This is a genomic window from Actinosynnema sp. NPDC059797, assembly GCF_042732085.1.
Classification (GTDB): domain Bacteria; phylum Actinomycetota; class Actinomycetes; order Mycobacteriales; family Pseudonocardiaceae; genus Actinosynnema.
This window is the reverse complement of the sequence record NZ_JBHWIE010000042.1, coordinates 1-41598: the sequence shown is the minus strand read 5'-3', so window position 1 is coordinate 41598 and position 41598 is coordinate 1. Positions and strand designations below refer to the sequence as shown.

Annotated in this window: 37 protein-coding genes, 2 tRNA genes and 1 other RNA gene; 23 read left to right on the top strand and 17 right to left on the bottom strand. The window is 73.1% G+C overall.

The features are described from left to right. Positions 1–510: 510 nt before the first annotated feature. The gene (locus ACFV4N_RS14145; RefSeq protein WP_499672922.1) at positions 511–876 is read left to right on the top strand and encodes a hypothetical protein; all 366 of its coding nucleotides are present in this window, start codon (positions 511–513) and stop codon (positions 874–876) included. A 76-nt stretch (positions 877–952) separates the two neighbouring features. Here the strand turns inward: ACFV4N_RS14145 and ACFV4N_RS14140 are convergent, their stop codons facing one another. From ACFV4N_RS14140 to ACFV4N_RS14130, 3 genes are all read right to left on the bottom strand, one after another. Beyond that, complete coding sequence (locus ACFV4N_RS14140) at positions 953–3415, bottom strand: DUF4407 domain-containing protein (RefSeq protein ID WP_499672921.1); 2463 nt, start codon at positions 3413–3415, stop codon at positions 953–955. A gap of 216 nt (positions 3416–3631) precedes the next feature. Beyond that, positions 3632–4318 carry an FHA domain-containing protein gene (locus ACFV4N_RS14135; protein ID WP_499672920.1) on the bottom strand — a complete coding sequence of 229 codons (687 nt, stop codon included), beginning with the start codon at positions 4316–4318 and terminating at the stop codon, positions 3632–3634. A 370-nt stretch (positions 4319–4688) separates the two neighbouring features. Further along, complete coding sequence (locus ACFV4N_RS14130) at positions 4689–5831, bottom strand: hypothetical protein (protein ID WP_499672919.1); 1143 nt, start codon at positions 5829–5831, stop codon at positions 4689–4691. 103 nt (positions 5832–5934) lie between these two features. Here ACFV4N_RS14130 and ACFV4N_RS14125 point away from each other — a divergent pair, with 103 nt between their 5' ends. From ACFV4N_RS14125 to ACFV4N_RS14115, 3 genes are read left to right on the top strand one after another with little or no spacing between them, the layout of a single operon-like run. Beyond that, entirely contained in the window at positions 5935–6351 is a 417-nt protein-coding gene (locus tag ACFV4N_RS14125) for a hypothetical protein (RefSeq protein ID WP_499672918.1), read from the top strand. Further along, positions 6352–6576, top strand: coding sequence for a helix-turn-helix transcriptional regulator (locus ACFV4N_RS14120; protein WP_499672917.1), 225 nt, complete (start codon positions 6352–6354; stop codon positions 6574–6576). Beyond that, positions 6573–7532 carry an NAD(P)-dependent alcohol dehydrogenase gene (locus ACFV4N_RS14115; RefSeq protein ID WP_499672916.1) on the top strand — a complete coding sequence of 320 codons (960 nt, stop codon included), beginning with the start codon at positions 6573–6575 and terminating at the stop codon, positions 7530–7532. The genes ACFV4N_RS14120 and ACFV4N_RS14115 overlap by 4 nt, the downstream gene beginning before the upstream one ends. A 34-nt stretch (positions 7533–7566) precedes the next feature. Here ACFV4N_RS14115 and ACFV4N_RS14110 read toward each other — a convergent pair whose 3' ends face one another. After that, positions 7567–8385, bottom strand: a complete 819-nt coding sequence (locus tag ACFV4N_RS14110) for a serine hydrolase domain-containing protein (protein WP_499672915.1) — start codon at positions 8383–8385, stop codon at positions 7567–7569. Positions 8386–8402: 17 nt separating this feature from the next. Here ACFV4N_RS14110 and ACFV4N_RS14105 point away from each other — a divergent pair, with 17 nt between their 5' ends. Next, positions 8403–9290 (top strand): ribonuclease Z, encoded by an 888-nt coding sequence (locus tag ACFV4N_RS14105; RefSeq protein ID WP_499672914.1) that lies wholly within the window; start codon positions 8403–8405, stop codon positions 9288–9290. A gap of 68 nt (positions 9291–9358) precedes the next feature. On the opposite strand, the gene ACFV4N_RS14100 is transcribed toward ACFV4N_RS14105, so the two are convergent. Continuing rightward, on the bottom strand, positions 9359–10219 hold the full coding sequence (locus tag ACFV4N_RS14100) for an NAD-dependent epimerase/dehydratase family protein (protein WP_499672913.1): 861 nt from the start codon (positions 10217–10219) through the stop codon (positions 9359–9361). Between the two features lie 117 nt (positions 10220–10336). Between ACFV4N_RS14100 and ACFV4N_RS14095 the strand changes: the two genes are divergently transcribed. Together ACFV4N_RS14095 and ACFV4N_RS14090 are read left to right on the top strand one after the other, a co-directional pair. Next, positions 10337–10549, top strand: coding sequence for a hypothetical protein (locus ACFV4N_RS14095; RefSeq protein ID WP_499672912.1), 213 nt, complete (start codon positions 10337–10339; stop codon positions 10547–10549). Positions 10550–10699: 150 nt separating this feature from the next. After that, positions 10700–12130, top strand: coding sequence for a hypothetical protein (locus ACFV4N_RS14090; protein WP_499672911.1), 1431 nt, complete (start codon positions 10700–10702; stop codon positions 12128–12130). Here ACFV4N_RS14090 and ACFV4N_RS14085 read toward each other — a convergent pair. Further along, positions 12120–12863, bottom strand: coding sequence for a hypothetical protein (locus ACFV4N_RS14085; protein WP_499672910.1), 744 nt, complete (start codon positions 12861–12863; stop codon positions 12120–12122). The two genes, ACFV4N_RS14090 and ACFV4N_RS14085, sit on opposite strands and share 11 nt — an antisense overlap. A gap of 119 nt (positions 12864–12982) precedes the next feature. On the opposite strand from ACFV4N_RS14085, the gene ACFV4N_RS14080 reads away from it, so the two are divergent. The 5 genes from ACFV4N_RS14080 (at position 12983) to ACFV4N_RS14060 (ending at position 17460) form a co-directional block, all read left to right on the top strand. After that, positions 12983–14194, top strand: a complete 1212-nt coding sequence (locus tag ACFV4N_RS14080) for a DNA cytosine methyltransferase (RefSeq protein ID WP_499672909.1) — start codon at positions 12983–12985, stop codon at positions 14192–14194. 392 nt (positions 14195–14586) lie between these two features. Then, complete coding sequence (locus ACFV4N_RS14075) at positions 14587–15837, top strand: thioester domain-containing protein (RefSeq protein ID WP_499672908.1); 1251 nt, start codon at positions 14587–14589, stop codon at positions 15835–15837. Between the two features lie 113 nt (positions 15838–15950). Next, complete coding sequence (locus tag ACFV4N_RS14070; protein ID WP_499672907.1) at positions 15951–16124, top strand: antitoxin; 174 nt, start codon at positions 15951–15953, stop codon at positions 16122–16124. Further along, complete coding sequence (locus tag ACFV4N_RS14065) at positions 16121–16735, top strand: putative glycolipid-binding domain-containing protein (RefSeq protein WP_499672906.1); 615 nt, start codon at positions 16121–16123, stop codon at positions 16733–16735. The genes ACFV4N_RS14070 and ACFV4N_RS14065 overlap by 4 nt, the downstream gene beginning before the upstream one ends. A 167-nt stretch (positions 16736–16902) precedes the next feature. Continuing rightward, a complete protein-coding gene (locus ACFV4N_RS14060; RefSeq protein WP_499672905.1) occupies positions 16903–17460 on the top strand; it encodes a hypothetical protein in 558 nt (185 codons plus the stop codon). 128 nt (positions 17461–17588) lie between these two features. Here the strand turns inward: ACFV4N_RS14060 and ACFV4N_RS14055 are convergent, their stop codons facing one another. The 5 genes from ACFV4N_RS14055 to ACFV4N_RS14035 form a co-directional block, all read right to left on the bottom strand. Beyond that, positions 17589–18773 carry a thiolase family protein gene (locus tag ACFV4N_RS14055; protein WP_499672904.1) on the bottom strand — a complete coding sequence of 395 codons (1185 nt, stop codon included), beginning with the start codon at positions 18771–18773 and terminating at the stop codon, positions 17589–17591. A 12-nt stretch (positions 18774–18785) separates the two neighbouring features. Then, positions 18786–20579, bottom strand: a complete 1794-nt coding sequence (locus ACFV4N_RS14050; RefSeq protein WP_499672903.1) for a fibronectin type III domain-containing protein — start codon at positions 20577–20579, stop codon at positions 18786–18788. A 56-nt stretch (positions 20580–20635) separates the two neighbouring features. Beyond that, positions 20636–22378 carry a hypothetical protein gene (locus tag ACFV4N_RS14045; RefSeq protein ID WP_499672902.1) on the bottom strand — a complete coding sequence of 581 codons (1743 nt, stop codon included), beginning with the start codon at positions 22376–22378 and terminating at the stop codon, positions 20636–20638. Between the two features lie 27 nt (positions 22379–22405). Then, positions 22406–23365, bottom strand: coding sequence for a prephenate dehydrogenase (locus tag ACFV4N_RS14040; protein ID WP_499672901.1), 960 nt, complete (start codon positions 23363–23365; stop codon positions 22406–22408). A 345-nt stretch (positions 23366–23710) separates the two neighbouring features. Then, entirely contained in the window at positions 23711–24946 is a 1236-nt protein-coding gene (locus ACFV4N_RS14035; protein WP_499672900.1) for a M20 metallopeptidase family protein, read from the bottom strand. Positions 24947–25035: 89 nt separating this feature from the next. On the opposite strand from ACFV4N_RS14035, the gene ACFV4N_RS14030 reads away from it, so the two are divergent. The 3 genes from ACFV4N_RS14030 to ACFV4N_RS14020 all read left to right on the top strand — a co-directional run bounded on the left by ACFV4N_RS14030 (position 25036) and on the right by ACFV4N_RS14020 (position 26154). Continuing rightward, the gene (locus tag ACFV4N_RS14030; protein WP_499672899.1) at positions 25036–25524 is read left to right on the top strand and encodes a tRNA adenosine deaminase-associated protein; all 489 of its coding nucleotides are present in this window, start codon (positions 25036–25038) and stop codon (positions 25522–25524) included. Positions 25525–25547: 23 nt separating this feature from the next. Continuing rightward, positions 25548–25982, top strand: a complete 435-nt coding sequence (locus tag ACFV4N_RS14025) for a nucleoside deaminase (RefSeq protein ID WP_499672923.1) — start codon at positions 25548–25550, stop codon at positions 25980–25982. Between the two features lie 87 nt (positions 25983–26069). After that, positions 26070–26154: transfer RNA gene (locus ACFV4N_RS14020), tRNA-Ser, on the top strand. A gap of 187 nt (positions 26155–26341) precedes the next feature. On the opposite strand, the gene ACFV4N_RS14015 is transcribed toward ACFV4N_RS14020, so the two are convergent. Next, on the bottom strand, positions 26342–26548 hold the full coding sequence (locus ACFV4N_RS14015; protein WP_499672898.1) for a hypothetical protein: 207 nt from the start codon (positions 26546–26548) through the stop codon (positions 26342–26344). A 976-nt stretch (positions 26549–27524) separates the two neighbouring features. On the opposite strand from ACFV4N_RS14015, the gene ACFV4N_RS14010 reads away from it, so the two are divergent. Next, positions 27525–29924: a DUF8508 domain-containing protein gene (locus tag ACFV4N_RS14010; protein ID WP_499672897.1), complete on the top strand. Its 2400-nt coding sequence runs from the start codon at positions 27525–27527 to the stop codon at positions 29922–29924. 60 nt (positions 29925–29984) lie between these two features. Here ACFV4N_RS14010 and ACFV4N_RS14005 read toward each other — a convergent pair whose 3' ends face one another. Together ACFV4N_RS14005 and ACFV4N_RS14000 are read right to left on the bottom strand one after the other, a co-directional pair. Beyond that, positions 29985–30614 (bottom strand): hypothetical protein, encoded by a 630-nt coding sequence (locus ACFV4N_RS14005; protein ID WP_499672896.1) that lies wholly within the window; start codon positions 30612–30614, stop codon positions 29985–29987. 118 nt (positions 30615–30732) lie between these two features. Then, positions 30733–30817 (bottom strand) — tRNA-Ser (locus ACFV4N_RS14000). A gap of 179 nt (positions 30818–30996) precedes the next feature. On the opposite strand from ACFV4N_RS14000, the gene ACFV4N_RS13995 reads away from it, so the two are divergent. Then, positions 30997–31935, top strand: a complete 939-nt coding sequence (locus tag ACFV4N_RS13995) for an iron-siderophore ABC transporter substrate-binding protein (protein ID WP_499672895.1) — start codon at positions 30997–30999, stop codon at positions 31933–31935. 62 nt (positions 31936–31997) lie between these two features. Here ACFV4N_RS13995 and ACFV4N_RS13990 read toward each other — a convergent pair whose 3' ends face one another. Next, positions 31998–32270, bottom strand: a complete 273-nt coding sequence (locus ACFV4N_RS13990) for a hypothetical protein (protein WP_344034251.1) — start codon at positions 32268–32270, stop codon at positions 31998–32000. Then, a complete protein-coding gene (locus ACFV4N_RS13985; protein ID WP_499672894.1) occupies positions 32264–32560 on the bottom strand; it encodes a hypothetical protein in 297 nt (98 codons plus the stop codon). Before ACFV4N_RS13985 ends, ACFV4N_RS13990 begins: the two co-directional genes overlap by 7 nt. 90 nt (positions 32561–32650) lie before the next feature. Between ACFV4N_RS13985 and ffs the strand changes: the two genes are divergently transcribed. The 5 genes from ffs to ACFV4N_RS13960 all read left to right on the top strand — a co-directional run bounded on the left by ffs (position 32651) and on the right by ACFV4N_RS13960 (position 36423). Beyond that, an RNA gene (gene ffs / locus ACFV4N_RS13980) (signal recognition particle sRNA small type) lies at positions 32651–32745 on the top strand. Positions 32746–32799: 54 nt separating this feature from the next. Continuing rightward, a complete protein-coding gene (locus tag ACFV4N_RS13975; protein WP_499672893.1) occupies positions 32800–34947 on the top strand; it encodes a DNA polymerase III subunit gamma and tau in 2148 nt (715 codons plus the stop codon). A gap of 53 nt (positions 34948–35000) precedes the next feature. Further along, complete coding sequence (locus ACFV4N_RS13970; protein ID WP_344034248.1) at positions 35001–35348, top strand: YbaB/EbfC family nucleoid-associated protein; 348 nt, start codon at positions 35001–35003, stop codon at positions 35346–35348. Then, positions 35348–35941, top strand: a complete 594-nt coding sequence (gene recR, locus ACFV4N_RS13965) for a recombination mediator RecR (protein ID WP_499672892.1) — start codon at positions 35348–35350, stop codon at positions 35939–35941. The genes ACFV4N_RS13970 and recR overlap by 1 nt, the downstream gene beginning before the upstream one ends. Continuing rightward, entirely contained in the window at positions 35938–36423 is a 486-nt protein-coding gene (locus ACFV4N_RS13960) for a uridine kinase family protein (protein WP_499672891.1), read from the top strand. Before recR ends, ACFV4N_RS13960 begins: the two co-directional genes overlap by 4 nt. Positions 36424–36477: 54 nt before the next feature. Here the strand turns inward: ACFV4N_RS13960 and ACFV4N_RS13955 are convergent, their stop codons facing one another. Beyond that, positions 36478–39735: an AfsR/SARP family transcriptional regulator gene (locus ACFV4N_RS13955; protein ID WP_499672890.1), complete on the bottom strand. Its 3258-nt coding sequence runs from the start codon at positions 39733–39735 to the stop codon at positions 36478–36480. Between the two features lie 228 nt (positions 39736–39963). Between ACFV4N_RS13955 and ACFV4N_RS13950 the strand changes: the two genes are divergently transcribed. Beyond that, positions 39964–41598 (top strand): ABC transporter substrate-binding protein (locus tag ACFV4N_RS13950; RefSeq protein WP_499672889.1); only part of this gene is annotated, 1635 nt, incomplete at its 3' end.

Below are 41598 nucleotides of genomic sequence, written 5' to 3'. Positions count from 1 at the left end.
TGACACCCCCTCCCCGTGGCGACGTCACCACCCCGTATACCCCATCTCACTAGCTAACATTTGGTGGCTGGTTCGACGCCGGCCGCGCGCGACCGTGGCACGGCGGGTGCCTGGGGCCCCCGCCCTTCCGGGTTTCGAACCGGTCTCACTCGTGCCCGTTTCGGATCAAGCGGGTTCACGATGCGGGCAAGCCCACTCCGCCCCTCCAAGGGCAGAGCGTCAGCCCGCAACCCCGGTGAACGTGCCGTCCAGGTCGTCCGCCTCGGCAATCGCACGCAACGGCACGTTCAGGACCGAGAAGCATGGTTGCCGCAATGCGCCGGGTGTTGTGCAACGGACCTCAAGAGAGGGGACGACGGTCGTGGCCGTGTCTGCGGCTGCAGCCGTTGTTCCGGCGTGGACGCACAAGACCGCACCGGTCGTGGTCCGGACCGGTGTCGTCGGGCGACGCAACGCCGGGGATCCCCTGCGGCGTCTTCCCGGTGATCAATCCGAGCACCAGGAGGACACATGGGGATCGTCAAACCCGCCACCGTCGTGGCGTTGGCCGCGGCCGGGTTGCTCGTCGGCGGTGGCGCGGCATCGGCCGGCGCGCTCTACACCGTGACGGCGTGGCACGACGTCAACATCCGGACCTGTCCCTCGACGGCGTGCGGGAAGGCGGGTTCGCTGGTCGCGGGTCAGCAGCGGAAGGTCGAGTGCTGGGTACGCGGTGAGTCGGTCACGGACGCCGGCATCACCAACGACGTCTGGTTGCAGGTCGACGACGCCGACGAGAACGGTCCGGACCTGTGGTCCAGCGCCGTCTACTTCGTCGGGGACGAGTACGCCGGGCTGCCCTCCGACGCGCGGTGCGCGGATTCGCCGGCCCGCTGACCCCGGGCGAAGAGCCCGACGGGCCCGCGGGTCGCGGCCGGTTCAGCCGGGACCCGCGGGCCGGACCGCCCGGCGATCAGCTCCCGTCCTCCAGCAGGGTGGACGGGACGGCCCCGTTGGTCACGGGCGCCTCCACCGAGGTGGCCAGGGGCACGTCGAGGATCGTCATCCGGGTGAGCGGAACGGCGTCTGCCCTCGTCGCGGGCACGGCCGTGCCCGAGGTGGTCTCCAAGCGGGTCGTGCGGGCACCGTGCTTCCTGCGGCCCACGGCTGCGGGACCCACGGGCAGGCCGCCCTTCGCGTGCACGTCGGGGTCCATGATCAACGCCGTCATCGCGCGTTGCAGGTGCGCGGCCGGCCGGTCGCCGCCACCGGTGCCGATCCGGGTGCGCGGGTACACCGAGACCAGCTCGTGCACCAGGTCCAGCACCACCTTCGGCAGGTCGGGCAGGAACTCCTGCAACGGGCGGCACCGCACCTCGCGTCGCTGGAGCTGCCACGCGATCTCGCGCGCTGTGCCCCGCAGGTCCGCCTCCTGGTACGGGGGCTTGCCGGTGAGGAGGAAGTACCAGGTGGCGCCCACCGAGTAGAGGTCGGCCAGCTCGGCGTCGAATTCACCGCCCAGCAGCGCCTCCGGTGCGGTGTAGAGCGGGGTGCCGCCCGCGAGGGCGGTGGCCGCCTCCTGCTCCAGCCGGATCGAGACGCGCGCGAACCCCCAGTCCACCAGCTTCAGCGTCGGTCCGTGCAGCACGGCGTTGGTGGGCTTGATGTCGCCGTGCGTCACGTTGTTCTCGTGCGCGTAGGTGAGCGCGTCCACCAGCTGCTTCACGTAGTCGATGCTGTGCTGGAGCGTGTACGCACTCGGGTGCTGGTCCGCCGTGCTCTCGATCCACCGCACCAGGCTGCCGGGCTGGTAGAGCGGCGAGGCCGTCCACAGGTACCCCTTGTCCAGGCCGGACGCGATGACCTGGCCGATGTTGAAGTGCGACAGCTTGCGCGCGGCGTCGACCTCGCGCTGCCACATCTCGCCGAGCGGGCTGCGCGTCCCGTCCCGGCCGCCGGTGTCCCGGACCGCCTTGATGACCACGTCCTGCCCGTTCTTCTCGTGCCGCCCGCGCAGCATCCGGCCGAACGCGCCGGGATCGGCACCGCCCAGCGGCTCGACGGCCCGGTACAGACCTCCGAACACGTGGCTCACCAGGGCCCGGTCCTCCTCGGTCCACCCCTCGGGCAGTCGCACGAGGTCCGGTTCCGGCTCCGCGGGCGCCGTGAACGAGGGGGCGAGGACCAGCCGGTCCGGCTCCTCGCGCATGGCCTCGACGGCAACCTCGTACCTGATCCGCTCGCGTTCCACCTCGATCCGGCGCTTCGTGGTGGCGCGCAGCCCCGCCAGGTCCACCTCCAGCTCGTCGTCGATCCGCTCGCGGTTCCAGGACCGGCGCAGGCCCTCCTCGTGCCGGGAGACGGCGACGGAGACCTCGAGTTCGCGCCGCTTCCGGTGCGCCACCACGGTCGCGTCGTAGCCGGTGCGCCCGCGCCAGAGCTTGACCAGCAGCGGGATGAGGTCCAGCAGCACGCCGAACGCGATCAGCATGACGTGCATCCAGAACCCGGTCGGGTCGTTCGCGGTGAAGTCGTACATGGCCCGCCACCGGGCGGGCACGCCGTCACCGGCTTCCGCGATCCCCTGGGCGGTCCGCAGGTCCTCGTCCATCTCGGCGCGCAGGTCCCGGATCTGCCGCTGCAGCTCGGGCGCCCGGGCGTCGTACTCCCCGGCCGCGCGGTCCCGCGCGGTCCCGGCGGCTTCCGCGGCGGTGTCGAGCAGCCGCGTCTTGTCGCCCTCGCCCGGAACACCGGTGATCTTGCCCTCGGCCCGCAGGTCGTCGCAGCCGCGGGGGTCGCGCTCGCAGGCGGCGTGCCGCCGCGCGGCCTCGAAGTCCTGCTGCGTCGTCGTCCTCGCGTTGCCCAGGGCGGTGAGCTGCTCCTCCAGCGCCAGCAGCTTGGTCTGCCGCTCGCTGGGCCGGCCGTCCTCGCCGACGATCAGCCGGCGCGACTGGTCGACCTGCCGGGAGATCGTGTCGTTCATGGTGCGCTCGACGTCCTCGCGGAAGATCGCCAGCGCACCCAGCTCGGCGACGACGAACCCGATGACGACCGCGCACAGGGCGCGGAAGAAGTAGCTGGACCTGCTGCGCCACGCGTTCTCGTCGGGGTCGACCACCTTCGCCGCGATGGCCCGGTCGAACGCCAGCACGAACAGGCCCCACGGGAACGTCACGGGCAGCGCGTCAGTGAAGGCCGGCACGACCTCCAGGCCGACCGCGGCCAGGCTGATCAGCGCCCAGGCCACCAGGCCGTTCAGCAGCACGAAGAAACCGGACAACTGGTAGGACGAGCGTTCGTGCCTCCCGGCCACGGCGCGCCACGAGGCCCCGCCGAGCCACGTGAAGCCGTTGCCCAACCACCAGAGGGGCAGCAGCGGCCAGCGGGGGCGTCTCGTGTCCAGGGGGCTGTCGGGAACGGGGGCGGTTCTCTGCATGGTGCCTCGCTCAGCTCGCCGGGGGTGCGGCGTCTCGTGGGTGGGGTGAGCCCTTCGGGTGCTCCGGGACCCCGCGGCCGGCGACGGCGGGCGGTCGGGGTTCGGTGACCCGGTCACCGGGGACTGCGGGGGGCGTCGGGTCGGGGCCGCGCCGGCCGGTCCTCCCGGTTCCGGCGCGGACGCCAGGGGAAGGGCGGGGTGGCCGGCGCCGTGCTCCTAGGCACGGATCTCCAGCCGCAGCCTGACGGCGCGGCCGAGCCCGAGGACGTCGCCGTGCTGGAGGACGCCGCGCGTCGTGGTCTCGGAGTTGATGGTGACCCCGTTGGCGCTGCGGAGGTCCTCGACCTCGAAGCCGTCGGTGCAGGGCCGGATGCGGGCGTGCTGCCGGGAGACGGTGGGCAGGTCGACCACGACCTGGCAGGACGTCGCGTCGCGGCCGATCACCCCGCCCGAAGCGGGCAGCTCCAGGGACGTCCCCGTCTGCCCGACGAGGACGAGTCGCGCGGTGCGCGCGCCGGTGGCCGCCGACCTCCCCACCAGGGTCCGGGTCGCCGGCGCGGCGGCGGCCCGCTCGTCCTGGCTGACGTGCACGCGGGTGCGCGGGATCGCATCCACCCGCAGGTACTCGTGGATGCGCACCCGGATGTCCGAGCCCGTTTCCGACAGCTCCAGGTTGACCTCGAACTCGTCGTCGATGAGGTCGCGGCCGAGCAGCTCGGCGTCCGCGGGGTGGGTGCGGATGGTGATGAACAGCGGTCGGCCGTCGGGTGGCGCGGGCAGGCGTGCCGCCTGCGCGGCCACCCGGTGCAGCATGATCCGGCGCTGGTGCCCGTACTCCTCGTCGATCTCGAAAACCCGTCTCCGGCCCAGTCGTGGATTCCAGGGGAATCGCAGTCCGGTCAAGTCCAGGCGTCCGTTCCGGTGGAGCCTGAACAACCCGATCGCAATCCCGGCGGTGATGAGCAGGAAGAGCGTGGTGAGCATGCGCATCACACTCGTTTCAAGCGGATTGACCTGCCGGGGTCATCCGGGCGCGCGGATGTGCCCGCCGGGTCGGCGGTGGAAGTCGTTCGTTTCCGTACGCGTCTGTATCGACGGGTCCGCGTAACGCGTTTCAAGAGAGGGGAAAAAATTTGTCGGAAATCTATTGGCGGCACACCGGTGACTGAAGCTCACGTATATCCGTCAGTGGTGGGCCAATGACTTTGCGTTGAAAGCGAACCGCGGTTCGGCGACGACCTCGGGCCCTGCGCGGGGCGGGACCCGCGACAGGTCACTCGGCGAGCATGTCCCAGGGCTGGCCGTTCCGGGAGGGGGCGAGGGCCACCACGGTGCGGCCGTGGACCGCCACCGCCAGGTCGCCCGCGGCCAAGCCGTCCGTCCCGGCGCGCCGGTGCCGTTCCCGCCAGCGGCGGGCGAGCGCCGTCGCCTCGGCCGACGGCATCGGTCGGTCCAGCAGCGCCAGCAGCACCGAGCCCCGGGCCCCGGTGACCGGGTCCACCGGCGCCCACCGGCCCCGGGTGGGACGTCCCGCCAGGCGCACCGGCGCCGGGGGCGCGGTCTCGGCCAACTGGTCCTCGACCGCCCGCAGCGCGCCGTAACCCACTTCGAACAGGCTGAACGGCGACTGCTGGTCCGGGCGTGGGCGGGGCTTGAGCACGGGCAGGTCCGCGACCTCCTCCAGCGGCACCTGCTCCGTGGGGGGCAGTTGGAGCGCCGAGGTCGCGTGGTCCGCCGGGTCCGGGGCGCCGACGGCCTCGGTCAGCCAGTCGACGCCGTCCGCCGGGGCGAAGAAGTCGACGACCACGCCGTTGCCGTCCAGGTAGGCCCAGGTCATGACCAGCGGGTGGCGGTGCACGTGCGCCCACGGCAGCAGCTGGTCCAAGCGCTCGCGCGGCAGTCTCGTCGACCGGGGCGGCTTGCCCGACCGACCCCTGGCCTCCCCGGCCAGCAGCAGGCCCGGCGCCTGGAACAGCAGGTCCGGTCGGACCCCTCGCTTGGTGAACGACGCGGCGAGCGTCATGGGCAGCGCGTCGAAGCTGCTCAGGGCGTCGACGCCGGCGGTCCACTCGTAGGCGGCCTGGACCGCGGCGGTGAGCATCCCCAGGCCGAACGACTCGCTGACGAACCGCCGGACGTGCAGCGAGCTGGACCGGAAGTCGTCCTGGCGCAGCCTGACGGGGCGGCCCGGCGACACGCTCAGGTAGTTCGCCAGCAGCCGCAGCTCGTCGAGCCGCACGCCGTACCGGACCCCGGTCGCGCCGGCCGGCGCCAGGGCGTTGACGTGGATCACCTCGGCCACGTTCACCGGCAGCCGCTTGCGCCCGCTGAGCGGGTGGACCTCCTCGACGCGCGGGTAGTCGTCCACGCCGGTCCGGGTCGTCCAGCGGAACTGGCGCACGGTCACCCAACTCACCCGCGCAGTCTAGGGGTGGCCGACCATGTCAAAACTTCTTGACACGAGGTCAAGCCCACCTGACACTGGTGATGTCAAATTCGTTTTACACGAGGGGTGGCCGGTGACGTACGAGGAGAAGGGCACCTGGGTGTACCTGGTGGTCACGGTCGCGACCTACCTCGGGTACCTGGTGGTGATGGCGTCGCGGGCGAGGAACGACCTGGCCGCGACCCCGTACGCCGCGCCGATGCTGTGGGCGATCGGGGCGTCGATCGTGCTCTCGGTCGTGGTCCGGATCGGCGTGGAGGCGGCCCGGCCCAGCGACGACCACCGGGCCGACGAGCGCGACCGCGACATCGACCGGCGCGGCGAGCGGGTGGCCGCCGGGGTGCTGGGCGTGGGCATGGTCGGCCCGCTCGCGCTCGCGCTGGCCGAGGCGCCCCACTTCTGGATCGCCAACGCCATCTACGCCGCGTTCGCGATCGGGGCCGTGGTCGGCTCCGCGGCGAAGCTCGTGGCCTACCGGCGGGGGTTCTGAGTGGGCAAGCCGACCAGGATCACCAACTCGATCCGGGCGCTGCGCTTCGCGCACGGCGAGATGACGCAGGCCGAACTGGCCCGCCGGGTGGACGTCACCCGGCAGACGATCATCGCCATCGAGCAGGGCCGGTACTCGCCCTCGCTGGAGACGGCCTTCCGCATCGCCGGGGTGTTCGGGGTGCCGCTCGGCGACGTCTTCCAGTACCCCGAGGAGGACTCGTGAAGGCGATCGTGCAGGACCGCTACGGAGATCCCGACGAGGTGTTGCGGCTGGTCGACCTGGACCGGCCCGTGCCGGCGGCCGGCGAGGTGCTGGTGCGCGTGCGCGCCGCGCCCGTCGTCGGCGGCGACTGGCACCTGCTGCGCGGGCTGCCCTACCTCGCCCGGCCGATCACCGGGTGGCGCCGGCCGCGCAACCGCGTGCCGGGGCTGGAGCTGGCGGGCGTGGTGGAGGAGGTCGGGCCCGGCGTCGACTCGCTCGCGGTCGGGGACGAGGTGTTCGGCTGGTGCTCCGGGGCGTTCCAGGAGTACGCCGCGGTGCCCGCCGGCCAGTTGGCCCGCAAGCCCGCCAACCTGACGGTCGAGCAGGCCGCGGCGGTGCCGATCTCGGGGTTCACCGCGCTCCAGGCCGTGCGCGACCTGGGCCGGGTCGGGCCCGGCGCGAAGGTGCTGGTCCACGGCGCCACCGGCAGCGTCGGCACGTACGCGGTGCAGCTGGCCAAGGCGTTCGGCGCCGAGGTCACGGCGGTGTGCGGCGCGGCCAAGGCGGACCTGGCCCGGGAGCTGGGCGCGGACCACGTGCACGACTACGCGACCGGCGAGCCGCCCGGCGGGTTCGACGTGCTGGTCGACCTCTACGGCAACCCGTCGCTGCGCACCTGCCGGCGGCTGGTCCGCCGGGGCGGCCCGGTGGTGTTCGTCGGCGGCACGGGCGGGCGCTGGTTCATGGGCGTCGACCGCCGGCTGCGCGCCCTGGTGGTCGCGCCCTTCCTGGGTTTCAGGGCGAGACCGCTGGTGCACCGGGACCGGCACGAGGACCTGGTGTTCCTGCGCGAGCTGATCGAGGCCGGGCGGCTCACCCCCGTGCTGGACCGGACCTACCCCCTCGCCGACGTCGCGAAGGCGGTCGAGGACGTGCGGCGCGGCCGGGTGCGCGGGCACGCCGTCGTGACGCCCTGACAACACCGCCCCCCGGCCGGCCGCGGCCGGGGGCTCAGCGCCCGTCCCGGCCCAGCTCCGCCAGCACCCCGTCGGTGAACGGCGGCCACGCCCGCACCGACCACTCGCCGAAGTTCCGGTCGGTCAGCGCCACGCAGGCGACGCCCGCGTCCGGGTCGACCCACAGGAACGTCCCGCTCTGCCCGAAGTGCCCGAACGTGCGCGGCGAGCTGGACGCGCCCGTCCAGTGCGGCGACTTGTCCGCCTTGATCTCGAACCCCAGGCCCCAGTCGTTGTGCTCCTGCGACCCGTAGCCGGGCAGCACGCCGCGCAGCCCCGGGAACACCACCGAGGTCGCCTCCGCCACCAGCCCGGCCGACACCAGCGCGGGTGACTGCACCTCCGCCGCGAACCGCACCAGGTCCGACACCGTGGACGTGGCGCCCGCGGCCGGCGAGCCGTCCAAAGAGGACGAGGTCATGCCCAGCGGCTCGAACACCGCCTGGCGCAGGTACTCCCCGAACGGGATCTCCGCCGCCTCCTCCACCGAGCGCGCCAGCACCTCGAACCCGGTGTTGGAGTAGATCCGCCTCCTCCCGGGCGCGGCCTGCACGTCGTCGGAGTCGAACGCCAGCCCGGACGCGTGCGCGACCAGGTGCCTGATCGTCGCCGGCCCGGCCGGGGTGTCCCACTCGACCGCGCCCTCCTCCACCGCCACCAGCACCGCGTACGCGGTCAGCAACTTGGTCACCGACGCCAGGGGGAACCGGTGGTCGACCGGGCCGTGCGCGCCGAGCACCTCGCCGTCCGCGCGCACCACGGCCGCCGCCGCGGTCCCCACCGGCCAGGACGACACCACCCGCAAGCTCTCCATGCCGCAGACTCTGCCACGTGTCACCCCGAGAGCTCGTCGTCCTGGGCACCGCCAGCCAGGTGCCCACCCGCACCCGCAACCACAACGGCTACCTGCTGCGCTGGGACGCCGAGGGCTTCCTGTTCGACCCGGGGGACGGGACGCAGCGCCAGATGCTGCTCGCGGGCGTCCCGGCGAGCGCCGTCACCCGGCTGTTCGTCACGCACTTCCACGGCGACCACTGCCTCGGCGTGGCCGGGGTCGTGCAGCGCCTGTCCCTCGACCGGGTGCCGCACCCCGTGCACGCCCACTTCCCGGCCGAGGGCGCCCACTTCTTCGACCGGCTCCGGCACGCCACGTCCTTCCACGACGTGGCGGACGTCCGCGAGCACCCGGTCACCGGGCCGGGCGTGATCGCCGAGGGCGCGTTCGGCGTGCTCGAGGCCCGCCGCCTGGACCACCCGGTGCCCACCTACGGCTACCGCCTGGTCGAGCCGGACGGCCGCACCATGGTCCCGGAGCTGCTGGAGGCCCGCGGCATCCGCGGCCCGGCGGTCCGCGACCTGCGCCCGCCGCTGCTGGACGAGGTCAGCGTGCCGCGCCGGGGCCAGCGGTTCGCCTTCGTCATGGACACCCGGTTGTGCGACGGCGCCTACGAGCTGGCCGAGGGCGCGGACCTGCTGGTGATCGAGTCGACCTTCCTGCACGCCGACGAGCGGCTGGCCGCCGAGCACGGCCACCTGACCGCCCGCCAGGCCGCGCGGGTCGCCGCCGAGAGCGGGGTGCGCAAGCTCGTGCTCACGCACTTCTCGCAGCGCTACGCGGACCCGGAGGCGTTCCGCGCCGAGGCGGCCGAGGTGTTCGACGGCGAACTGGTGGTGGCCGCCGACCTGGACCGGGTGCCGGTGCCCAGGCGCCGGGCCTAGGGGACCCGAGGCCGGGCTTGGTTACCTGGGGCCGGGCTTAGGCACCTGGGCCGGGGCAGGCACCGGGCCTAGGTACCCGGAGGCCGGGCCTCCCCGGCGCGCGCCCCCTCGGCGGCCCACTGGTCGCGCACCACGTCGTCCAGGTCGGAGTGCCGCGGCGCCCAGCCCAGGGCGCGCAGCCGGGTGGTGTCCGCGCGCAGCTCGCGCACCTCGCCGCCGTGCGCGGGCCGCCGCACCACCGGCGCCTCCCGGCCGGCCACCCGCCCCACCGAGGCCAGCACGTCGGCCACGGACGCGGGCGTCGCGCCCACGTTGAGCACCTCGTACCCCGTCAAGGGCCGCTCGACCGCGGCGACGAACGCCCGCGCCACGTCCCGCACGTGCACGAAGTCCCGCACCGCCGACCCGTCGCCGAACACCTCCACCGCGGGCAGCCGCCCGGACGCCGCCCCGCACGCCCTCGTGACCAGCCGCGTGTCGTCCCGGTCCCCGCCGCCCGCCACGTTGAACAGGCGCAGCGCCACCGCCGACACCAGGCCCGCCCGCGCGGCCCACCCGACCGCGTCCTCGGCGGCGGCCTTCGACGCCGCGTACGGGTTGGCCGGAGCCCGCGGCGCCTCCTCGGCGATTGGGCCGCCGGTCGCCGCGCCGTACACCCCGGCGGTGGACGCCAGCACGAACCGGGGCGGCGCGGACCGCAGCAGGTTCACCGTGCCGCCCACGTTCACGTCGTAGTACCGCACCGGGTCCTCGAACGACTCGCGCACCCGCCCGAGCCCCGCCAGGTGCACCAGGGCGTCCGCCCCGGGGAGCGTCGGGAGCAGCCGGACATCACCCACCAGGGGGATCGGGGTGTGACCGGCGGTCGCCAGTTCGGCGACGACCACCCGACCGACGTACCCCGAGGCACCGCTGACCAGCACGCGCATGGCCGACATCCCAGCACGGCCGGGTCGGCGGATGATCGGGTGATCTGGGAAAAATTGGCCCTAAAGGTGTGGACCGGCGGGACCGATACAACCCGAGTGAGTTACCCGTACCCAGACATGCGCCCGAGCATCGAGGTGGTGCTCGCGGAGCACGCCGCGCACGAGGCCAAGCGGCAGCGGTTCCTGGAGACGGCGGCGGCGATCGTGGCCGCCGCGCCACCGTCGGTGGACGACACGCTGCTCGGCCTCACCCTGCCCTTCCCCGGCCCCAAGGGCGCCAGGGCCTTCCTCAACCGGGTTGACCAGGTACTTCGCGAAGCCGCTCGATGATCTCGCGCGCTCGGCGCTGAGCCCATCGGCAACTTTCATCCGGTCGTTGCCCGACCGTGCTGGGCCGTGTCCATCGCCTGCCTCTACAGTGCGTGGCACCCGGCGCTCGCCGGCTGTCTCGTCTGCTTCTCATAAAGCGAGTTCTCGGCGATGGATCACGTCTTCCACGCGCTTCAAGCGCGCCTGTGCACCCTTTTCGGCGACCGGCTGGTCGTGCTCGCGGGCGGCACCCGGCTGAGTAATCGCGTGGGCGAGCTCCACCAGCTCGGCGCCCGCCGCACGCTCGTGCTGTCGACGGACGACCACGCTCCCCTGCACGACTCGGAGATCGCCCGCTGGGTGCCGCTGGGCATCGGCGGCGGCTTCGTCGCGACCGAGCAGAACCGGCTCACCAGGCTGTTGACCTCGCCCAACCGCGAGGTCGGCGAGGTGCTGTCCGACTTCGACCCGCGCGGCGAGGCCCTGGTGATCAGCACGCCGTACGCGCACGTCCCGGAGTTCGCGGGCCGGCCCGTGCTCAACGCCCGCCGCCCCGAGTGGGTGGAGCTGGAGAACAAGACCACGATCGACGCCCTGTGGGACGAGCTGTCCGCGCCCCGCGCGCCCGCCGTCGTGCTGGGCCTGGACTTCGACGCCCTGTGGGAGGCGAGCCTGCGCCTCGACAAGGGCGCGGGCGCGGTGTGGTCCGGCGACGGACCGGCGATCAACGGCGGCGCGAACTTCGTGCGCCGGGTCCGCGACCGGGCCGAGGCGCGCGAGGCGTTCGACGTGCTCGCGGCCAAGTGCGAGTTCATCCGGGTGATGCCGTTCCTGGAGGGCATCCCGGTGAGCGTGCACGGGATCGTGTTCCCGGACGGCACGGCGGTGCTGCGGCCGATCGAGATGGTCGTGCCTCGCCGCGCCGGCCAGGCCCGGTTCCTGTACGCGGGCTGCGCCTCGTACTACGACCCGCCCGCCCGCATCCGCGAGCAGATGCGCAACCTGGCCCGCCGGGTCGGGGAGCGGCTGCGCGAGACCGTCGACTACCGGGGCACGTTCACCCTGGACGGCATCGCCACCGCCGACGGCTTCCTGCCCACCGAGATCAACACCCGCTACGGCGGCGCGATGGTGTGCTTCGAGGACGCCCTGCCGCAGCTCCCGCTGGCGCTCGTGCAGGTGGCCCTGGTCGCCGGGCACGACCTGGGCGTGTCGTCGATCGAGTTCGAGGAGCTGCTGGTCTCGGCGGCGGACAACTACCGGCACGGGTCGGTCGGCGCGAACGTGCGCGCGGTTCACCCGACCGAGATCGTGGAACGCCCGATCGTGTTCACCGAGTGGTCGTGCCGGTGGGCCCACCCGGAGGAGGCGCCGCACGCCGTGCTGCGGCTGCGGCCGTCACCGCTGGGCGCCCGGCTGGAGCTGGACCTCGAAGCCGACCAGCTCCCGCGCGGCAGGCCGGTGGTGGCGCTGACCGTGGCCGCCTTCGCGCTCGCCGACCAGGACTGGGGCACGTCGCTGGGCCCCCTGGAACCCGCCGTCCCGGTCGACGACGACGAGCTGGTCGCCCCGGTGGTCGAACTGGGCGCGGTCACGGCGTGACGCACTCCTGGTCGCCGTACGCGGCCAGGTAGGCGTACCGGTAGCCCATGAGCTGGAGGGTCACCTCGGGCGGCTGGTTGACCGGGTACCGCTTGCCCCGGTACGCGCGCAGCAGCTCGGGGTGGCCCTGCGCGGTGGTGCGCAGCAGCAGGGGCGTGGTCGGCGCGCCGCCCACCAGGTGGCGCGCCACCCGGGCGGCCTGCGCCAGCAGCCGCGGCGAGTGGTCGTCGGAGGCGATGGCGTCGGCCACGTCGGACACGTGCGGCGGCACCGCCTCGGGCACCGCGATGGCCAGCGCCATCGAGCACGCCACCTCGGCGCCCGCCAGCGTCTCGAACACCTTCGGCGCGCCCTTGGCGACGTCGTACCGGGTCTGGGTGATCCAGTCCGGCGGCTGCCTCGGCAGCTCGCGGCCGAGCGCGTTCCACCGGCGCCGGGTGCGCTTGCCGTCGTCGGTGAAGCCCGCGCTCGCCAACGCCATCGCGGCCAGCAGGAAAATCATCCGATCGCGTGTGTCCGCGGGCACCCGGTAGCTCGCGCCCAGCTCCACCAGGAACGGCACGGCCCGCGCGCTGGCCTCGGACACCGTGTCCTCGTCCAGCAGGCGGCCGAACAGCGCGACGCAGGCGGCCTCGCGCACGGACCGGTCGTCGTGCACCGCGTCGCGCAACAGGTCGTCCACGCCCGTCCCGCGGGAGAGGACCGACCAGGGCACGTCCTCCAAGCCGCGCAAGGGATCGGGCCTCTGCCATGCAGGTGGGAGCTCCATGCGCGCAAGCTACGCGATTCGGCGAACCGGTACCGGCGGGATCACTCGTCAGCGGAACGGCCGGCCGGCCGTACGATCGCGCGGTGCGCGGACCCCACTTCAAGGTCGTCGACCTGTTCTCCGGTGCCGGTGGCATGAGCCTGGGCTTCCAAGCGCACCGGGACTTCACCGTCGTCGGCGCGGCCGACGCCCAGATCGGCAAGCCGTCCTCCCGGTTGGGGTCGTTGCGCTGCAACGGGATCTACCGGGACAACATCGGCGTCGACCCGCTCCAGGTCGACCTGGGCCGGCTGGACCCGGCCGTGCTGCGCCAGGTGTGGGGCCTGGAGCGGGGCGAGCTGGACGTGCTGGTGGCGTGCCCGCCGTGCTCCGGGTTCACCCGGATCTCGCCGAACAACCACCTGCGCGACGACCCGCGCAACTCGCTGGTGGGCCGGGTCGCGGCGTACGTGGCGGAGTTCCGGCCGCGGGTGATGGTGCTGGAGAACGCGCGCGAGCTGGTCAAGGGCAAGCAGCGGCACCACCTGGACGGGTTGACCGACCAGCTGCTGGAGCTGGGCTACGAGGTGGACGCCTCGACGCACGTGTTCTCCCGCTTCGGCCTGCCGCAGCTGCGCGAGCGGGCCATGGTGGTGGCGGTGGACTCGGGCGTGCCGCTGCGCACGCTGGACGACGTGTGGGCCGGCTGGGAGGTCAAGCCGGGCGCGACGACCGTGCGGCGGGCGATCGGCAGGCTGCCGTTCGTCGAGGCGGGCGAGGCGCACCCGGACGACGCGATGCACGTGTCGCCGTCGTTCCGGCGGGACCGGTCGCTGGAGCGGATGCGGGCCATCCCGGCCGACGGCGGCTCGTGGGGCGACCTCGTGGGCTCGGCGGCGGAGCTGCTGCTGAACCCGGCGCAGCGCAAGATCATCCAAGAGGGCAAGTGGGGCTCGCACCCCGACGTGTACGGGCGGATGTGGTGGGACGAGCCCGCGCGGACGATCAAGCGCGAGTGCGGCCACGTCGGCAACGGCCGGTACGCGCACCCCGAGCAGCACCGGCTGTGCACGGTGCGGGAGATGGCGCTGCTCCAGGGGTTCCCGCGCAAGTTCCGGTTCGACGTGTCCGTGATCGGCAACGCCTACCGGCACCTGGGCGACGCGGTGCCGCCGCTGATCTCGTTCCAGTTGGCGGCGCTGGTGAGGTGGATGCTGACCGGCCAGGCGCCGACGGCGAAGGACCTGTGCCTGCCCGGGACGTCGCTGCGGGTGGGCGACATCCGGCCGATCGCGCCGTCCGCCCTGGTCGCCTAGATCACCTTTTGACAACGGTGTGATCTCGAAGGGGATTTCCGGGGAATGCGGTGTCTTCTGTGGACCAAGCCGCTGAACTGCGGAAACCGGAGTTGTCCACAGGGGGCTGACGGGCGTTTCGCCTTGTCCCGAAACGGACTTCCGCGCCCGGACCTCGACGCGGTGTCGATCACTGGACCGTCCACATCGGAGTCCCCGCCTGTGTTTCCGCTGGTGAAGTCCCTTGTGGAGGAACGTGAGGCCTTGCCGGATCGAGTGACGCCGGATCGGATAAGGTTCGGCCGATTCTGTCGATCCGGTGTCGAACCCGCGCGGAGGCGTTCCACCGCTGTCGACAGACCGCCGCCTTGAACCACACCAACGGGCTACCCTCGCGAGCCTCAAGGAGACACATGGCATCCCGGTCGACTCTGAAGCGCCTCGGCGCTGCGATCCTCGGCTCCGCCTTCGTCCTGATGTCGGCCCTGCCGGCCGCCGCCGCCGAGAAGCCGAAGGTGGAGCCCGAGCGGCCCGACGAGCCCGGCATGGGCATCTGGCTGGAGCGCTCGGGTCAGCTGCTCGACGGCAACCCGGACCAGGACGGCACGCAGCCGTTCAACGCCGAGCTGATCGGCCTCAGGATCACCACGGGCGACTCGAACGAGCGGGCCAAGGCGTACTGCGTCGAGCTGCCCACGCGGCTCTACGACGGCAAGCCGCTCGAAGAGGTGCCGTGGGGCGAGCACCCGAACCCCGAGACCAAGTTCAAGGAGAACGCGGGTCGGATCAACTGGATCCTCCAGAACAGCTACCCGAAGCTCAGCATCGAGGACGCCCGCGCCCTCTACGGCGTCGGCGAGGCCAAGCGGAGCATCCTGATCACCGCCGCGCAGGCCGCGATCTGGCACTTCAGCGACGGCGTCGACCTGCGGGTCCAGGACTCGACCGCCGAGGACGAGGACACCAAGGACGGCACGGTCGACGAGCTCGTCTACAAGTCCTACAAGTACCTGGTCGACAACGCCCAGGACCTGGCCGAGCCGAAGCCCACGCTGGACGTCGACCCCGCCCAGCAGAGCGGCGAGGCGGGTGACCGGATCGGCCCGTTCACCATCTCCACCACGGCCGACGAGGTGAAGATCAACGCCAACCTGCCCGAGGGCGTGAAGCTGGTGGACGCGGAGGGCAACGCGCCCGGCGCCGCGACCGCCGGCGCCGCCGCCTCCGACGCCAAGACCGTCGAGGTGTGGGTCCAGGTCGACAAGGGCGTCGCGCCCGGTTCGGTGGAGTTCACCGTCGAGGCCGAGGGTGAGCTGCGCAGCGGCCGGCTGTTCGTGTCGGTCGACAAGAACGACAAGACCCAGTCGCTGGTGATCGCCTGGTCCGAGCCCGTGAAGGTCCAGGCCAAGGCGAAGGCCGACTGGGTCGAGGCGCCGGCCGAGACCACCCAGCCGAGCACCCCGTCCGAGACCACCTCCGCCACGCCGACCACCACCACGGCGGCCCCGACCACGACCACCAGCGCGGTCGTGGCGGGCGGCGGTGACACCGACGAGCTGGCCAGCACCGGCGCGTCGATCTTCGTGCCGCTCCTGATCGGCCTCGGCCTGCTGGGCGCCGGCGCGGCGGCCCTGCTGGTCGTGCGCCGCAAGCGCACCGCCTAGTCACAACGGGTGATGACGGCCCCCTCGGGAATCCCGAGGGGGCCGTGCTCGTTTGTCGCTGGGTGTGACCGGGCCGGTCGGGTAGCCTGCCTGGGGGAGTGCGAAGGAGCACCATGAACTTCGATGAGATCAAGGACAAGGCGTCCGAGCTGCTGGAGCAGAACCACGAGAAGGTGGACGCCGGCATCGACCAGGCCGCCGGGTTCATCGCCGACCGGTTCGGCCACGAGGAGCAGGTCCGGTCGGTGGCCGAGATGGCCAAGGACATCCTCCCGGGTGGGCAGTGAGCACGGCCGAGCAGGCGGCGCCGACCGGCGAGACCCGGTCCCCGGCCGCCCAGATGGTGACCTGGCAGGGCTACGACGTACCCCGGCTGGAGCAGGTGCGCCTGCTGCTGTCGGAGCGCAAGCTGCGCGCGTCCGGGCGCCTGGTGACGGCGGGCCCGGCCGAGCAGTTCAGCGGCTCGTACGAGGTGTCGGTCGGTGAGACCGGCGCGGTGAAGCGGGTCCTGCTGCGCACCGCGACGCTGTCCGAGGAGCGGCACGTGTCCATCAGCCGCTCGTCCGAGGGCGTCTGGCTGGTCGACCACGGCCAGGGCGCGGAACGGGCCGACTTCGACGGGGCGCAGGACGTGGACGTGCAGTTCGCGGTCCTGTTCAACGCCCTCCCCGTGCGGCGGCTCAACCTCCACGTGGAGGAGGGCGAGCACGAGGTGTCGATGGTCTACGTGACCCTGCCGGACCTGTCGGTGCAGCTCGTGCGCCAGCGGTACCGCACGGTCGCCCTCGGCGACGGCCGCTCGGTGGTCTCCTTCACGCACGGGGAGTTCCAGCAGGACATCACCGTCGACCAGACCGGCCTGGTGGTCGACTACCCCCGCATCGCCTACCGGATCTGAGAAGCGCGAAGCCCTGGCTCCCGCCGTCCGACGGGCCTACCAGGGCTCACTTCCTCGACCTAGCGGCCGGGGCTGGTAGCAGCTTATCGACTGAACGGCCTTGCCCGCTTTCATTAAATCGGGCGAGCAATCGTTTGCGCCCGTAGGGCGGGCACAACGATCGTCGGGTGAGCACACACGTCTTCGTCGACGAGTCACGCCGGGCGACCTACCTGCTGGCGGCCGCATTCATTCAGACGCGACGGCTGACCGCCCTTCGAACGCTGATGCGAGGATTGCGCGTCGCGGGTGAACGTCGGCTGCACTTCAAGAGTGAAAGCGACACCGTTCGCAAGGATGTGATCGGGCGCCTGGTCGACGCGGGGTTCCGCAGTCGCGTCTACTTCGGTCGTGGACCTGCCGAAGCCGTGCGTCAGGCATGTTTGGCCGACCTTGTCGCCGATCTCGTAGAGGAACCGGTCGCACGGCTGGTTCTCGATGCGCGGGGTAGGACGGAAGATCGCCTTGACCGGCGGGTCATCACCCGTTCACTGCGCGAGTGCGGTGTGCCTGACGATTCGATCTCGTACGAGCACATGAGTTCTCACGGTGACCCCGCGTTGTGGATTCCCGACGCCATCGCCTGGTGCTACGGCGCGGGCGGTGAGTGGCGCAGGCGCGTTGGTCCGCTGGTGGAAGCCGTGATCGATGTCGGTGTCGTGACCAGGCGTCGACAGCTGCGCTGAGAAGCGCGAAGCCCTGGCTCCCGCCGTCCGACGGGCCTACCAGGGCTCACTTCCTCGGTCGAGCGACCTCGGCTGCCTCGACCATACCAAGCGACCCCACCCCGCACCGTCGCTCGATCAGGCGATCTTCACACCCGAACGGCGATCGCCATCCCCTGCCCGACCCCCACGCAAGCCGCCGCCACGCCCAGGCCACCACCGCGCGCCCGCAGGTGCCGGCACAGGTCCACCACCACCCGCGGCAGCGAGGCGCCCAGCGGGTGACCGTAGGCGATGGCGCCACCGTGCACGTTCACCTTCTCCGGGTCCACCTCCGGCAGGTGGTGCAGCACCGACAGCGCCATCGCCGCGAACGCCTCGTTGACCTCCCACAGGGCGACGTCCTCCGCGGCCACCTTCAGCCGCCCCAGCAGCTTCCGGATCGCGGAGACCGGCGCCAGCGTGAACCGCTGCGGGTCCTCCGCCGTCACCGCCGACCCGAGGAACTCCGCCAGCGGCGTGACGCCCAGCTCCGCCGCCACCTCCTCGTCGCCCATCAGCACCGCCGCCGCGCCGTCGTTCAGCGGCGACGCGTTGCCCGCCGTCACCGGGCCGCCCTCCGAGAACGCCGGCTTCAGCTTCGCCAGCTTCTCCAGCGACGTCTCCGGCCGCACGGACTCGTCCCGCCGCACCGACGACCCGTCCGGCAGCAGCACCGGGAACGCGAACCCGTCGTGCACGCCCGCGTCCCACGCCGCCGACGCCCGCCGGTGCGACCGGAGCGCGAACCCGTCCATCTGCTCCCGCGTGATCCCCAGCGACACCGCGACGTCCTCGGCCGCGCGCCCCAGCGGCACGGTCCACTCGGCCCTCATCCGCGGGTTCACCAGCCGCCACCCCAGCGCCGTGGACACCGACTCCAGCCGGTCGGCGAACGCCCGGTCCGGCCGCGGCACCACGAACGGCGCCCGCGTCATGCCCTCCACGCCACCGGCGACCAGCAGCGACGCGTCGCCCAGCGCCAGCGACCGCGCGGCCTGCGCCATCGCCTCGCCGCCCGACGCGCACAGCCGGTTGACCGCCACCCCGGGCACCGAGGTCGGCAGCCCGGCCAGCAGCGCCGCCATCCGCCCGACGTTCCGGTTCTCCTCGCCCGCGCCGTTGGTGTTGCCGAGCAGCACGTCGTCGATCCGCGCCGGGTCCAGCGCGGGGTGCCTGCGCAGCAGCTCGGTGATCGGCAGCGCGGCGAGGTCGTCCACGCGGACCCCGGACAACCCGCCGCGGTAGCGGCCGAACGGGGTGCGGGCGGCGTCGAGGATGAGGGGCCGTGGCATGGCCCCATCTTGTCACCGGCCGACGAGGAAGGGGATGAACGCCGAGGTGGGTCGGGTCTCACCCGAGGCGCCGAACAGCCTGACCTCGATCAGGTGCGGCCCGGCCGCGAACCCGGAGGTGTTCAGCGCCAGCCGGTACCGCCCGACGACGCCCGGGCCGCCCCGGTCGGTCGGCACCGCGGCCACCTGCTCGCCGTCCACCCGCACGGTGAACCCGGCCACCCCGGCGAGCGGCGCGCCGGGCCGGCCGCTCAGCCCCAGGTCGAACACCAGCCGGCCGGGTCGCACGGACCCGCCGGGGGGCAGGGCCTGGCCGGCCGCGTCCAGCACCGTCCCCTCGACGCGGGGCAGCTCCGGTCCTGGCGGTCCCGGCGCCGGGGCGGCCGGCTCCGGGCGCGAGGGCGTGCCGCTCAGCTCCAGGTCCACGTGGGTCACCTGCACGCGCAGCCGGGTCAGCAGCGTCACGAAGAGGTCCCCCGACGCCGTCCTCAACGCCTCCGCCGGCAGGTCCGCCACCACCGGGTAGGGCACGCCCGGCCGCCACGGCGTCCCGGGCGCGGCGGGCCGCAGCGGCACCTCCACCCCGGCCACCGACGCGCTCAGCGCGGGCGCCCCCGGTGACGCGTCGGTGTGCAGCAGCGCCATCCGCAGCTGCCCGCCGGTCACCCCGGGCAGCGGCGCGCCGCCCCCGCGCTCCCACGCCTCGGCGGCCACCTCGACCTCGACGTCGGGCGCGGCCACCAGCGGCGGCGGCGAGGCGGGGGCCGCGTCGAACGCGACGAGGCTGAACGCCACCCGCTGCCCGGTCGGCCCGGAGACGGACACCAGCGCGGTCGCCTCGGACCACGTCGGCACGACCGGGCTGACGGCCACCAGCTCGCCGTCGAACAGCACCCGCGCCCCGTCGCGCCGCAGCACCAGTTCCCACCGGTGGGTGAACCCGGGGTCGAGCGCGGGCACCTCGCGCACCACCCGGGTCGGCGTGCCCTCGGGGGTCCGCACCGCCACGTCGGTGGTCCCGTTGCCGGTGTCGACCAGCAGCCGCACGGTGCCCGGCGGCAGCCCGTCCGCGCCGACCACCGACACCGGTCCGGGCACCAGGTCCAGCGCCAGCTCGCCGTCGGCGCCGGGCGCGTCGGTGTCCACCGCGAACCGGCCGAGCTCGTCGCCGTCCCGGAGCGCGAACGGCGTCCGCGACCGCAGCGTGGCGGGCGCCGCCGCGCAGTTGCCGGTGAGCACCAGCCGCCGGCCGTCGTCGCCGCGGCCGGGCGTGGCGCGCGCGCAGTTCGGCCGGGACAGCAGCCGCCACCGCGTCGCGTCGGGCGCGTCGTCCTGGTCGAACCGGTCGACCGACGCGTAGTCGTCGGGCGGCCGGTCGTGCGGGGTCCCGGAGGACTTCGCGGGCGCGGACCGCTGCCCGAACGCGTCCACCGCGTACACCTCGACCACGTGCGGACGCTCGTCCTCCAGGCCGTCGAGCTGGATCGAGGACCGCGTGACCAGCTTCGACCGGTCGGCGCGGTCGGTGCCCCAGCGCACCTCGTAACCGGGCGCCCCGCCCTCCCAGCGCAACTGCAACCGCCGCGGCCCGGACATCACGACCAGGTCCCGCGGCGCTTCCGGCGGCGCGCCGGCGGTCGGCACGAGCACGCCCTCGGCGGCGAACGGCGCGAGCGACGTGGGCGGCGGCGCGGAGGCGCCGGTCGGCGTGGCCGGCTCGCCCGCGCCCGCGGTCCGCAGGACCCCGACGACCCCGCCGAACAGCACCGCGCCCGCGGCGATGAAGGCGATCCGGCGACGGTCCACAGCGCAAAGCTAGGTGCCGGGGTGACGGCGGTCACCCCTCGTTGCGGAGCCGAGACCTACAACGGCCGGATCTGGAAGCTGTGCTGGTGCTTCCGCACCTCGCCCCGCTCGTCCACCGGGAGCACCCGCACCGCGACGTCGTGGCCGCCGGTGGGCACGTCGTCCAGCCGCAGCGCGAACTCGTGGCGCCCGCCCGCGGACCCGTTCGTGGGCAGCGTGGCGATCCGCTCGCCGTCGAAGTCGACCTCGATGCCCTTCACCGCGGCGACCTCGCGCGCCGTCGGGTCGGCCAGCTCGACGACCACCCTGGCGACGCCGTCCTCGCGCACCACCGCGATCGACGGCGCGGGCACCGCCGGCACGGGCGGCGGGAGGTCGGTGACGCGGGGCAGGGGGCGGCGCGCGTCCGGGCCGTCGGCGATGACCAGCCGGGCGTCGGTCACGTGCGCGTACAGGTCCGACCGGAGCTGAACGCGCCGCCGACCCGGCTCGTCCGACGCGGACAGCGGGAAGTCGGCGTAGACCACGTGCTCGTCGCCCCCGTAGCGGTCCTCCGGCATGCGCGTCGCGGGCGCGGAGCGGGAGCCGAACTCCAGGGTCATCGGCGCGTCGGAGGGGGTGAACACGGTCGCGACCACGCGGACCGAGGTGCCGCCCGACAGCAGCGAGTCGGGTGGGTGGCCCAGCACCGAGCCGATGCCCGAGCCGAGCTTCACCACCGAGGCGGGCTCCGGGTCCGCCGGCACGCCGCCGGTGCCGAACGAGTCCAGCAGGGTGTTCCGGGCCTCCCGGAACACCAGGCGCGGGTGGGCGACCCGCCAGGGCACGGCCACGGGCGCGCCGGCCAGCGCCACGCCGTCGCGCAGCGCCACCACGGAGCCGGGCAGCACGCGCACCTCCCAGCGGTGCCGCACGCCCGACGACGGCCGCGTGAACGTGCCCGCGGCGGGGATCACCTCACCGGTGGCGGGCACGCCCTCGCCGATCTCGAAGCGCGCGCTGGTCGTGGTGAGGCGCAGGACGACCGCGCCCGGCGGCGGGCGTTCCGCCAGGGCGGGCAGGTCCTGGAACGGTTCGGGCAGCAGGGCGATCGACACCTCGCCGTCGGGGGTCAGCGGGCCGTCGGTGGTGAGGAGGACCCTGCCGACCGCGCCGTCCGGGGCGGGCTCGCCCAGCGCCATCGGCACGTTCGACTGGAGTTCCAGCAGGTCGCAGGAGACCTCCAGCCGCCCGCCGTTGAACGGGCGCAGGCCGAGGCAGTCGGTGCTGCCGCCGGTGGTGTCGTAGGGCTTGTTGGCGGTCAGGACGCGCCAGCGCCGCGGCGGGAGGGACTCCGGGCCGTCGAACCGGTCGACCGGCTCGAACAGGCCGTGCACCTGCGCCGCCTCGTACGCCAGCCGCGGCACGGCGGTCGCGGTGGCGGGCCCGGAGCGGTTGCCCAGCCCGTCGACCGCGCGGACCTCCACGGCGACGTCGGCGTTCACGTCGAGGTCGGTCAGCTCGGTCTCGGTGCCCTGGACCAGGCGCGTCGCGCCGTTCCAGCGGACCTCGAAACCGCCGTGGTCGAGGCCGCCCGCGGCGGTCCAGCTCGCGCGGAGGCTGGTGCGGTCGAGCGCGGTCAGCGCCAGGTCGGTGGGCGTGCGCAACTCGCGCGTGTCCGGCACGAGCTCGACGCGGTCGGAGAGGAAGCGCTCGAAGGTCGGGGGAGGGGGCGGGGCGGACTCGTCGCGCAGCAGGGCGACCGTGCCGCCGAGCAGGGCGACACCACCGACCAGGGCCACCAGCTTCCGGCGCTCCACGGGCCGACTCTAGGGCCGCGCGCGTGCTCAGGGTGTGAGGGCGAGCACGGTTGAGCCGTTCAGCCCAACGACGCGGCCGCCCCGGGAACCCAGGTCGCGCAGGGCCGCCAAGGCGCCCGGAGCGGTCAGGTCGAGGGTGGTGCCGGTCAGCTCGGGCCGGTTCTCCAGGGCCAGGCGGGCGGTGTGGCCCGCCTCCACGGTCTTGGCCAGGCCGCCGGTCGAGGCGAGCGAGCCGCGGGCCGCGCCGAGCCTGCCCAGCGCGTCGTCCACGGCGCCCAGCAACGCGGCCCGGTTTCCCTCGCACATCGCCAGGACCAGCTCGGGGCGGCTGCCCGCGACGCGCGTGCCGTCGCCGAACGAGCCCGCGGCCAGGGAGAGGGCGAGCGGGCCGCCGTCCGCGCCGACGCCGGCCAGCACGGCGGCGAGCAGGTGCGGCAGGTGGGAGATGCGGGCCACCGCGGCGTCGTGCTCGGCGGCGGTGGTGGGGACGACGTGGGCGCCCGCGGCGAGGGCCAGGCCGATGACGTCGGAGAGGACGTCGAGGTCCGAGCCGTCCTCGGCGGTGACGACCCAGGCGGCGTCCCGGAACAGGTCGGCGCGGCCCGCGTCCCAGCCGGACCTGGACGTGCCCGCCATGGGGTGGCCGCCGACGTAGCGGGCGTGCGGGGCGACGCGCGCGACGAGGTCGGCGACCGGCCCCTTGACGCTGACGACGTCGGTGAGGCGGACGCCCCCCGGGAGGGCGCGCAGCACGTCCTCCACAGCCGGCAGCGGGACCGCCACGACGACGAGGGCGTCCCGCGCGACCGCGCGCTCGAGGGCGGCGTCGAGGTCGACGACGTCGTGACCGTCCCGGCGCGCGGCCTCCGCGTCGTCGCCCGAGGCGGTCGCGCCCCAGGTCGCGAAGCCGGCGGCGGCCGCCGCGCGCAGCACCGACCCACCGATCAAACCCAGCCCCACCACGCACACGCTTCGCACGGCGCTCATCCTGCCGGCGACACCGCCCAACCCCTATTCGTCCACAGGCCCGGATTCATCCACAGGCCCGGGAGTTGTCCACAGGTCGCGGATCGCCCCTCGCGCCCCGATCCGCCCGCCGGCACGGTCGAAGCCATGAACACGACGCCGACCGCACCGCCCACGACCACCCGCCGGGCCGCCACCACCGGCCGGGCCGCCACCACCGGCCAGGCCGCGGTCGGGTGTCCTCCCGCGGCCCGGTCCAGCCCGTCACCTCACGCGCCTGCGGCCACCCGCAGCGGCGTCAGCGACAGCGGCCTCAGCCTCAGCCTCAGTGCTGGCATCGGCATCGGTGTTCCTCCACCGCAGGTTTCACCGCAGGGCGTCCAGCGCGAGGGCGGTGTAGACGACCACGCCGTGCTCCATGGCCGCTTCGTCGAACAGCACCCGGCTGGAGTGGTTGGGCTCGGCCTGCTCCAAATCGATCCCGCGCGGGCAGGCGCCCAGGAACGCCATCGCGCCCGGCACCCGCTGCAACACGTAGGAGAAGTCCTCCGCCCCCATCAGCGGCTCCTCCATGGGCGCGGCCCAGCGCGCGCCGAGCGCGGCGGACGCCACGTCCACGACGTGCGGGCCGACCTCGGCGTCGTTCACCGTGACCGGGTAGCCGGGCACGATCGAGACGTCGGCGGTGCAGCCGTGCGCGGCGGCGACGTGCTTCACGACCTGCTGCAACTCGCGGTGCACCAGCTCCCTGGTCTCCTCCGACAGGGTCCGGATGGTGCCCTCCACGAAGGCGGTCCCCGGGATGATGTTGGTGGTCGTGCCCGCGGCGATCCGGCCGATCGTGACCACCGCCGGCTGGTGCACGCTGACCCGCCTGGCGACCATCGTCTGGAGCGCCCCGACCATGGCGGCGGCGGGCGGCACCGGGTCGATCGCGTCGTGCGGCATGCCGCCGTGCCCGCCGCGGCCGGTGACGGTGATGTGGAAGTTGTCGGCCGAGGCCATCGTGGGGCCGGGGCGGCTGATGACGACGCCGGACTGGAGCGTCGAGGTGATGTGTAGGGCGAACGCCTTCTCCACCGGCGTGCCCGCCGCGTCCAGCACGCCCTCGTCGAGCATGTGCCGCGCGCCGTGGTGGCCCTCCTCGCCGGGTTGGAACATGAACACGACCTGCCCGGTCAGCGCCTCGCGCCGCGAGGACAGCAGGCGCGCGGCCGACGCCAGCATGGCGACGTGCGTGTCGTGGCCGCAGGCGTGCATGGTGCCGTCGACCTCGGAGGCGTACGCCAGGCCCGTCTCCTCCTGGAGCGGCAGGGCGTCCATGTCACCGCGCAGCAGCACGGTCGGCCCCGGCTTGGCCCCGCGCAGCACGGCGGTGACCGAGCTGCTGGACCTGCCGGTGGTCACCTCCAGCGGCAGGCCGGACAGCGCGTGCTGGATCGCGGCCTGGGTCGCGGGCAGGTCCAAGCCCTGCTCGGGGTGCCGGTGCACCTGTCGGCGCAGCGCCACGGTCCTCGGCTGGAGGGCACGGGCGGCCTCCACCAGCCCCGTGAAGCGGGGCTCGGGAGCGGTCGTCAAGGCGTGCGGCAGAGTTGTGCTCATCCCTCGATAGTGGCACCGGAAGCCCCCGGTCGCCCGCGCCTGCGGCCCCCGTGCTACCGGGCACGTGCCCGTGGCCCTACGGTGTGCACATGGCACACCAGGAGCCGGTCAACGGCTTCGCTGTCGCGGTGGTCCGGGAGGACGGCCGCTGGCGGTGCAGCAAGATGGACAGCTCGGCGCTGTCCGAACTCGATGCGGCGATCACGGAACTGCGCCAACTGCGCTCGACGGGTGCCGCCTTCGGGATGTTGGCGGTGGACGACGAGTTCTTCATCATCCTGCGCCCGGTGCCGGGGGGAGTGGCGCTGTTGCTGTCCGACGCCGCCGCGGCGCTGGACTACGACATCGCCGCCGACGTCCTCGACCTCCTGCGGGTGGACCCGCCCGACGAGGAGGACGACGAGCTGTGGCCGGAGGGCGACCTCGGGGTCCTGTCCGACCTCGGCATGCCGCAGCACGAGTTGCAGGTGATCGTCGACGAGGTCGAGCTGTACCCGGACGAGCAGCTCCAGATGATCGCCCAGCGGTGCGGCTTCGGCGACGAGTTCACCAAGCTCCTGGACAGCATCCAGGCGTGACCACCGGCAAGCCGTACGAGGCCATGGTCGAGGCCGCGCTGGAGGTCGCCGCCGAGGCGCCGAGGACCGGCGACATCCCCATCGGCGCGGTCGTCTACGGCCCGGACGGCCGGGAGCTGGCCAGGGCCTGCAACGCCCGCGAGGCCCTGGGCGACCCGACCGCCCACGCCGAGGTGCTGGCCCTGAGAGCCGCCGCGACCGCGCACGGCGACGGCTGGCGCCTGACCGGCTGCACCCTCGCGGTCACCGTCGAGCCCTGCACCATGTGCGCCGGCGCCCTGGTCCTCGCCAGGGTCGACCGGGTGGTCTTCGGCGCCTGGGAACCCCGCACGGGTGCCGTCAGCTCTCTGTGGGACGTCGTCCGCGACCGGAGGCTCAACCACCGGCCGGAGGTGGTCGGCGGTGTCCTGGAGGCCAGGTGCGCGACCTTGATGGAGTCGTTCTTCCAGGACCTCTGAGCCAGGCGTGACCCCTCTGACCAGCACTTCCAGCTCCAACCGACCCCCGTTTGGGTCATCTGGGGGTGGTCTTGTATTGTTCTCGGCGGTGGCGTGTCCGAGCGGCCGAAGGAGCACGCCTCGAAAGCGTGTGAGGTGAAAGCCTCCGTGGGTTCAAATCCCACCGCCACCGCTGCTCAGAGCCCCGCTCACCGAACCCGGTGAGCGGGGCTCTGACGTTGAAGCGGCTTCTTCCCGCCCCCGCCTGCTCCGCCTCAGCCAGGCTCGGCTCCGAATGGGGGCGTCAGTTCGCTCCGCGCCGCCCCCCGAAAGGACGGGGCCTGCCCGCTGGTGCGCGGACAGGCCCCGTCCCCCCCGGCTCAGCGGCGGCCCGTCCTCTCCCCCCTGACCTGCCCGCCGGGAACTCGGCCGATCGTGATTTCCGGTTTCGGGAACAGGCGGATGACCACCTCGTCATCCCTGCCCTTCTTGCTCAGTACCAGCCACACCACACCGAAGACGAACACCAGGATCAGCGCGACGACGACCACGAACGCCCATGGACAAGCGCCGGCAAGAGCTGTCATGGAGCAAGAGTAGGGCGCGGGTGCGCGCACATTATGATTACCGGATCTTGGAGTAGAATGGGGACAGGTCGCCCGGAGTCGGTAATCATCGCAGCGGTAAGACCTTTTTAAACCACATCCGCGGCGCGGGCAAGATTAATTCCGACAGTCCACACTCTCGGGCTAGACGTCGCAGCGGAGCGTAGAGAGATCGACACGGTGCGCTCAGGTGCAAATTGCTCGTGTGATCTGCATCACACGTGGTGGCGTGGAAGTGTGCTGGTCCGAGCGTTACGACTTGGTGAAGGCGCTTGGCGGCTCGGTCGGCCACTGGGTGTCACACCCGATCTTCCCGGTGCTCCGGTTCAACTCGGGCAAACCGGAAGAACGCGTCCGGGCGTCGCGCTCTACCAATGTTAGTCCCCTTCCGGAATCAGGGGCAGGTGAACCGCGTCGATTCACGCGAAAAGCTGATGGTGTCGCTGCGGAAAGCGTCGCATCCCGGTCGAAACGGGCGCGGTGCTCCCGGGAGGCGGAGGGCGCCCGGTTGCCGTAAGGTCGGTCGGAAGATCGTTTTCCGGACGTGCGGCGGTGCGTGGTCGCGCGGGCCGGAGGGCGGGACCGAGTCGCGAGGTCCGGGGCGCGAGACCCGGGGCACGAGGTCGGGGTCCGGGGTTCGGGGCGGTTGCGGGGCCTGGAACGGCACAGGGGCGCCGAGCCGCACCTCGTCAGGCCGGGTCGGCGCCCCCGTTGTGCGCACCGCGCCCGCTCCGGCGCTGGGAGGGCCACCGGTCGGACGCGCGTCCGGCACTCTACCCCATCACTCGAACACACGTTCGAGTGAGTGGCCTGTGCTCAAGAGGCGGTCAACAGTTAGTGACGGCGACTACCGCCGTTCACTCGATCCGGGGAGGATGCGCGAATCCGCCAACCACCGGAGGACCCCTTGAGACCCACTCCGCTCCGCCTCGGGGTAGCGGTCACCGCCGCTTCGGCCGTGACGCTCGCCCTGGCCACGCCGATCCTCGCGGCCCCGAGCCCGGACGCCCTCGTCGCCGAGGTCTACGGCGGCGGCGGGAACTCCGGCGCGACCCTGACCCAGGACTTCGTCGAGCTGGCCAACCGCGGCGCGGCGCCGGTCTCCGTGGCCGGCTGGAGCGTCCAGTACCTGCCCGCCAGCGCCAGCGCGAGCAGCCAGTGGCAGGTCACCCCGCTGACCGGCTCGATCGCGCCCGGCGGCAGGTTCCTCGTCGCGCAGGCCAAGGGCGCCGGCGGCACGGTCGAGCTGCCCACCCCGGACGCCACCGGCACGATCGCCATGTCCGGCACCGGGGGCACCATCGCGCTGGTCACCGGCACCGCGGCGCTGACCTGCAAGACCGCCGCGGACTGCGGCGCCGACACCCGCGTCCGCGACCTGGTCGGCTACGGCACGTCCACCGTGGTGCGCGAGGGCACGGCCACCGGCAACCTGGGCAACACCACCTCGGCCGCGCGCACCGCGCTGACCGACACCGACGACAACGCCGCGGACTTCACCGTCGGCGCGCCGACGCCGGTCAACTCCGCCGGTCAGACCCCGGGCGGTCCGGACCCGGACCCCGAGCCCGAACCCGGTGACAAGCGCATCCGCGACATCCAGGGCACCACCCGCGTCTCGCCGCTGGCGGGTCAGCGGGTCGCGGGCGTCCCGGGCGTCGTCACCGCCGTCCGCAACACCGGCGACCGCGGCTTCTGGTTCCAGGACACCGCCCCGGACGGCGACCCGCGCACCAGCGAGGGCCTGTTCGTCTACACCGCGGGCCTGAACCCGACCGTGGAGCCCGGCGACGACGTGCTGGTCACCGGCACGGTCGCCGAGTACCGGCCGGACGGCGACACCCCGTCCAACTCGCTCCAGACGCTCACCGAGCTGACCGGCGCCACGGTCACCGTGAAGTCCAAGGGCAACCCCCTGCCGACGCCGGAGGTCCTCTCCGTGCCCGCCGGCTACCTCCCGACCGCGGGCGGCGGCAGCATCGAGCAGCTCCCGCTCGACCCGGCCACCTACGCGCTGGACTACTTCGAGTCCCGCGAGGGCATGTACGTCCAGGCGAACGACCTCCGCGTGGTCGGGCCCACCAACAACTACAACGAAACCTTCGTCACGCTGAAGCCGGACCAGAACCCGACCGCCCGCGGCGGCACGATCTACCTCGGGTACGACCAGCCGAACAACGGCCGGATCAAGGTCAAGCCGGGCAGCGCGACGCCGGTCAAGAGCAACGTCGGCGACACCTGGCGCGGCGCGACCGTCGGCAACGTCGAGTACGCGAACTTCGGCGGCTACACCCTGGCGGCCAAGTCGGTGGGCGAGCACGTCCCGGGCGGCATCCAGCCCGAGGTCACCGACGCGCAGCGCGGCTACGAGCTGTCCGTGGCCACCTACAACGTGGAGAACCTGGCCGCGACCAACGACCAGGCGAAGTTCGACCGCCTGGCCGCCGCCGTGGTGCGGAACCTGGCCAACCCCGACATCGTCGTGCTGGAGGAGATCCAGGACGACAACGGCACCACCAACGACGGCACGGTCACCGCCGAGGCGACCCTCGCCAGGTTCACCGACGCCATCGCGGCCGCGGGCGGACCGCGCTACCGGTGGCGCCAGATCGACCCCGTGAACGGCGCGGACGGCGGCGCGCCGGGCGGCAACATCCGGGTCGCGTTCCTGTTCAACCCGGCCCGGGTGTCCTTCGTCGACCGGCCGGGCGGCGACGCGACCACCCCGGTCGAGGTCGTGAAGCAGCGCGGCCGCGCGGCGCTGTCGGTGTCGCCGGGCCGCATCGCGCCCGCCGACCAGGCGTGGGAGTCCAGCCGCAAGCCGCTGGCCGGCGAGTTCAAGTTCCGCGGCCGCACGGTCTTCGTGGTCGCGAACCACTTCAACTCCAAGGGCGGCGACCAGGCCATGCACGGTCGCTACCAGGAGCCGAACCGGAGCTCCGAGGTGCAGCGCCTCCAGCAGGCCGCGCTGCTCAAGGGCTTCGTGGACCGGGTCAAGGCGGTCGACAAGGGCGCCAACGTCGTCCTGGCGGGCGACATCAACGACTACCAGTTCTCCCCGGTCGTCAACTCCCTGACCGCGGGCGGGCAGGTCGTCGCCCTGATGGACACCCTCCCCGCCGCCGAGCGGTACAGCTACGTGTTCGAGGGCAACTCGCAGACCCTCGACCACATCCTGATCAGCTCGAACATCACCCGCTACCGCTACGACGTGGTGCACGTCAACGCGGAGTTCGCCGACCAGGCCAGCGACCACGACCCGCAGGTCGTGAAGCTGCGCCCGAGCACCGGCAACGCGAACGTGGACAAGGTCGCCTTCCTGCTGGAGGACGTCCTGGAGTGCCTGCCCCGCGGCTGAGCCGGACGACCACGAGGCCCCCTCGGACGCGGAGTCCGAGGGGGCCTCTCCTCGCGGCGGTCAGCTCCGGGTGGGCTCGGCCGTCGTGGTGGGGAAGGCCGTGGTGGGGAAGGCGGTCGTGGTGGTCGGGAAGACCGTGGTGGGCTCGACCGTGGTGGTCGGGAAGGCGGTCGTGGTGGGGAAGGCCGTCGTGGTCGGGAAGGGCGTGGTGCTGGGCGCCTGCGTGGTGGTGGGCCTCGGCGTGGTGGTGGGCGCGTGCGTGGTCGTGGTCGGCCTCGGCGAGGTGGTCGCCGTGGGGGGCTTCGGCGCGTCGGCGCACCGGGCGTCCTCCGGCAGGCCGGCGTACTCGTCGCCGACGAAGTAGATGGCGCTGGACCACTGCGTGCCGCCGTCCTGCCGGCCGATGTTCAGCCACACGTCGTTGGTGTAGCCGAAGTCCGTGACCGACTCGCCGTGCACCCAGCAGTACGCGCCGACCGTCCAGCCGGCCAGGACCGGGCTCCCGGGCGCCTGCGTGCACGCCGTCGAGGGGCAGTGCCGGACCTTGACGTCGTGCCACGCCGTGGCGCTGTACTGCGGGGGCCCGCTCGCGCCGACCCCGGTGGAGGGTGCGGCCCCGGCGACGCCGGCGGCGACCACGGCTGCCGCTGCGGCCACGGCTGCCGCGGCAGCCGTCGTGACGATCCTCATGTGCGTGTCCTCCCGGTAATCGGTCGATCACCGTTTAAACGCCGCAAGGCACCCGTTGCGTTGCCTCCGGGACGAGACAGGGCCCCGGTCACCTGGTGGTGACCGGGGCCCTGGTCTGCGGAGGATACGGGATTTGAACCCGTGAGGGGGTTAACCCAACACGATTTCCAGTCGTGCGCACTAGGCCGCTATGCGAATCCTCCGCCGGGGAGTCTAACGGACGGGTCCGGTCCGACCCAAAACGGCTGGTCCGCCCGGGAGGGGAAGTCGAATGGCGCGGAAGGGGCGCACCGCCGCGTCCACGACGCCTTGGTCACAGCGCCGCCCGCTCCGTACCGCCACCGCCACTTTGTTCGGTTAGGCTCACCTAAGGAGGTGCAAGGTGAAGCGTGGTTTCGTGGTCGTGCTGTCCGCCCTGCTGCTGGCCGCCTGTGGCGGCGGTGGTGGGGATGACCAGGGGAGCGGGGAGGGCGACGCCGCTCAGGGGGCGGTGACGGTCGACACCCGCTTCGGCCCGGTGACCGTCGAGGCGCCGCCGACGCGGGTGGTCGCGCTCGGCTGGTCCGACGCGGAGACCGCGCTGGCCCTGGGCGTGCAGCCGGTGGGCGCGAGCGACTGGCTCGGGTTCGGCGGCAAGGGCGTCGGCCCGTGGGCCGCGGACCTGTACCAGCAGGCCCCGGAGCTGCTGGGCACCACGGAGATCGACTACGAGGCGGTCGCCGCGCTCCAGCCCGACCTGATCCTCAACACCAAGTCCGACAACGACCAGGCCAAGCACGACACGTTGTCGAAGATCGCGCCCACGATCAGCGCGCCCAAGGACGTGATCCAGTACGGCACGACGTGGGAGCAGCAGGTCGAGCTGGTGTCGAAGGCCCTGTTCAAGGAGGACGAGGGCTGGAAGCTCATCGGCGACCTGAAGGCGAAGTTCGCCGAGAACGAGAAGTTCGCCGGCAAGACCACGGTGGTCGGCGCCTACTTCGACGGCAAGTTCGGCGCGTACGTCTCCGGCGACGCCCGGACCGACTTCATGAAGGCCATCGGCTTCACGCCGCGCCAGGACGTCGAGGACCTGGCGTCCGGCTCGTTCTACGTCGACATCTCGGCGGAGCGGCTCGACCTGCTCGACGCCGACCTGACCGTGCTGTTCCCGATCGGCGGCGACGCGAGCGCTCTCAAGTCCAACCCGCTGGTGCCGGAGAAGGCGCTGGTCTTGGAGGACAAGGACCTGGTCAACGCCTTCTCCAGCGGTTCGACGCTCGGCACGGCCTACGCGCTCGACCACGCCGTGCCGCTGTTCAGCCAGGCGCTCGGGCTCTAGCCGGACCGGCCCCGTCGGCGGGGCCGGCCATCGGCAGAACAGGCCGTCAGCAGTGCCGGCCGTCAGCAGAACCAGCCGTCGGCCACCCAGCCGTTCGCGTTGATGTGGCCGTAGGCGAAGCCGTAGACGTAGTTGCCGACCTTGGGTCCCTTCACCAGGAACGTCTGGCCCCGGTAGAGGGTGCCCATCCACGGGCCGTCGTTGGGCGCGGTGCGGACGTAGAGGTCGGTCGCGCACACGGTCTCGCGCTCACCGACGGTGCCGTTGGCCGCCTGGGCGGGTGCGGCGGTCGCCACCAGGGCGACCGCCGCCACGAGCAGCGCTTTGCTCACCACGAGTCGTACCCCCCGATGCACTCGGCGCGGAGGTAGCCCCAGTCGTTGGGGCCGAAGTCCATGCTCGCCGCCCAGCCGTTGTAGACGGGGTGGGCGCCGGGCGTGTGGCCGATCTTGTTGCCGTAGGTCAGCGTCCGCTTGAACTGGACCGGGCCGGACGCGTGGTCGTAGTTGCCGTAGAAGCTCGCCGTCTGGCAGACGACGATGGCGTGCCTGGGCACGACCGGGTCGGCCGCCGCCGTGCCGGACGCGAGGAGCAGGGTGGCGCACGTGAGGAGCAGGGCCCTCATGGCGTTCCTCCTTCACCGGGAGTTGCCGATGTCGGTGAAGAGTTTCCCGTGCCCGGCGCGAGGGCGTCCAGGGCGGTTGGCTACACTGACTGCGGACCTCGTGCGGCACACACCCCATGAACCTCCCCAGGGCCGGAAGGCAGCAAGGATAAGTGGGCTCTGGTGGGTGCACGGGGTCCCCTTCTTTCTTCCCGCCCGGCCCGGCGGTGATGTCGGACCCTCCCGGTAAGGTCGCCGACGTGGCGCTCGCCCTCTACCGCAAGTACCGTCCGGCGACCTTCGGCGAGGTGGTCGGGCAGGAGCACGTCACCGACCCGCTGCGCACCGCCCTGGGCGCGGGCCGGGTCAACCACGCGTACCTGTTCTCCGGGCCGCGCGGCTGCGGCAAGACCTCCAGCGCCCGCATCCTGGCGCGCTCGCTGAACTGCGTGAAGGGCCCGACGCCCGACCCGTGCGGCGAGTGCAACTCGTGCGTGGGCCTCGCGCCCAACGGGCCGGGCAGCGTGGACGTGGTGGAGCTGGACGCGGCGAGCCACGGCGGCGTCGACGACGCCCGCGAGCTGCGGGACAAGGCGTTCTACGCGCCAGCCGAGTCGCGCTACCGGGTGTTCATCATCGACGAGGCCCACATGGTCACCACGCAGGGCTTCAACGCCCTGCTGAAGATCGTGGAGGAGCCCCCCGAGCACCTGATCTTCATCTTCGCCACCACCGAGCCGGACAAGGTGCTGCCCACCATCCGCTCGCGCACCCACCACTACCCGTTCCGGCTGATCCCGCCGAGGGACATGCGGGCGCTGCTGGAGCGGAACTGCGCGGCCGAGGGCGTGGCGGTCGAGCCGTCGGTGTTCCCGCTGGTCATCAGGGCCGGCGGCGGTTCGGCGCGGGACACGCAGTCGGTCATGGACCAGCTGCTGTCCGGCGCCGGGCCCGAGGGCGTCAAGTACGAGCGGGCGATCTCGCTGCTCGGCGTGACGGACGTGGCGCTGATCGACGACGTGGTGGACGGCCTGGCCAACGGCGACGGCTCGGCCGTGTTCGGCACCATCGACCGGCTGGTGGAGGCGGGCCACGACCCGCGCCGGTTCGCCTCGGACCTGCTGGATCGGCTGCGCGACCTCGTGCTGCTGCACGCGGTGCCGGACGCGGGCGAGCGCGGCCTGGTGAACGCGCCGGCCGACGAGCTGGCCAAGATGGCGGCCCAGCGCGAGGCGACCCGGCCGGCGACGGTCACCCGGTGGGCCGAGGTGCTGCACCAGGGCCTGACCGAGATGCGCGGCTCCACCGCGCCCCGGCTGCTGCTGGAGCTGGTCGCCGCGCGGATGCTGCTGCCCTCGGTGGGCGACGTCGAGTCGGGCCTGCTCCAGCGGGTCGAGCAGCTGGAGCGCCACGGACCGCCGGCCGGCGGCTCGGGCGGCGCGCCCGTGAACGGCGGCGCGCCCGCCGGGCGGACGTTCCAGCGGCCCTCGCAGCGCCCCGGCGACGCGCCGCAGCCCGCCGTGCGCCAAGCCACCGCACCTCAGGCCGAGGCGCCCCAGCCGGTGGCGCAGGCCGCCCCACCTGCGGTACCGCAGCAGGCGCCCGCACCGCAGGCCGCCGCACCGCAGGCCGCCGCGCCACAGCCCGCCGCGCCCCAGGACTTCGCACCGCAGGCCGCCGCACCGCAGGCGCAGGCCCCCGCACCGCAGGCGCCGCAGGCACCCGCACCGCAGGCGCCCGCGCCGGTCGACCGCCCGGTCGCGCCACCGGCCCGGCCCGCCCCGGTCGAGCGCCCCGCGCCCGAACCGCAGGCGCCCGAACCGCAGGCGCCCGCCGGCGGCCTCGACGCGGTCGAGCTGCGCCGGCGCTGGTCGGAGCTGCTGGGCGTGGTCCGCGGCGCCAGCCGCAGCACCGAGGCGATGCTCACCAACGCCGCCGTCGCCGACGTGGACGGCACCGTGGTCACCCTCACCCACCCGTCCGCCCCGCTGGCCCGCCGCCTGGCCGAGCCGCGCAACGCCGACGCCATCGCCGCCGCGCTGGCCAAGGTCCTGGGCGGCACGTGGCAGGTGAAGTGCGTGCACGGCGAGCCGAGCGCCGCACCGGCCCGCCCGGCGCAGCAGAAACCGTCCCGACCCGCCCCGACCAGGCCCAGCCAGGCCCAGCCGCGCCGGCCCGAGTCGACCAGGCAGGCCCCACCCACCTCGTCGGCGCCCGCCGACGACATCCCGCCCCCGCCCGAACCGCCCGAGCCCGACGACCCCCTGCCGCCCGAGCCCGTCGACGAGGAGGAGATGCTCGCCGAGGCCGCCCGGCCGACCGAGGAGGGCGGCCAGGGCCTCGACCCCGAGGCCGTCGTGCTCAAGCTCCTGGCCGACGAGCTGGGTGCTCGCCCGTTGAAGGGCTGATCGACGCGGCTACGCTGGTGAACGGCGGCAAACCCGGAAGAGAGGAACCCGCGGTGCAACCCGGTGGGCCCAACATCCAGCAGATCCTCCAGCAGGCGCAGGAGATGCAGCAGAAGCTCGCGGCCACCCAGCAGGAGCTGGCCGAGTCCGAGCTGACCGGCACCGCGGGCGGTGGTCTGGTGACCGCGGTGGTGTCCGGCGGCGGTGAGCTCAAGCGCCTGGAGATCGACCCGAAGGTGGTCGACCCGGACGACGTCGAGACGCTGTCCGACCTGGTCGTCGCCGCCGTGCGCGACGCGAACCGAGCCGCCCAGGAGCTGGCCGCCCAGAAGATGGGCCCGCTGGCCGCGGGCATGGGCGGCATGGACGACCTCGGTGGCCTCGGGAAGCTGTTCGGCTGATGTACGAGGGGCCCGTCCAGGACCTGATCGACGAACTCGGCCGGTTGCCGGGCGTCGGTCCCAAGAGCGCGCAGCGCATCGCCTTCCACCTGCTCGCCGCGGACCCGGCCGACATCGGCCGGCTCCAGGACGCCCTGCAGAAGGTCAAGGACGGCGTGGTGTTCTGCGACGTGTGCGGCAACGTCTCCGCCGAGGCGACCTGCCGCATCTGCCGCGACCCGCGCCGCGACCTGACGCTGATCTGCGTGGTGGAGGAGCCGAAGGACGTGCTCGCGGTGGAGCGGACCCGGGAGTTCAAGGGGCGCTACCACGTCCTGGGCGGCGCGCTCGACCCGCTGTCGGGCGTCGGGCCGGACCAGCTGCGGATCAAGCAGCTGCTCACCCGCATCGGCACGGACGTCAACGAGATCATCATCGCCACGGACCCCAACACCGAGGGCGAGGCGACCGCCACCTACCTGGTGCGGATGCTGCGCGACTTCCCCGGACTCACCGTCACCCGGCTCGCCTCGGGCCTGCCGATGGGCGGTGACCTGGAGTTCGCCGACGAGCTGACCCTCGGCCGGGCGCTGTCCGGCCGGCGCAGCATGTGAGGCTCGTCGCGGTCGACGGCCCGTCCGGCTCGGGCAAGTCCACCTGCGCGGCGCGGCTGGCCGAGGAGCTGGGCGCGCCGGTGGTCCCAACCGACCACTTCGCCACGTGGACCGACCCGGTCGCGTGGTGGCCGCGCCTGCTGCACGGCGTCCTGGAGCCCCTGTGGCGGGGCGAGCCGGGGCGCTACCGGCGCATGGACTGGTCCGAGGGCTGGCCGCGGCTCGGCGAGTGGGTCACCGTGCCGGTCACGGACGTGCTGGTCGTCGAGGGCGTGTCCGCCGCGCGGCGCGCCATCGCGCCACGCCTGGACGAGGCCGTCTGGGTGGAGCTGCCGGACCCGGCGGAGCGGCTGGCCAGGGCCGTGGCCCGGGACGGCGAGGCGAGCCGCGCCCACCTGGAGCGCTGGCAGGCGTTCGAGCGCGGCTGGTTCGCCGTGGACGGGACCAGGGAGCGCGCCACCCGCGTCGTCACGGTGGGGTGAACGCCGCCGGACCGCCGGACCGCCGGACCGCTGAGCCGCCGGGCCGTCCCGGGGCTACCCCAGCCGCCGGCGCACGACGTCGGCCTCCGTCGGGCAGCCGACCGCGCCGAACCCGTCCAGCGCCGCCCGCCAGCGCGCCACCGCGCCGTCCCGGTCGCCCGAGACCGCCAGCACGTCGCCCACCAGGTGCTCCGCCCGCGCCAGCACGAACCGCTGGCCCGTGCTCCGGCTCAGCTCCAGCGCCCGCAGCGCCAGGTCCAGCGCCTGCGCCACGTCGCCCTGGTCCAGCCGCACCCGCCCCAGCACCGTCAGCACGTCCACCTCGGCCAGCCGCAGCCGGTAGCGGACTGCGCTGTCCAGGGCCTGGTGCGCCGAGTAGCGGGCCTCGTCCAGCCTGCCCGCCGCGCGGTGGGCCAGCGCGAGCCCCCGGCGGGCCACGCAGATGCCCATCGGGTAGCCGGTCTCCTCGGCGACCCGCAGCGCCTCGGTGGTGCGCTCCACCGCCTCGTCCAGCCGCCCCAGCCCGCACAGCGCCTCGCCCAGGGCGTTCGTCGCGTCGCACACGCCCTTGAGGTTGTCCAGGCCCTCGGCGATGGCCACGGCCCGGCCCGCCTCCTCCGCCGCCTCGGCGAACATGCCGCGCATCAGGTAGGTCAGCGCCAGGCCCTCGTGCGAGAAGTGCGCGAACCGCCGCGCGCCCGCCCGCTCGTACAGCTCGCCGCACCGCTCGTACAGCCGCGCCGCCCGCTCCGGCTCGCCCAGGAACAGGTGCGCCTCGGCCAGCGCCCGGTGGCTGTCGGCCTGCGTCATCCACGCGCCCAGCCGGTTGCCGACGTCCAGCGCGCCCTCGAACGACGACACCGCCCGGTCGAGCTGCCCGAGCTGCATGTAGACGCCGCCGAGGTTGAGCTGCGCGATGCCCTCCTGCTGGAGCGCGCCGATGGACCGGGTGATCACCAGGGCCCGCTCCAGGTGGTCGGCCGCCAGCTCCAGCTCGCCGACCTCGATGTAGACCGCGCCGAGGTTCGCCAGCACGGCCGCCTCCGCGGCGGGCGCGGCGCCGGTGCGCCGCTGGATCGGGATGGTGCGGCGGAAGTGGTCCACGGCCACCCGGTGCTGGCCGATCGCCCAGTACAGCGTGCCCAGCGAGGACAGCATCGCCACCTCGCCGACCGGGTCCTGCGTGGCCTGCGCCACCGCCAGCCCGGCCTTGGCCGTGGCCAGCCACTCCACCGGCAGCCCGGTCGGGTAGAAGTAGCGGCGCAGCGCGTCGGCCAGCTGCCACACGTCCGGGTCGGGCATCCGGTCGGCCGCGTGCACGACCAGCGCCACCAGGTTGCCCCGCTCGGCGTCGAGCCAGGCCAGCGCCTCGGCCGAGGACGCGAACAGCCGGGGCGTCACGCCCGCCGCCGCGCCGGTCCGCGGCAGCCGCAGCAGGGTGCTCTTGAACGCGTCCGTCGCGTTGTCCACCGACCTGATCGACCAGTCCAGCAGCCGCCGCACGGCCTGGTCGCGCTCGGCCGGGCCGTCCTCGAACTCCAGCCGCTCGGCCGCGTAGTCCCGCAGGAGGTCCTGGAACTGGTAGCGGCCGGGCACGTGGTTGTCGATCAGGTTCGCGGTGGCCAGCCGGTCGAGCCGGCGCCGGGCGTCCTGCGTGGTCAGCCCGCCCAGGGCGGCCGCCACGTCCGGCGTGATGTCGCCCGGAGCCAGGCTGAGCAGCCGGAACAGCGACGCCAGCTCCGGCTTCAGCGCGGTGTAGGACAGGTCGAACGCCGCGTGCACGGCGGCCCGCTCGTCGCCCTCCACGGCCAGCGCCGCCAGCCGGTTGCCCGCCCGCAGCTCCTCCACGTACGAGGCGATGGTGATCTCCGGCCGCGACAGCAGGTTGGCCGCCGCGATGCGCAGCGCGAGCGGCAGGTGCGCGCACAGGTCGGCCAGCTCGTCGGCGGCCCCGGACTGCGCGGCCACCACGTCCTCGCCGAGCATCCCGGCCAGCAGCGCCCGCGTCTCGGACCGGTCCAGCACGTCCAGCCGCACGTTCGACGCGGCGTGGCTCACCGCCAGCCCGCGCAGGGTGTCCCGGCTGGTCACCAGCACCGCGCACCCCGGCGAACCGGGCAGCAGCGGCCGGATCTGCTCGGCGTTGGCCGCGTTGTCCAGCACCAGCAGCACCTGCTGGTCGGTCAGCCGCGACCGGAACATCGCCTCCTGCTCGTCCTGGTCCAGCGGCACCTCGCCCGGCGGCACGCCCTGCGCCCGCAGGAACCGCGGCAGCACGTCGACCGCGCTCAGCGGCGGGCCCGGCGCGTACCCGCGCAGGTTCACGTACAGCTGCCCGTCGGGGAAGAAGTGCCGCAGCTTGTGCGCCGCGTGCACGGCCAGCGCCGTCTTGCCCACGCCCGGCGGCCCGGCCAGCGTGACCACCGGCACGCCCTGCGCGGTGCGCAGCAGCGCCTCGATGAGCTGGACGGCCTGCTCGCGGCCCACGAAGTCGCCGATGTCGGCGGGCAGCTGGGAGGGCACCACCCGCTCGCGCGCGGCGGGTGCCGACTGGCCGGCCTCCAGCGCGGGGGAGGAGTTCAGCACCTGCTGGTGCACGCGCCGCAGCTCGTCGCCGGGGTCGATGCCCAGCTCCTCGGCCAGCAGGCCGCCGACCTTGCGGTACGCGGCGAGCGCGTCGGCCTGCCGCCCCGACCGGTACAGGGCGACCATCAGCAGCGACCACAGCCGCTCCCGCAGCGGGTGCTCGGCGGTCAGCCGGTACAGCTCGGGCACCAGCTCGGCGTGCCTGCCCAGCTCCAGGTCCACCTCCAGGCGGCGCTCCTCTGCGTGCAGCCTGCGCTCGCCCAGGCGCGGCACCTCGTCGCGGTGCAGCACCTCCGACGGCACGTCCACCATCGCCGGGCCGCGCCACAGCGCCAGGGCCGCCGCGAAGATCGCCGACGCGGGTTCCAGCCTGCCCGCGGCCCGCTCCCGCTCGCCCTCCTCGACGAGCTGCTCGAACCGCATCACGTCGATCGTGCGCTCGTCGACGTCGATCAGGTAACCGTCGGGCACGGTCCGGATCGGCACGGCGGGCCCGAGCACCTGCCGAAGCCTCATCACGTAGGTCTGGAGCGTGCCGCGGGCCCGCGCGGGCGGGTCGGCGCCCCAGATGTGCTCCGCCAGCTCGTCCACCGAAACCCCGGCCCCGGCCCGCATGAGCAGCGACACCAGCAGCGAGCGCTGCCGCCCCGCCCGGACCGCCAGCTGCTCGCCGTCGACCAGCACCTGGAGCGGTCCGAGGAGGCGGAACTCGACCACTGGGCTCACCGGCGACCTCCCTCCGCGCGAGTGGGGTTTCTGTTGTCCGTTGTACAGCGTAGGAGAGCGTTTGCCCGATCCGCCGTGGTCACGTTGGGTCAGCGCTGGTGGACCGTATGTATGAGAATAGGAGGCCGCGTGGCCGGATCGTGACCTGTGCTGTCGCAGAAGGGTTGTGGTGACCGGTTAGGGTCCCTGACCACACCGTGAGATCCCGGATTTCCATAGGGGTGTTTGATGGTTCATTCCCGAACGGCACGACGCCGCTGGACGGCCGCGATCGGCCTGACCGGCGTCGCCGTACTCGCACTGTCCGCCTGTGCGCAATCCGAACGTGGGGGAGACTCCGGGACCGGCCAGACCGGCGGCACGATGGTCTTCGGCGCCGCGGGCGAGCCCAAGAACTTCGACCCGATCTTCAACGACGACGGTGAGAGCTTCCGGCCTATCCGCCAGATGTTCGACACCCTCATCACCTACAAACGAGGCACCGCGGAGCTCGCGCCCGGCCTGGCCGAGAAGTGGGAACCGAACAGCGACGGCACGTCGTGGACGTTCACACTCCGGAAAAATGTGAAATTCCACGACGGCACCGCGTTCAACGCCGAAGCGGTGTGCTTCAACTTCGACCGCTGGTTCAACATGAAGGGCGCCGCCGCCCAGAGCCAGATGATCTACTACGGCGACGTGTTCGAGGGCTTCGCGGCCAACGAGGGCGACGCCGCGGGCGACCCGATCTACAAGTCCTGCGAGGCGAAGGACGAGTCGACCGCCGTCATCAACCTGAACAAGTACAAGGGCGCGTTCCCGGCGGCCTTCGGCCTGACCGCGCTGTCCATCTCCAGCCCGGACGCGCTGAAGAAGTACGACGCGGACAGCGTCCAGCAGTCCGGCGACTCGTTCAGCTACCCGGCGTACGCGACCGAGCACCCGACGGGCACCGGCGCGTTCAAGTTCGACAGCTTCGACCGGGCCAACAAGACCATCACCCTGGTCCGCAACGACGACTACTGGGGTGAGAAGGCCAAGCTCGACAAGCTGATCTTCAAGATCATCCCGGACGAGAACGCCCGCAAGCAGGAGCTGAAGGCCGGCACGATCGACGGCTACGACCTGCCGAGCCCGGCGGACTACAACTCGCTCAAGAACGACGGCTTCAACGTCACGCCGCGCCCGGCGTTCAACATCCTGTACCTGGGCATCAACGGCGCCAACACGCCGGCGCTGAAGGACCTGAAGGTCCGCCAGGCCATCGCCTACGCGGTCAACCGCGAGCAGCTCGTGAAGACCAAGCTGCCCGCCGGCGCCCAGGTGGCCACCCAGTTCATGCCCGACACGGTCGCCGGCTACGCCGACGACGTGCAGGAGTACCCGTACGACGTGGCCAAGGCCAAGCAGCTGCTGACCGAGGCCGGCGCGACGAACCTGTCGCTGAAGTTCTACGTGCCGACCGAGGTCTCCCGGCCGTACATGCCGAACCCGACCGAGCTGGCGGCCGTCATCGCCGACGACCTCAAGGCCGCGGGCATCACCGTCGAGCTGGTCTCCCGCCCGTGGAACGGCGGCTACAAGGACGACGTGCAGAAGCTCGGCAAGCACGACCTGCACCTGCTCGGCTGGACCGGTGACTACAACGACGCCGGCAACTTCGTCGGCACGTTCTTCGGCCGCGAGAAGGCCGAGTTCGGCTTCAACGACCCGGCCCTGTTCAGCGCCATCTCGGCGGCCGACGCGGTGGTCGACCAGACCGAGCACGCCGACGCCTACAAGCAGGTCAGCCGCGACCTCATGAGCAAGTTCCTGCCCGCGGTCCCCGTGTCCCACTCGCCGCCGGCGATCGTGGTGAGCAGCAAGATCTCGGGCCTCGTGCCC

Excerpts from the sequence above, each read along its gene's own strand:
- ACFV4N_RS14035 (WP_499672900.1), bottom strand. The coding sequence starts at position 24,946 with ATGAGCACAACTCTGCCGCACGCCTTGACGACCGCTCCCGAGCCCCGC.
- ACFV4N_RS14025 (WP_499672923.1), top strand. The coding sequence starts at position 25,548 with ATGGTCGAGGCCGCGCTGGAGGTCGCCGCCGAGGCGCCGAGGACCGGC.
- ACFV4N_RS14005 (WP_499672896.1), bottom strand. The coding sequence starts at position 30,614 with ATGAGGATCGTCACGACGGCTGCCGCGGCAGCCGTGGCCGCAGCGGCA.
- ACFV4N_RS13985 (WP_499672894.1), bottom strand. The coding sequence starts at position 32,560 with ATGAGGGCCCTGCTCCTCACGTGCGCCACCCTGCTCCTCGCGTCCGGC.
- ACFV4N_RS14100 (WP_499672913.1), bottom strand. The coding sequence starts at position 10,219 with ATGCGCGTGCTGGTCAGCGGTGCCTCGGGGTACGTCGGTCGGGTGGTC.
- ACFV4N_RS14070 (WP_499672907.1), top strand. The coding sequence starts at position 15,951 with ATGAACTTCGATGAGATCAAGGACAAGGCGTCCGAGCTGCTGGAGCAG.
- ACFV4N_RS14140 (WP_499672921.1), bottom strand. The coding sequence starts at position 3,415 with ATGCAGAGAACCGCCCCCGTTCCCGACAGCCCCCTGGACACGAGACGC.
- ACFV4N_RS14090 (WP_499672911.1), top strand. The coding sequence starts at position 10,700 with ATGGATCACGTCTTCCACGCGCTTCAAGCGCGCCTGTGCACCCTTTTC.
- ACFV4N_RS14095 (WP_499672912.1), top strand. The coding sequence starts at position 10,337 with ATGCGCCCGAGCATCGAGGTGGTGCTCGCGGAGCACGCCGCGCACGAG.
- ACFV4N_RS14030 (WP_499672899.1), top strand. The coding sequence starts at position 25,036 with ATGGCACACCAGGAGCCGGTCAACGGCTTCGCTGTCGCGGTGGTCCGG.
- ACFV4N_RS14040 (WP_499672901.1), bottom strand. The coding sequence starts at position 23,365 with ATGAGCGCCGTGCGAAGCGTGTGCGTGGTGGGGCTGGGTTTGATCGGT.
- ACFV4N_RS14145 (WP_499672922.1), top strand. The coding sequence starts at position 511 with ATGGGGATCGTCAAACCCGCCACCGTCGTGGCGTTGGCCGCGGCCGGG.
- ACFV4N_RS14015 (WP_499672898.1), bottom strand. The coding sequence starts at position 26,548 with ATGACAGCTCTTGCCGGCGCTTGTCCATGGGCGTTCGTGGTCGTCGTC.
- ACFV4N_RS14075 (WP_499672908.1), top strand. The coding sequence starts at position 14,587 with ATGGCATCCCGGTCGACTCTGAAGCGCCTCGGCGCTGCGATCCTCGGC.
- ACFV4N_RS14110 (WP_499672915.1), bottom strand. The coding sequence starts at position 8,385 with ATGGAGAGCTTGCGGGTGGTGTCGTCCTGGCCGGTGGGGACCGCGGCG.
- recR (WP_499672892.1), top strand. The coding sequence starts at position 35,348 with ATGTACGAGGGGCCCGTCCAGGACCTGATCGACGAACTCGGCCGGTTG.
- ACFV4N_RS14055 (WP_499672904.1), bottom strand. The coding sequence starts at position 18,773 with ATGCCACGGCCCCTCATCCTCGACGCCGCCCGCACCCCGTTCGGCCGC.